At 67.8% G+C, this 42,310-nt stretch carries 46 protein-coding genes and 1 tRNA gene (1 of these 47 running past the window's edge); 23 read left to right on the top strand and 24 right to left on the bottom strand.

The window, feature by feature from the left end; all coding sequences use genetic code 11:
* Positions 1–124 precede the first annotated feature (124 nt).
* From A5787_RS16520 to A5787_RS16505, 4 genes are read right to left on the bottom strand one after another with little or no spacing between them, the layout of a single operon-like run.
* Positions 125–1,567 carry an aldehyde dehydrogenase gene (locus tag A5787_RS16520; RefSeq protein ID WP_066968820.1) on the bottom strand — a complete coding sequence of 481 codons (1,443 nt, stop codon included), beginning with the start codon at positions 1,565–1,567 and terminating at the stop codon, positions 125–127.
* On the bottom strand, positions 1,564–2,361 hold the full coding sequence (locus A5787_RS16515; protein ID WP_066968819.1) for a carboxymuconolactone decarboxylase family protein: 798 nt from the start codon (positions 2,359–2,361) through the stop codon (positions 1,564–1,566). Before A5787_RS16515 ends, A5787_RS16520 begins: the two co-directional genes overlap by 4 nt.
* A 38-nt stretch (positions 2,362–2,399) precedes the next feature.
* Positions 2,400–3,212 carry a mycofactocin-coupled SDR family oxidoreductase gene (locus tag A5787_RS16510; RefSeq protein WP_066968817.1) on the bottom strand — a complete coding sequence of 271 codons (813 nt, stop codon included), beginning with the start codon at positions 3,210–3,212 and terminating at the stop codon, positions 2,400–2,402.
* Positions 3,209–4,039 carry a mycofactocin-coupled SDR family oxidoreductase gene (locus A5787_RS16505; protein ID WP_304441161.1) on the bottom strand — a complete coding sequence of 277 codons (831 nt, stop codon included), beginning with the start codon at positions 4,037–4,039 and terminating at the stop codon, positions 3,209–3,211. The genes A5787_RS16510 and A5787_RS16505 overlap by 4 nt, the downstream gene beginning before the upstream one ends.
* A gap of 75 nt (positions 4,040–4,114) precedes the next feature.
* On the opposite strand from A5787_RS16505, the gene A5787_RS16500 reads away from it, so the two are divergent.
* Positions 4,115–4,714 (top strand): TetR family transcriptional regulator, encoded by a 600-nt coding sequence (locus A5787_RS16500; RefSeq protein ID WP_066968814.1) that lies wholly within the window; start codon positions 4,115–4,117, stop codon positions 4,712–4,714.
* Positions 4,715–4,721: 7 nt separating this feature from the next.
* Here A5787_RS16500 and A5787_RS16495 read toward each other — a convergent pair whose 3' ends face one another.
* The 3 genes from A5787_RS16495 to A5787_RS16485 all read right to left on the bottom strand — a co-directional run bounded on the left by A5787_RS16495 (position 4,722) and on the right by A5787_RS16485 (position 7,176).
* Positions 4,722–6,185: a YdiU family protein gene (locus A5787_RS16495; protein WP_066968811.1), complete on the bottom strand. Its 1,464-nt coding sequence runs from the start codon at positions 6,183–6,185 to the stop codon at positions 4,722–4,724.
* A gap of 27 nt (positions 6,186–6,212) precedes the next feature.
* The gene (locus A5787_RS16490) at positions 6,213–6,779 is read right to left on the bottom strand and encodes a hemerythrin domain-containing protein (RefSeq protein ID WP_066968809.1); all 567 of its coding nucleotides are present in this window, start codon (positions 6,777–6,779) and stop codon (positions 6,213–6,215) included.
* A gap of 112 nt (positions 6,780–6,891) precedes the next feature.
* Entirely contained in the window at positions 6,892–7,176 is a 285-nt protein-coding gene (locus tag A5787_RS16485) for a WGxxGxxG family protein (protein ID WP_066968807.1), read from the bottom strand.
* A 207-nt stretch (positions 7,177–7,383) separates the two neighbouring features.
* Here A5787_RS16485 and A5787_RS16480 point away from each other — a divergent pair, with 207 nt between their 5' ends.
* Genes A5787_RS16480 through A5787_RS16470 form a run of 3 tightly spaced genes read left to right on the top strand, consistent with a single transcriptional unit; the run spans position 7,384 to position 9,905 of the window.
* Positions 7,384–8,175, top strand: a complete 792-nt coding sequence (locus tag A5787_RS16480) for a hypothetical protein (protein ID WP_066968805.1) — start codon at positions 7,384–7,386, stop codon at positions 8,173–8,175.
* 60 nt (positions 8,176–8,235) lie between these two features.
* The gene (locus A5787_RS16475) at positions 8,236–9,171 is read left to right on the top strand and encodes a CoA ester lyase (RefSeq protein WP_066968851.1); all 936 of its coding nucleotides are present in this window, start codon (positions 8,236–8,238) and stop codon (positions 9,169–9,171) included.
* Between the two features lie 17 nt (positions 9,172–9,188).
* On the top strand, positions 9,189–9,905 hold the full coding sequence (locus A5787_RS16470) for a DsbA family protein (RefSeq protein WP_066968803.1): 717 nt from the start codon (positions 9,189–9,191) through the stop codon (positions 9,903–9,905).
* Here the strand turns inward: A5787_RS16470 and A5787_RS16465 are convergent.
* On the bottom strand, positions 9,867–11,117 hold the full coding sequence (locus A5787_RS16465) for an HNH endonuclease signature motif containing protein (RefSeq protein WP_066968801.1): 1,251 nt from the start codon (positions 11,115–11,117) through the stop codon (positions 9,867–9,869). The two genes, A5787_RS16470 and A5787_RS16465, sit on opposite strands and share 39 nt — an antisense overlap.
* A 49-nt stretch (positions 11,118–11,166) precedes the next feature.
* Here A5787_RS16465 and A5787_RS16460 point away from each other — a divergent pair, with 49 nt between their 5' ends.
* Both A5787_RS16460 and A5787_RS16455 read left to right on the top strand, forming a co-directional pair.
* A complete protein-coding gene (locus A5787_RS16460) occupies positions 11,167–11,511 on the top strand; it encodes a DUF488 domain-containing protein (RefSeq protein ID WP_231994000.1) in 345 nt (114 codons plus the stop codon).
* 29 nt (positions 11,512–11,540) lie between these two features.
* Positions 11,541–12,170, top strand: a complete 630-nt coding sequence (locus A5787_RS16455; protein ID WP_066968798.1) for a GNAT family N-acetyltransferase — start codon at positions 11,541–11,543, stop codon at positions 12,168–12,170.
* On the opposite strand, the gene crcB (A5787_RS16450) is transcribed toward A5787_RS16455, so the two are convergent.
* Together crcB (A5787_RS16450) and crcB (A5787_RS16445) are read right to left on the bottom strand one after the other, a co-directional pair.
* Entirely contained in the window at positions 12,171–12,536 is a 366-nt protein-coding gene (gene crcB, locus A5787_RS16450; protein WP_066968796.1) for a fluoride efflux transporter CrcB, read from the bottom strand. It abuts the gene before it with no gap.
* Positions 12,533–12,928 carry a fluoride efflux transporter CrcB gene (gene crcB / locus A5787_RS16445; protein WP_066968794.1) on the bottom strand — a complete coding sequence of 132 codons (396 nt, stop codon included), beginning with the start codon at positions 12,926–12,928 and terminating at the stop codon, positions 12,533–12,535. Before crcB (A5787_RS16445) ends, crcB (A5787_RS16450) begins: the two co-directional genes overlap by 4 nt.
* Positions 12,929–13,033: 105 nt before the next feature.
* Between crcB (A5787_RS16445) and pgm the strand changes: the two genes are divergently transcribed.
* Entirely contained in the window at positions 13,034–14,671 is a 1,638-nt protein-coding gene (gene pgm / locus A5787_RS16440; protein ID WP_066968792.1) for a phosphoglucomutase (alpha-D-glucose-1,6-bisphosphate-dependent), read from the top strand.
* A 152-nt stretch (positions 14,672–14,823) separates the two neighbouring features.
* Positions 14,824–14,899 (top strand) — tRNA-Ala (locus A5787_RS16435).
* A gap of 26 nt (positions 14,900–14,925) precedes the next feature.
* On the opposite strand, the gene A5787_RS16430 is transcribed toward A5787_RS16435, so the two are convergent.
* A complete protein-coding gene (locus A5787_RS16430; RefSeq protein ID WP_066968790.1) occupies positions 14,926–15,720 on the bottom strand; it encodes a DUF1906 domain-containing protein in 795 nt (264 codons plus the stop codon).
* A gap of 326 nt (positions 15,721–16,046) precedes the next feature.
* Between A5787_RS16430 and A5787_RS16425 the strand changes: the two genes are divergently transcribed.
* Positions 16,047–16,898 carry a UbiA family prenyltransferase gene (locus A5787_RS16425; protein ID WP_231993999.1) on the top strand — a complete coding sequence of 284 codons (852 nt, stop codon included), beginning with the start codon at positions 16,047–16,049 and terminating at the stop codon, positions 16,896–16,898.
* 392 nt (positions 16,899–17,290) lie between these two features.
* Here A5787_RS16425 and A5787_RS16420 read toward each other — a convergent pair whose 3' ends face one another.
* On the bottom strand, positions 17,291–18,175 hold the full coding sequence (locus A5787_RS16420; protein ID WP_066968788.1) for a TauD/TfdA family dioxygenase: 885 nt from the start codon (positions 18,173–18,175) through the stop codon (positions 17,291–17,293).
* Between the two features lie 137 nt (positions 18,176–18,312).
* Here A5787_RS16420 and A5787_RS16415 point away from each other — a divergent pair, with 137 nt between their 5' ends.
* Positions 18,313–19,584 carry an amidohydrolase family protein gene (locus tag A5787_RS16415; RefSeq protein WP_082977266.1) on the top strand — a complete coding sequence of 424 codons (1,272 nt, stop codon included), beginning with the start codon at positions 18,313–18,315 and terminating at the stop codon, positions 19,582–19,584.
* Here A5787_RS16415 and A5787_RS16410 read toward each other — a convergent pair.
* Positions 19,581–20,465, bottom strand: coding sequence for an IclR family transcriptional regulator (locus A5787_RS16410; RefSeq protein ID WP_066968784.1), 885 nt, complete (start codon positions 20,463–20,465; stop codon positions 19,581–19,583). The genes A5787_RS16415 and A5787_RS16410 overlap by 4 nt on opposite strands.
* 65 nt (positions 20,466–20,530) lie before the next feature.
* On the opposite strand from A5787_RS16410, the gene A5787_RS16405 reads away from it, so the two are divergent.
* From A5787_RS16405 to A5787_RS16385, 5 genes are all read left to right on the top strand, one after another.
* Complete coding sequence (locus A5787_RS16405) at positions 20,531–21,460, top strand: SDR family oxidoreductase (protein ID WP_066968847.1); 930 nt, start codon at positions 20,531–20,533, stop codon at positions 21,458–21,460.
* Complete coding sequence (locus tag A5787_RS16400) at positions 21,457–22,260, top strand: acetoacetate decarboxylase family protein (protein ID WP_066968782.1); 804 nt, start codon at positions 21,457–21,459, stop codon at positions 22,258–22,260. Before A5787_RS16405 ends, A5787_RS16400 begins: the two co-directional genes overlap by 4 nt.
* A gap of 4 nt (positions 22,261–22,264) precedes the next feature.
* Positions 22,265–23,479 carry an amidohydrolase family protein gene (locus tag A5787_RS16395; RefSeq protein WP_066968780.1) on the top strand — a complete coding sequence of 405 codons (1,215 nt, stop codon included), beginning with the start codon at positions 22,265–22,267 and terminating at the stop codon, positions 23,477–23,479.
* A 14-nt stretch (positions 23,480–23,493) separates the two neighbouring features.
* On the top strand, positions 23,494–24,771 hold the full coding sequence (locus A5787_RS16390; protein WP_066968778.1) for an amidohydrolase family protein: 1,278 nt from the start codon (positions 23,494–23,496) through the stop codon (positions 24,769–24,771).
* A gap of 77 nt (positions 24,772–24,848) precedes the next feature.
* Positions 24,849–26,135 carry an MFS transporter gene (locus A5787_RS16385; protein WP_066968776.1) on the top strand — a complete coding sequence of 429 codons (1,287 nt, stop codon included), beginning with the start codon at positions 24,849–24,851 and terminating at the stop codon, positions 26,133–26,135.
* 1 nt (position 26,136) lies between these two features.
* On the opposite strand, the gene A5787_RS27770 is transcribed toward A5787_RS16385, so the two are convergent.
* Positions 26,137–26,295, bottom strand: coding sequence for a hypothetical protein (locus A5787_RS27770; RefSeq protein ID WP_197507179.1), 159 nt, complete (start codon positions 26,293–26,295; stop codon positions 26,137–26,139).
* 38 nt (positions 26,296–26,333) lie between these two features.
* Between A5787_RS27770 and A5787_RS16380 the strand changes: the two genes are divergently transcribed.
* Positions 26,334–27,074: an SDR family NAD(P)-dependent oxidoreductase gene (locus tag A5787_RS16380; protein ID WP_066968845.1), complete on the top strand. Its 741-nt coding sequence runs from the start codon at positions 26,334–26,336 to the stop codon at positions 27,072–27,074.
* Positions 27,075–27,081: 7 nt separating this feature from the next.
* Here A5787_RS16380 and A5787_RS16375 read toward each other — a convergent pair whose 3' ends face one another.
* Positions 27,082–27,831 (bottom strand): alpha/beta fold hydrolase, encoded by a 750-nt coding sequence (locus A5787_RS16375; protein ID WP_066968774.1) that lies wholly within the window; start codon positions 27,829–27,831, stop codon positions 27,082–27,084.
* Between the two features lie 211 nt (positions 27,832–28,042).
* Between A5787_RS16375 and A5787_RS16370 the strand changes: the two genes are divergently transcribed.
* Positions 28,043–28,258, top strand: coding sequence for a long chain fatty acid-CoA synthetase Faa4p (locus tag A5787_RS16370; RefSeq protein ID WP_066968772.1), 216 nt, complete (start codon positions 28,043–28,045; stop codon positions 28,256–28,258).
* 9 nt (positions 28,259–28,267) lie between these two features.
* Here the strand turns inward: A5787_RS16370 and A5787_RS16365 are convergent, their stop codons facing one another.
* The 4 genes from A5787_RS16365 to A5787_RS16350 form a co-directional block, all read right to left on the bottom strand.
* Positions 28,268–31,042 carry an RND family transporter gene (locus tag A5787_RS16365; RefSeq protein ID WP_197507177.1) on the bottom strand — a complete coding sequence of 925 codons (2,775 nt, stop codon included), beginning with the start codon at positions 31,040–31,042 and terminating at the stop codon, positions 28,268–28,270.
* Positions 31,043–31,089: 47 nt separating this feature from the next.
* On the bottom strand, positions 31,090–31,533 hold the full coding sequence (locus A5787_RS16360) for an MmpS family transport accessory protein (RefSeq protein ID WP_082977261.1): 444 nt from the start codon (positions 31,531–31,533) through the stop codon (positions 31,090–31,092).
* 166 nt (positions 31,534–31,699) lie between these two features.
* On the bottom strand, positions 31,700–32,125 hold the full coding sequence (locus tag A5787_RS16355) for a hypothetical protein (RefSeq protein WP_066968765.1): 426 nt from the start codon (positions 32,123–32,125) through the stop codon (positions 31,700–31,702).
* 13 nt (positions 32,126–32,138) lie between these two features.
* A complete protein-coding gene (locus A5787_RS16350) occupies positions 32,139–32,423 on the bottom strand; it encodes a hypothetical protein (protein WP_369829124.1) in 285 nt (94 codons plus the stop codon).
* A 122-nt stretch (positions 32,424–32,545) separates the two neighbouring features.
* Between A5787_RS16350 and A5787_RS16345 the strand changes: the two genes are divergently transcribed.
* Positions 32,546–34,045 (top strand): PE-PPE domain-containing protein, encoded by a 1,500-nt coding sequence (locus A5787_RS16345; RefSeq protein WP_066968841.1) that lies wholly within the window; start codon positions 32,546–32,548, stop codon positions 34,043–34,045.
* A complete protein-coding gene (locus tag A5787_RS16340) occupies positions 34,042–34,848 on the top strand; it encodes an SDR family oxidoreductase (protein WP_066968837.1) in 807 nt (268 codons plus the stop codon). Before A5787_RS16345 ends, A5787_RS16340 begins: the two co-directional genes overlap by 4 nt.
* Here the strand turns inward: A5787_RS16340 and A5787_RS16335 are convergent.
* The 4 genes from A5787_RS16335 to A5787_RS16320 form a co-directional block, all read right to left on the bottom strand.
* A complete protein-coding gene (locus tag A5787_RS16335; RefSeq protein WP_066968839.1) occupies positions 34,845–37,331 on the bottom strand; it encodes a glycogen/starch/alpha-glucan phosphorylase in 2,487 nt (828 codons plus the stop codon). The two genes, A5787_RS16340 and A5787_RS16335, sit on opposite strands and share 4 nt — an antisense overlap.
* A gap of 173 nt (positions 37,332–37,504) precedes the next feature.
* Entirely contained in the window at positions 37,505–38,110 is a 606-nt protein-coding gene (locus A5787_RS16330; protein WP_066968764.1) for a hypothetical protein, read from the bottom strand.
* Positions 38,111–38,190: 80 nt separating this feature from the next.
* On the bottom strand, positions 38,191–38,904 hold the full coding sequence (locus A5787_RS16325) for a hypothetical protein (protein WP_066968762.1): 714 nt from the start codon (positions 38,902–38,904) through the stop codon (positions 38,191–38,193).
* A gap of 35 nt (positions 38,905–38,939) precedes the next feature.
* Complete coding sequence (locus A5787_RS16320) at positions 38,940–39,263, bottom strand: multidrug efflux SMR transporter (protein WP_066968761.1); 324 nt, start codon at positions 39,261–39,263, stop codon at positions 38,940–38,942.
* Between the two features lie 119 nt (positions 39,264–39,382).
* Between A5787_RS16320 and A5787_RS16315 the strand changes: the two genes are divergently transcribed.
* Entirely contained in the window at positions 39,383–40,300 is a 918-nt protein-coding gene (locus tag A5787_RS16315) for an alpha/beta hydrolase (RefSeq protein ID WP_066968759.1), read from the top strand.
* Positions 40,297–40,725: a DoxX family protein gene (locus A5787_RS16310; RefSeq protein ID WP_066968756.1), complete on the top strand. Its 429-nt coding sequence runs from the start codon at positions 40,297–40,299 to the stop codon at positions 40,723–40,725. The genes A5787_RS16315 and A5787_RS16310 overlap by 4 nt, the downstream gene beginning before the upstream one ends.
* Before the next feature lie 2 nt (positions 40,726–40,727).
* On the opposite strand, the gene A5787_RS16305 is transcribed toward A5787_RS16310, so the two are convergent.
* Positions 40,728–40,973, bottom strand: a complete 246-nt coding sequence (locus A5787_RS16305) for a hypothetical protein (RefSeq protein WP_066968754.1) — start codon at positions 40,971–40,973, stop codon at positions 40,728–40,730.
* A 126-nt stretch (positions 40,974–41,099) separates the two neighbouring features.
* On the opposite strand from A5787_RS16305, the gene A5787_RS16300 reads away from it, so the two are divergent.
* Positions 41,100–41,891 (top strand): SDR family oxidoreductase, encoded by a 792-nt coding sequence (locus A5787_RS16300; protein WP_066968752.1) that lies wholly within the window; start codon positions 41,100–41,102, stop codon positions 41,889–41,891.
* Positions 41,892–42,310 carry the 5' end (the start) of a phosphotransferase family protein gene (locus A5787_RS16295; RefSeq protein ID WP_066968749.1) on the top strand. Its footprint extends 541 nt past the window's final position, so only the first 419 of its 960 coding nucleotides appear in the window; the start codon lies at positions 41,892–41,894; its stop codon lies off the right edge, out of view.

Raw genomic sequence — 42,310 nt, 5'->3', positions numbered from 1 at the left:
GGTCGGCAGCTGGCTGCACCGCATCGTGATCAACGCCTGCCTGGACCGGCTGCGCCGCAGCCAGCCCGCCCGGGCCCGCCCCGATCACGGCGACGCTTCTCGTCACACTGGAACTGTAAGCGCTTCAGCCCATGCCGATACGGATGTTCTTGACTTGCAGGAATTCGTGGAGACCCTCGAGGCCACCGGTGCGGCCGAAGCCGCTCTGTTTGAAGCCGCCGTAGGGGCCCTGCGGCGAGATGTCACTGAACGTGTTGATCCAGACCGACCCCGCCTCGAGCCGGCGCGCCGTCCGATGCGCGCGGGTGAGGTCGCGCGTCTGCACGAAGGCGTTCAGGCCGTAGGGCGTGTCGTTGGCGAGGCGCAGCGCCTCCGCTTCGCTGTCGAACTTCATCAGGGACACGACCGGCCCGAAGGTCTCCGTCTGGGCCAGGGTGGAATTGTTGTCCACCCCGCCGAACACCGTCGGCTCGATGTAGTAACCCGCGGCCAGATCGCCGCCTAACCTTCCTCCGCCGGTGAGCAATTCGCCGACCTTGCTGTTGGTCGCCTCCTCGATTTCGGCGACGATGCGGTCCGCGGCGGCCTGGCTGATCACGGGCCCGCACACGACGCCGGGGTCGAACGGGTCACCCACGGTCGCGCCCTTGACCACCGCGACGAACCTCTCCGTGAACGCGTCGTAGACGGATTCGTGGACCAGGACGCGGCTCGCGCAGGCGCAGCTCTGCCCCGATTGGATCAGTGGTCCCTGGTGCGCCGCCAGCATCGCGGCGGCGTCGAGGTCGGCGTCCTCGAAGACGATGCTCGCCGATTTGCCGCCGAGCTCGGTGACCACCGGTGTCAGGTTCGTTGCCGCGGCCTTGAGGACGTTGCGGGCCGTCGCCCCGCCGCCGGTGAAGTGGATCTTGCGGACACCCGGGTGGCGCACCAGGGCGTTGCCGCCCTCCGGCCCCGCCGGCACCACGTTGACCAGGCCGGCCGGGAGCCCGACGGCGGTGCACAACTCGCCGAACCGCAGGGCGGCGAACGGCGCCACCTCCGAGGGTTTGAGCACGACCGCGTTGCCCGCGGCCGGTGCCGGGGCGACGCACGACCCGATCACCACCAGCGCGCCGTTCCACGGCGTGATGACGCCGACGACGCCGTAGGGCTCGCGCTCCACGAGGTTGACGTCGAACGATTCGGCCACCGGCGTGCTGATGCCGTGTGGTTTGTCGACGTAGCCGGCGAAGTGGCGGAGAAATCGTTCGAGGAGGATACCGTTGTGGGCAAACGAGATCGGGACCGCGTAGTCGTGCACGTTGAGCCGCGCCAGCTCGTCGAGGTTGTGGTGCACGGCGTCGGCGAGATCGATCAACAGATCGCGTCGGCGATCGGCGGTGAGCGACATCCATTCCCGGTGGCCATCCCACGCGGTGGCGACCGCCTCGTTGATCTCGGCGGCACCGGCCAGCGGCACGCTCGCGTTGGGTTGGCCGGTGGCGGGGTTGATGTGCTGGTGGGTGCCGCCGGACGACCGGGTGATGCGGTCGCCGGCGATCAGCAGTCCTCCGGACAGGTTCATGCCGTGGTGGCCTCCGCATGCCATTCGGCCGAGACCCGCTGCTTCTGTTCGCCGATCACCTGGCTGAGGTTGGCGGCCTTGGGCCAGCCGTAGTAGGCGGCGAAATGCAATGCCACCTCGTCCATCTCGTCGAAGGAGACGTCGCGGCTCTTGAGGGCGGCGTAGACGTGGCTCAGGATCGGGATGGGTGCGTCCTGGAAGGCCACGCAGGCCACCGTCACCAGCCGCCGCTCCTTCATCCCCAGCCCGGGCCGCAGCCACATCTCGCCGAACACGAAGTTCAAGATCCCCGCGCCGGAGTACGGGTTGTCCCGGATCGGCGCGAACGGAATGCAATTGACCGCCGTGAAGCATCGCTCCCCGCTGGCCAGCCGGTCCTCCGGATCGCTCGGCGTGACCAGGGGGAGCAGCGGCTCGGGCGGCGGCACGTCCAGCCCGCGCTCGCGATGGATCCGTTCCCATTGCGCGTCGACCGCCATGTTTAATCGGGAAGCTTTGGGCCACCCGCCGTACACCGCGAAATGAAGCACGGTTTCGCGCATCTCGGTGATGCTCACGTCGCCGCTATTCAGCGCCGCATAGACGTGATCCTGCAGCGGCTCTTCGGCGGCGGCGGCCGCGACGCACGGCAGCGTGACGAAGCGCCGATCCCGTCTGCTCAGGTTCGGTCGCGACCAGATTTCGGCGAAGACCAATTCGATCAGGCCGCTGGCCGTCGTGGGGCTGGGATCCTCGGGCGGCGGCACCGTCATCACCTCGGTGAACAGTCGCCTTCCGCGTTCGGTCCGTTCCATCATCAAATCCGCTCTCTGCGTAGAGTTTTGACGGCCGGTCACCGCAGGGTGACGCCGGCGTCCACCTTGAGCTCCAGCCCGGTGACGAATCGGGACTCGTCGGACACCAGGAACAGCACCGCGTTGCTGATGTCGATCGCCTCGGCCATGAGGGTGGGCAGGGCGTTGAGGAATATCGGGATCAGGTCGGGCCGTCCCTCGGCCAGGAGGCCCTGGAGGGACTCCGGGCGCATCCCCGTCTCCACGCCGGTGGGGTGCACGGAGTTGACGCGGACGTTCTGTGCCGCAAGCTCGTTGGCCAACGCCCGGCTCAGCCCGACGACGGCGTGTTTGGACGCCGTGTAAGGAAGGTGCAGCGGGGTGCCCTTCAGGCCGGCGGAAGAGCTGATCAGGACCAGGCTGCCGCCCTCGTTCACCAGGTGGGGGAGCGCCGCGGCGCAGGTGTTCCACGTGCCGATCAGGTTGATGTCCACGACGGTGCGCCACTGCTCCGGTGTGGTCGTGTCCCACGTGCCCACGGTCAGAACGCCGGCGTTGGCCACGGCGGCGTCGAGGCCGCCGAGTTCGGCAACGCCCTCGGCGATCACCGACGCCAGCGCCGCGGCGTCACGGACGTCGACGACGTGGGCGATCGCGCGCCGGCCATGCTTTCCGACCAGTCGCGCCGTCTCCTCCAGGTCCGCGCGCGACGCCAGGGGATACTCGATCTCCGGCAACGAGGCGCAGATGTCGACCAGGATGAGGTCGGCGCCCTCCTCTGCCAGGCGCACGGCGTGGCTGCGGCCCATGCCGCGCGCGGCGCCGGTCACCAGCACCCGCTTGCCGGCGACGCGGCCCGTCGCGGCGCTCATAGCTTGTTGCAGAAGCCGGCGTCGACCGGAAACGTCACCCCGGTGACGTACTTGGCCGCATCGGAGACCAAATAGGCGATCGCGGCGCTGATGTCCTCGGGCTCCAGCAGACCCACGGGCATCGGGTTCTGCAGGTGCGGGCCGCCCTCCGGATAGTTCTCCAGGAATTCGGTCATCGCGGGATTGACCGCCATCATGGTGTTGACCGCCGTCGGGTGCACGGTGTTGACCCGAATGTTCATCGGCGCAAGGGCGTTGGCGAGCGTGCGCATCAGCCCGACGATGCCGTGCTTGGACGCCGCATAGCCGAGGCCCCCGCCCTGCAGACCGCCGAAACCCCTCAGCCCCGCCGTCGAGCTGGTGAAGATGATCGCCCCGCCGCGGTTACCGGCGAGCAGATGCGGGATCGCCGCCCACGCGGTGTGATACGCGCCGTCGAGGTTGACGGCGGTCGCGGCCTTCCACTGCTCGAGTTCCTCCTCGATCGTCAGCGCGCGAAACGCCACCGGGGCGATGCCCGCGTTGGCCAGCACGATGTCGAGCCGGCCGAACTGCTCCACGCCGGCGTCCACGGCCGACTGGACCTGATGGAAGTCGCGGACGTCGGCCACCAGGCCCAGCATCTTGGCGCCCTCGGCCTCGACCAGGGCCACGGTTTCGTCCAACTCGTCGCGGCTGGCCATCGGGTAGCCGTTCGCGGGGATGTCGGCGCAGATGTCGATCCCGACGATGTTCGCTCCGTCGCGGGCCAGGCGGATCGCGTGACTGCGCCCCTGACCGCGCGCGACGCCGGTGATGAAGGCGACCTTGCCGTCGAGTTGGCTCACCATTTCGTCATCCTCGCCTTGGGGGATCGCCGCAGCTAGAACGGCGGTAACGTTGTTACTGGGCAATACAGTAACATGGTTACCGTGGTTGCAGAAGGGGGTTCCGGCGACGCACCGGACCCGATCATCGAGATCGTGGTCGAGCTGTTGGACACCCAGGGCTACGAGGCCGTGCAGCTTCGCGAAGTGGCCAGGCGCGCGCGGATGTCCCTCGCGACGATCTACAAGCGGTACGCGACTCGTGACGAGCTGATCGTCGCCGCGCTCGAATGGTGGATGGACACCAATCGCTACGCGAACTTGCCGTCGCCGGCCGGCGGGGTCTCCGGCGAATCGCTCTACGCAGACCTGATGCAGGTGCTGCGAACGATTTTCAAACCCTGGGAGCGGCACCCCATGATGCTGCGCTCGTACTTCCGCGCCCGCTCGGGACCCGGCGGCGACAGGTTGATCCAGCGCGGCGTCGATGCCGTCGTGCCGGTCGCCAAATCGATTCTGGCCCAGGTCGATTCGGGGTACGCCCAGGATCTGGAGCTGATCCTGACCGGTGTGATCTTCGGCTTCCTGGCGCGCTTTACGCAGGGCGAAATTGAGGTCACCGAGATCGTGCCTGGACTCGAGCGCGCCGTGTTCTGGCTGACCGCCGCCTACGAAAGCCGGGCGGTCGCGCAATAGCGGATCCCTAAGTGCCGCAGAATGTTTGGTACGTGCCGAAATCCTCCGGCGCGGGATCGGCGTAGCGCTCCAGGCCGGGTCGTTCGTGATAGGGGGCGGTGACGGCGTCCAGGAGCCGCCCGAGCGGATCGAGATCGCCGGCCGTCGCCGCGGCCAGCGCCTCCTCGACGAGGTGGTTGCGCGGGATGTAGATCGGGTTGGCGCGGTCCATCGAGTCGGCGTCCGGACCCAGGGCCCGCCAGCGCGACAGCCAGTCGTCGAAGCCGGGCAGGTTGATGAAGAGCCCGCGCGCGGGCCCGGCGTCCCCCCGGGCGGCGTGGGCGAGGTGGCGGAAGAAGGAGGTGTAGTCGAGCTGGCTCTCCTTGAGCAGGGCAAGCAGCTCGTCGACCAAGGCCGTGACCCGTTGCGCCGCAACATCGTCGGACAGGCCGAGCTTGGCGCGCATGCCCGACGTCCACACGGCGTCGTACGTCGGCCGGAACACCCCGAACGACTGCTCCGCCAGCGCGACGGCCTCCTCGGCGTCCTCGGAAAGCAACGGGAGCAGTGCCTCCGCGAACCGGGCGAGGTTCCAGCCGGCAATGACCGGCTGGTTGCCGTAGGCGTAGCGCCCCCAGAAATCGATCGAGCTGAAGACGGTGTCGGGGTCGTAGGCCTCCATGAAGGCGCACGGGCCGTAGTCGATGGTTTCCCCGGAGATCGTCATGTTGTCGGTGTTCATCACGCCGTGCACGAACCCGATCAGCATCCAGCGGGCGATCAGCGATGCCTGGCCGGCGACCACGGCCTCGAACAGCGCCAGGGAGGGCCGGTCGGCCGTCGCCGCGGCGGGGTGGTGGCGGGCGATCGCATGGTCGGCCAGGCGTCGCAGCAGGTCGAGGTCGGCGGTGGCCGCGGCGTATTGGAAGCTCCCGACGCGCAGGTGGCTGCTCGCGATGCGGGTGAGCACGGCGCCGGGCAGCAGCGTGTCGCGCTGCACCGGGCGCCCGGTGGCCACCACGGCCAGGGATCGCGTGGTCGGGACCCCCAGGGCGTGCATGGCCTCGCTGAGGATGTATTCGCGCAGCATCGGCCCCACTGCGGCCAGGCCGTCACCGCCGCGTGCGAACGGGGTGGGGCCGGACCCCTTCAAGTGGATGTCGCGCAGGCGCCCGTCGTCGTCGACGAGCTCGCCGAGCAGCAATGCGCGCCCGTCGCCCAGCCGCGGCACGTAGCCGCCGAACTGGTGTCCGGCGTAGGCCTGCGCCACCGGGGCAGCCCCGTCGGGGACCAGGTTGCCCACCAGGAAACGCAGCCCGTCGGGACTGCGCAGCCAGGCGCCGTCCAGGCCGAGCTCGGCGGCCAGTGCGTCGTTCACCACGAGCGGCCGTACCTCGGGAGCCGCGTCGGCCTGCCAGCGGACGGCCAGCTCCGGCAACTCGCGAAAGAACCGGTCGCCGAGGGCGACGGTCGTCGCCGGTGTGACGCTCACTCCACCGACACTACGGAACGCCGGGTGCTAGCCGATAGCTTGCTGAATCAGATCGCGGGCGCGGTCGAGCATCGAGGCGAACGGCCCCACGGCGAAATTCAGCTTCGCCGATTCCACGCCGGGGTGCGGGCGGGTTGGCGCGATGGCCTCGGCCGCTCGCACGGCCGTCCCCATCCGCTTGAGGTCGTCGTCGTCGACTTTCCGCTGCAGCACGGGGAATTCCTCGTCTTCCTCGTGCCGCGCGTGGTCGAGTACGGCATCGCGCAGCTTACTGACTTCGTCGATGAACTGCTGCGAGGTGATGTCGAGTTTCTCGATCTGCGAGAGCAATTCCTTGGCCTCGTGCTCTTCGTGCAACCGGGCGTCGACGATGTCGTCGCCCGAATCGGCCTCGCGACGCACCCGGGGGTGCACCACCATCTCCTCGGCCGTTTCGTGCACGGCCAGCAGCTGACGCAATTCTATGAAGGGCTTCTCGCGCGCTTTGGGATCCGAAGCGTGCAGCACTTCCTCGAACATGTCCTCGATGAGGTTGTGCTGCGCTTTGAGGAACGCGACGACCTCCTCGGGTGATTGAACAAGCATCTCGGCCATCGCCGATACCTCCAGTGATAGGGGAATTGAAGAAATACCCGGTGGGAGAACGCATAAACGCGAGCCCCCGCCAGACGCGACGGCGCCTGACGGGGGTTTCGACGTCAAACGGCTAGACGCCGCGCCCGGGGGTCGTGGCGGTGTGGACGCCGGTGACGGCGTCGGTGTCCTTGCGGCGCTTCAGGCCGAGGAGTCCACCCAAGCCGAGCAGGCCGAGCAGCCCCCACAAGCCGTTGTCGTCACTGTGCTGGTTGTTGTTGTTGCCGTTGTTGTTGTCCGCCAAGGTCGTTGTGGTCGACGACGGCGCCGGTGCACTCTCGACGGTGGCGTTGGCGACGCCGGCCCCGCCGAGCAGCAGTGCCCCGGTGGCGGAAATGACAGCAATGGTCTTACGCATGTTTGCTCCTTGATGGTTCCCTCGATCGATGGGATGACCGAGAACGAAGTCGGGCCAGTCGCCTCTAGCCCTTGCGACGGTCGACGCGGGACGAAGGTCCCTAACGTCGCAAGGCATGGGCTACCCCGCGCGACGGCAACGAAACCTCGCCCGGGATGCGCGGCACATTGGCCTGCGACGCCTTTTGCGGAATGCGATCATTTGCGGATGGACGACCCCCAGCAGCGCATCGCCGAGCTGGAGCAGCAGCTGGCACAGCAGAAGCGCATCGCGGAGCTGGAAGGTCAGCTGGCCGAGGCCAAGGCGGCAGCCGGGCCAGGCCAGGCCGTCGAGCAGGATTCGCCGGTCTCCGCCGCGCAGCTGGGGGCCATCGACGAGCACGCGCGCGGGTTGGCCCAGGCCCTGCAGGCGGAGCGAGGCAACCCATTTGCGCCGGGGCTGACGCCGGTTCGGGAGGCGCTCTCGCGAGCCGTCGTCGACGCCGGTTTGTCGCAGCAGCAGTACCGGGATGTCCTGGCGCGCGCCGGTCTACGGGCCGGCGGCACCATCAAGCTCGGAAGCCAAGTCGTCTTTTCGCGTTGCGACCCGTCCGATCCCGTTTTCCTGGAGCCCGGTCTGCGCGCGGTGTCCGCCGCGCCGCCGCGCAAGCGTGGCGGGGCCGGTTGGATCGGACCGGTCATCGCGATGCTGGGCGGGGCGATCGGCCTCTGCGTCGGCGGCGCGGCGGCGGTGACCGCGGTCATCCCGTCGACCGCGCTGTGGATGAGCCCCATCGTGTGCCGCGGCGGGTATGAGATGGCGTACAACACCTCGCACTACAGCTACAAGCCGGGCCAGTCGGGCACCAGCGTGAGCTTCCAATGCGTCGGCGACGGCGACTATTACGACGTCAACGACTTCGCAGTGTTTGCGCTGCAGTCCTTGCTCGTCGCGGTCGTGCTGTGCGTCGCCCTGGCCATTGGCCGCGTGCTCTGGCGCCGGTCGCACAAGCCGGCCTGACCGGCCGTTCGGCATGCCGCTACGGTTTAACAAACACCAGCTAGCACCCACGGAATGAAGATGGCGACAGATCAGACGTATGAACAGGTCGGCGACCAGGCGCCGGATCCCTCCGACATCGGCTGGCGCATCGATCCCGTACTCGCCCGCAGTTGGCTCCTGGTGAACGGCGCGCATGCCGACCGGTTCCAGTCCGCGGCACATTCCCGCGCCGACATCGTCGTCCTCGACATCGAGGACGCGGTCGCGCCCAAAGACAAGCAGGCCGCCCGCGAGAACGTCGTGCGTTGGCTCAGCCCCGAAAACACCGACTGGGTCCGGATCAACGGGTTCGGCACCGCGTGGTGGGCGGACGATCTGGCGGCGCTGGCCGGCACCCCCGTCGGCGGGGTGATGCTGGCGATGGTCGAGTCGGTGGACCACGTCACCGAGACCGCCCAACGGCTGCCCAACGTGCCGATCGTGGCGCTGGTCGAAACCGCCCGCGGCCTCGAGCGCATCACCGAGATCGCCGCGGCCAAGGGCACCTTCCGGCTGGCCTTCGGCATCGGCGATTTCCGCCGTGACACCGGTTTCGGGGAGGACCCGAGCACCCTGGCGTACGCCCGGTCACGCTTCACGATCGCCGCGAAGGCGGCCAACCTGCCGAGCGCCATCGACGGGCCGACGATCGGCTCCAACGCGTTGAAGCTCATCGAGGCCACGGCGGTTTCCGTCGAGTTCGGCATGACCGGCAAGATCTGCCTGACCCCGGATCAGTGCGCGGTGGTCAACGAGGGGCTGTCCCCGTCGCAGGACGAGATCTCTTGGGCCAAGGAGTTTTTCGGCGAGTTCGAGCGCGACGGGGGAGAGATCCGCAACGGCTCCGACCTGCCGCGGATTGCGCGGGCGACCAAGATCCTCGAGCTGGCCCGCGCTTACGGCATCGAGGTGTCCGAGTTCGACGACGAAGAACGGGTGCACTCGCCCGCGCCGTCGGACACCTATCACTACTAGGCCCGGGGGCAGGTCCGATGAGCGACGCGGTGGACTTTCACTTCGACCCGATGTGCCCGTTCGCTTATCAGACCTCGTTGTGGATCCGCGACGTTCGCGACCAGCTCGGTATCACCGTCAACTGGCGGTTCTTCAGCCTCGAGGAGGTGAACCGGTCGGAGGGCCAAAAGCACCCCTGGGAACGGGAGTGGTCCTACGGGTGGTCGCTGATGCGGATCGGGGCGCTGCTGCGCCGAACGGACATGGCGTTGCTGGACCGGTGGTACGCCGCGATCGGCCACGAGCTGCACACCCTGGGCGGGAAGCCGCACGATCCCGCGGTCGCGCGAAAACTGCTGGGGGACATTGGCGTCGACGCGGCGGTTCTCGACGCGGCGCTGGACGACGCCACCACCCACGACGAGATTCGCGGGGACCATCAGCGCGTCACGGCTGCGGGTGGATACGGTGTCCCGACGCTGTTCCTGTCGGGGCAGTGCCTGTTCGGTCCGGTGTTGGTGGACCCGCCGACCGGTCAGCCCGCCCTCACGCTGTGGAGCGTGGTGACCGGCATGGCCGAGCTGCCGCACGTCTACGAATTGCAGCGGCCCAAGGCGCCCGCCGACCTCGAGCTCATCGGCGCAAGCCTGCGTCCCTACCTCGACGGGCGCGATTGGGTCAGCATCAATCGCGGTGAGGTCATAGACGTCGAGCGCCTAAGCGGCGTGCCGGGCAATCGCGACACCGATTCGTAATTCGACCTCGCTGACCGTGATTGCCGGCGCGCGGGGCGGGGCGCCCGATCGGTAGGTGTGGCCGGTCGGTGTGGTGAATTCTGCCGTGTGGGTGTGGTTTTCGTCGATCTGCGTGCGGACCCGCCAGCCCGCGGCCTGCTTGGCGTAGTTGCAGCGCTCGCAGCAGCCCAGGCCGTTGTCCGCCGTGGTGGTCCCGCCGTCGGCCCAGGGCTGGGCGTGGTCACGGTGGCGGATGGGCGCGTCGCAATAGGGGGTGCGACATCGTTGGTCGCGCAGCGTGATGAAGCCGGCCAGGCCGCGCGGAAACAGCCGCGCGCGTGACTCCATGGCCACCAGGGCCCCGGCCGCCGGGTGGGCGTAGAGCCTGCGCAGCGTGGCCCGGGACCGCCGGTCGCCGACCGCGTCGGCGACCATCGCGCGCGCGACCGCCGCCGGAATCGGTCCGTAGCCGGCGATGTCGGCCGGCGCGTCGACACCGCCCAGCAGCGTTTCGTCGGTGAGCACCAGGTTGACCGCGATGGGCGTCGGCACGGCCGCGTCTCGGCCGGTGACCCGTTCAACGAGGGTGTCGGCCATGACCTGCCCACGCGATCGACCGTCACAGCGGGTGTCGGCCTCGCGGCGCAGCGCGGCATACACCGAAACCCCTTGGGCAACAGGCAACAACGCGGTCAGATATGTCATCGTGTCGGGCGCGGGCCGGATGGTGACCGTGCGTTCGGACTCGGCCTTGGCCGCCCGGTCGACCACAGCATGCGGGTCCAGCCGGTAGGCGATCGCCTTGGCCGCTGCGGCCACCCGCGCGTCGCCCATCCCGTCCAGGCCGGCCGGGTCAGCGCACATCTCGGCGTCCAGCCTGCGGCGGTCCTCGACGTCCAGGCAGGCGCTCTCGCGCACGATCAGGGTGGCCCGCCACTCCGAGAGCGCCCCGCATTCCAGCGCGGCCAGCGTGTGCGGCATCTCGTGCACCAGCGCCCTGGCAAAGCCCAGATGCCGCCCGCCCCGCGCGGGGGAATCCCGCCGCGCCAGCGCGACCTCGCTGGCCACACCCCGTCCGCGCTGCGCCGCGGGCACGCCGGCGGCCGCCTCGGCGGCGCGACGCGCGGCGTCCAGCGCGACCGTCAGCCGGGCCTGATCCGCCGCCGCCGCGGACTTGACCCTCTCCAGCTCCGCGATGCGCTCCACCAGCGCGGATTGATGGTCATCGAACATGTGTTCGAGTATAGCATCTCCGCCGACAGGGCGTGATTACGCTGGTCCTGTGAGCATCAGGGTGGCGCGCGTGTATGAGGACGCCGGCCCCGACGACGGGCAGCGCGTGCTGGTGGACCGCATCTGGCCGCGGGGGTTCCGCAAAGACGACCCGCGAGTGGGCACGTGGTGCAAGGACGTCGCGCCGTCGAAGGAACTCCGTGAGTGGTACCACCACGACCCCCGGCGGTTCGACGAATTCGTGGCGCGGTACCGCGAGGAGCTGCACGACAGCCCGGCGCTGGCGGAGCTGCGCACGGTGGCCGGGCGCGGCGTCGTCACCCTGGTGACGGCCACCCGCGAAGTGGACGGGAGTCACGCCGCGGTGCTGGCGAGGCTGCTCAAGGGCCGCTGACGGTCGGCTCGGTAGGCTGCCGGTTTGTTATGAGCGAACCTGAAGTGATCCTGCCGCGGGAACTGACCGACGTCAGCGACGAGGTGCGCAACGTGCCGCCGCCGCCCGGCGTCGCGGAGGTCCCCGCACCGTACGCCTTCCGGCTCGCCGACCCGGACGCCGACGCGGAAATGGTCGCCGAGTGGATGAGCCGGCCCGCCCTCGCCGAGGCATGGGAGTCCGCCTGGCCGGCCGAACGCTGGCGTCGCCACCTGCGCGCGCAACTCGACGGCACGTATTCGCGGCCATTTTTCGCCAGCCTGGACGGCCAGGACCACGCCTACATCGAATTATACAGGGCTGCAAAGGATTCCATCGCCACCCGCTACGTCGCTGACCCGTACGACTTGGGCATCCACGCCGCCATCGCCGACGACGAGTTCGTCAACCAGGGAATCGCCGGCTACGTGTTGCCGCACTTCGTGGCCAGCGTGCTGGGCCAGGAACCACACTGCCGCCGGATCATGTTCGACCCCGACTACCGCAACAAAACTGCGCGGCGATTCTGCGAGCGCGCCGGTTGTGCATTCCTCGGCGAGCACGACATGTCGAATCGGCGCATGGCGCTGTACGCGCTGCCCCGCACGCCCGGTGACGTCCCGAAGCTTCGCGAGCCCTGATCACCGCTGCGCGAGCCATTGCCCGAGCACCGCGGCGGCTATCCCGAGCGCGACGCTGACGACGATGTTGGCCAGCGCCGTCCACGTCTGGCGCTCCTCGCCGAGGCGCTGGGTTTCCAGCATCCAGGTGGAAAACGTGGTGTAGGCACCGACGAACGCCGTCCCCGCCAGCAGCGCCGCGTCCTTGCTCAACAGCAGGCCGCCGAGGAAACCCAGCAGCACGGCGCCGCTGATGTTCACCGCGAGCGTCCCGAACGGGAAGGCCCGCGCCGCCCGGCGGGCCACCGCACCGTCGATCACAAAGCGCAGCACCGACCCGAAGCCGCCGACCAGGGCTACGCCGGCCCAGAGCAAGATCGCCGTCATCGGCGCACTCTCACTCGGCGAACCAGGGCGGTGGCTAGGTGGACGGCCACCAATCCCAGCACGATGCTGCTGGAGCTGTAGGCCGCGGCTTTGGCCCACTCGCCGTGCTGGATCATGGTCACGGTCTCGACCTGCATCGTCGAGAAAGTCGTCAAACCGCCGCAGAGCCCCGTGCCGAGCAGCGGGCGACGGTAGCTCGACAGCGGCAGCCGCTCGAGCAGCCGCGTGGTGAAGTAACCGACCAAAAACGCGCCGACGATGTTGACGATGAACGTCGCCCACGGCCAGCCCGCCGTTTCGCGCATGACGACGGTGCTCAACGCCGCACGGGCCAGGGTGCCGAGCGCCCCGCCGACGAAAACCGCGGCCAGCTCGCGATAGTCGTGTGCCACGCCTGTTCCCTTCCCCTTCGCCGGGACTTACAGCTGGGTGAACCCGGGACGTCAGAAAAGTACCTGACAAGTCAGCGACATGCGGCACGGGCAGAATTGGTAACCATGGCCCACCCGCGCGCCGGTCAGCCGGCCCAGCCCGAAGACCTGGTCGATCTGCCCCACCTGGTCACGTCGTATTACTCGATCGAACCCGACCCGGAGGACGTCGCTCAGCGGGTGGCGTTCGGCACGTCGGGCCATCGCGGGTCGGCGCTCAACGGAGCGTTCAACGAGGCGCACATCTTGGCCATCACCCAGGCCATCGTCGAGTACCGCGCCGCGCACGGCACCACCGGGCCGCTGTTCATCGGCCGTGACACCCATGGCCTTTCCGAGCCGGCGTGGGTGTCGGCGCTGGAGGTGCTGGCCGCCAACGACGTCGTCACCATGATCGACTCCCGCGACCGCTACACGCCGACGCCGGCGGTCAGCCACGCCATCCTGACCTACAACCGTGGTCGCACCGAGGCGCTGGCCGACGGGATCGTCGTCACGCCGTCGCACAACCCGCCCTCCGACGGCGGTTTCAAGTACAACCCCCCCAACGGCGGCCCGGCGGACACCGACGCGACCAACGCAATCGCCCAGCGCGCCAACGAGATTCTGCGCGGCGGATCCGGCGTGCAGCGGGTACCGCTGGCCCGCGCGCTGGATGCCGTCCAGCGCTACGACTATCTGGGCACCTACGTCGACGACCTGCCCACCGTGGTCGACATCGACGCGATCCGCGCGGCCGGGGTGCGGATCGGTGCCGACCCGCTCGGTGGCGCCAGCGTGGACTACTGGGGCGAGATCGCGCAGCGGCACGGGTTGGACCTGACCGTCGTCAACCCGTTGGTCGACGCGACGTGGCGGTTCATGACGCTCGACCACGACGGCAAGATCCGGATGGACTGCAGCTCGCCCGACGCGATGGCTGGGCTCATCCGCGCAATCGCCACCTCGGACCGCTACCAGATCGCCACCGGCAACGACGCCGACTCCGACCGCCACGGCATCGTCACCCCCGATGCGGGACTGCTGAATCCGAACCATTACCTGGCGGCGGCCATCGACTACCTCTATACGCACCGCCCGTCCTGGCCGGACGGGATCGCCGTCGGCAAGACGGCGGTCAGCTCGTCGATCATCGACCGCGTGGTCGCCGGCATCGGTCGCAAGCTGGTCGAGGTGCCGGTCGGTTTCAAGTGGTTCGTCGACGGCCTGATCGGCGGCACGATCGGCTTCGGCGGCGAGGAGTCGGCCGGGGCATCATTCCTGCGCCGCGACGGGTCGGTGTGGACCACCGATAAGGACGGCATCATCCTGGCGCTGCTGGCCTCTGAGATCCTGGCCGTCACCGGGCTGAGCCCGTCGCAGCGGTATGAGGAGCTGACCGCCGGATACGGCACACCTTTCTACGCGCGCGTAGACGCGCCCGCCGACCGGGAGCAGAAGGCGCGGCTGTCTCGCTTGTCTCCCGAGCAGGTGACCGCGACCGAGGTGGCCGGCGAGCCGATCACCGCGAAACTGACCGCCGCTCCCGGCAACGGCGCGCCGCTGGGCGGGCTGAAGGTGACGACGGCCAACGCGTGGTTTGCGGCACGACCGTCCGGCACCGAGGACGTTTACAAGATCTATGCGGAGTCGTTCAAGGGGCCCGAGCACCTGGCCGAGGTGCAGAAGGCCGCGCGCGAGGTGGTCAATTCGGTGATCGGATGAGGCCGTGGCTATTTCGCCACATGAGCCACATCAGCCTCGTGGGGGCGACCCCACTCGATCCTCAAACGCGATAGCGCATGCGCTACCACGCCGGGCTGACCAGCGACTTTGAACGCATCTTGCCAGTGGTGTAGCTTCGATTGGCACGACTTGGGGCTATGGCGCAGCTGGTAGCGCACCACACTGGCAGTGTGGGGGTCAGGGGTTCGAGTCCCCTTAGCTCCACCAGGTTGACGCAGTTCACATTTCAGCGGTCAGGGATGTAGGTTCCACTGACCGCAATCCTCGGCAAGGACGTCGTTGACGTCGACTTCGAGTCCCCCGACCACTGGGCCGGGATTCGACGCCGTGCTTACCACGCGTTGGTAGAGGACCGCGGCGGGCTCGATCCGACCGTGGGACCAGGACCGGGTCTGCCACGCCCAGCGGTGGCCAGGGGTGCGCGAACTTCCGATGACGCCGTCGGCGGCGGCCCATTGGCACACATCGGTACCGCCGTAGACGCCGGTGCGCTGCACTCCCAATACCGAATTGATTCCGCGAAACCACTTAAGTGCCAAATTGTTCCAGGTGTCGTGGTTGATGTCCTCGTCGACGCTGAAGAAGATCGGGGCACTCTGACCGCCACCCGCTGCGGTGTGCAGCTTCCAGGCGGTGCGAGCATCGGCGACGCCGCCGTCGAACCCGCGCCTGAAATCCGATGGTGCTGTCCCGCCTGGCTTGCCGTATTGGTAATTGCTGACAATCATCAACCCGGCCGCGGTGAGCTGCTCGGCGTAAGGCCGGGTGATCGGCTTGGCGACCATGGACGAGCCGGGACGCGACAGCGACACGTAGTTGATGACCCCGGCGTAGCCGGCAGCCCGAATGTGCTCCGCTGGAATTTGGCGCATCGCGAAGTCGATCAGTCTGGGAGTGGCGACAGCCGCCGTAGGGACGGCAGCCGCGGTAGCGATGGCGACGCTTGCCGGTCCCGCATACAGCGCCGGCAGTGCAGACACAGCGATGGCGTAGCGCAATACGTCGCGCCGGGGAATAGCGTCCTGCATCGCGTGATGTTAAATATGTGACTTTCGTCAATAGAAGTAGTGCGCAGCAGTCGATATCAAATCGGTCTTTGCGGTTCACCGGCCCGAGTCATTGGCTGCAGCGGTGGTGACGATTCTGTCGCGTTGGGTAGGAGAACTGCGGCTGTCAGGGTCGGTCGGCCGGCGCCGCAGGGCCTGCCACTTGGCGGGATTGGCGCCTCGCAGATGGCCTTATATTTAACGGCCTTCCTTCACATTTCAGAATTTATTACGATTTCAGTGGTCTATCTCGCACTGATTCACAGTTTTCGCCTCCGAAAGGCCGCAGACGTGAGGGGAGACCGATGATGATGGTCCACACACGGACAGCGCCTCCCATCCTGAGTCGTGCGCGAGCACTGATCACCACCGGTCATCCGGTGGAGATGCTTGCCATCACGGCCCTGACCGCCGCCTTGGCGGCGCAGGCGGCACCGCGTGGCATGGTGCCCGTACTGACCGCACCTGCCATGCTGGCCGGCCTACTCTCGATCGGCTGGTCCAACGACGCCTTGGACGCGCCCCGGGACGCCGCGGCGGGCCGGACGGACAAGCCGGTCGTCACCGGTGCCATCAGCGTGCGGGCGGTCTGGATCGCGGCATTCGCGGCGCTGCTGGCCGCGCTGGCGATGTCGCTGGCCATCGGCGTGGTAACCGCGATCATTTTGGCGGTGATAGTCGGCGCCAGCTGGGCCTACAACCTCGGCCTGAAGTCGACGCTGGCGGATGTCCTCATCGCCGTCCTCGTGTTCGGCCTGTTGCCCGTCTATGCGGCGAGCACGCTGCCAGGTCGCCCCGTGCCGGCGTGGTACGCGATCGCGGGGGCGGCCCTGCTCGGCGCCGGTGGCCACTTCGTTATCGCGCTGCCCGATCTCGCCGCCGACTGGGCCACCGGCGTCAACGGCCTGGCGCAGCAGGTAGCCGCACGCTGGGGCGTCGGGACCATGCGCGGCGTCGTGCTGGCACTGCTGCTGTCGCCGTCCGTGCTGCTGTTGCTGGCCTCAAGCCGGCCCTGGGTCGCGCTGGCCGGGCTGGGCGCCGCCGTGCCGCTCGCGCTGATTGCCGCCCGCGGCACCGGCCGGGTGTCGCTCTGGGCCGTGGTCGGTATCGGGGCCGTCGATGCCGTCGTGTTCGGCGTGGGCGGGTGCCCACTGATCTGAGATCACGCATCATCGCGATGACCTCGTCGACGAGGTGGCCACGACGCTCGAGCCGACGCCGTGGGGCAGCTCAACCGGCGATCAGAGTTGTAGCTGATCTCGAGCGCTGGCCGCCTCGAAACCTGGCAACCACCGCGTAATCGTGCCCCAATCATGTTGCGACACAAGCCTGTTATGAAAAATTCATGGATGATCGTCATCATCAATGGAACTGCCCCGGCGGTTTTCATCTGCTGGGTCGCAGTAAACCATGAAGCCGGCGGATTGCGTTGTGGCGATTGACTTCAAGCGGAGCCGTCAAGCTTGATGGCTGGCTTAGCCGTTTATCCGTCGTCCAGGGCTGCTCAGCGTGAGTGCGCGTGCGTGGGCCAACTCTGGGAGCTTTTGCCGGATCAGCCGCTGATCTTCGCGGCGCGTGGACGCATCGTCTCCAGCCCGTCCGATTCGGTCGCGGAAATCGTGGTGCGCACCATGTAGCGCGGCTCCGACGCCGGCCAGGGCCGGCCACGATGCATGGTCGCGCGGTTGTCCCACATCAGCACGTCGCCCTCGCGCCACGAGTGCAGGTAGCTTCCGCCCGCGGTCGCCGCTTCGATCAGCTGGGCGAGCAGTTCCTGCGCCGCCTTTTGGTCCATGCCGTCGATCGCGTAGGCGTGCGAGGCGATGTAGAGCGCCTTGCGGCCGTTGACAGGGTTCTTCCACACCAGACGCCAGCATTGCGGCGGCAGCGCCGACCGCTCCGCGGGGGTGGCGAGGTCGGGCGCGATCTTGCCGCGCGAATACGCGTACTCGTGCCAGGCGAAGGAGTTTTCCAGCCGCCGCTGCATCACCGGATCGAGGCGCTCGAATGCGAGCCGGGTGGAGACGTACTCGGTCTCGCCGCCCCGGCCCGGAATGATGCGTGACGACAGCACCGAAGCCAGCGCCGGCACCTTCTTGAACGGGCTGTCGGTATGCCAAAGCTGGTTCGCTTTGTTTTCCAAGGCGATCCGGTGCGCGTCCGGCACGACGTCGCCCTTGTCGTCGAGGGTCTTGAGGACCACGAGGTTGCTGCCGCTGCCCGCCGAACCCGCCTTGGTGACTTCGAGCGGGCCAAAGCGGCGCGAGAAAGCGAGCTGCGCGTCATCGGTGACGTCCTGGTCGCGAAGGGCCAGGACCGAGTGCTCCTCGAACGCCGCGCGCACCGCCGCGTACGCGGGCTCGCTCGCCGCGACGTCCTGGATGGTCACTCCACGCAGTTCGGCGGCAAAGCCTGGGCCCAGCGGCACCATTTCCATCGACGAACTCCATCGTTGCGCGTTCGAGCACGACTTTCCACCTAAAGCGAGCCGCTGACAAGCTATCCCGCTCAATGGGTCGGCCCCTACACGAGCCGATCCGTTCCTCCTATACTCCACATACCGCTGGAGGTGTGATGGCTACTTGGGACACGTTGGATCGCTATGTCGTCATTTCGACGGACACTCACGCCGGGGCGGATCTGCTCGACTACAAACCGTATCTGCCGGCGCGGCTGCACGATGAGTTCGACGCGTGGGCCAAGGCCTACGCCAGCCCGTTCGACGATCTGGTCATCGCCACCGCCAACCGCAACTGGGACCACGAACTTCGGATCGCGGAGATGGACGCCGATGGGGTGGCCGCAGAGGTACTGCTGCCCAACACCATTCCGCCGTTCTTCCCGACGACCCCGAACATCACCATCAGCTTGCCCCGCACCCGTGACGAGTTCGAGAAGCGTTGGGCCGGTGTGCAGGCCCACAACCGGTGGCAGATCGACTTCTGCTCGCTGGCCCCGGCCCGACGCCGCGGCCTGATTCAGATCTTTCCCAACGACATCGAGCTGGCGCTGGAAGAAATCCGCTGGGGCGCCGAGCAGGACTGCTTTGGCGGCGTGCTCATTCCCGCGGTCTCGCCCGGTGACCCCCAGGTGGCCCCGCTGTTTCACACCCGCTACGAACCGATCTGGGCGTTATGCGCGGATCTGGACCTGACGGTGGTGCAGCACGCGGGCGCCGGCAGTCCCGAGATGCCGATGGACCAGCCGGCGTCGAACGCGGTATTGATCACCGAGATGGCGATGTGGGCGCAGCGCACCCTCGGACACCTGATCCTGGCCGGGGTGTTCGAGCGGTACCCGACGCTGCGCTTCGCGCCGACCGAGCAGGGCACGTATTGGGTGCCCGGCCAGATCGGCATGCTCGACGCCATGGTGCCCACCATGAAGTCTGAAGCCGGCAACCGCACCTACGGGATGTTCGGCGGATCGTCGGTCGACGAGCTGACCATGGCGCCGAGCGAATACGTCAAGCGGAACTGCTTCTTGGCCACCGAGCTCACGCCGATCGACTCGGGGATGATCGATTTCATGGGCCCGGAGCACATCATGTGGGGCAGTGACTATCCCCACGAGGAAGGCTTCGCGCCCCACTCCAAGTTGGCTATTCGGTGGGCGCTGCACGACAGGCCGGAGGACGTGTGCCGAAAGATCCTGGGCGGCAACGCCGGTCGCCTGTATCACTTCGACCTCGATGCGCTGGCGCCCGTCGCCGCCAAGATCGGGCCGACGGTCGACGAGGTGCGTAAACCCTTGGAGGACACGGGCTATCGCGCCCCGGCCGCTTTCGGCTTCCGGCCGTTCGAAGGGGGCCTGGCCCTCAAGCGCCTGGCTCCGGAGCGAAGCTAGGACTCTTCGGTCAGGGCGGCGCTCAGCCGGCGGGTCGCCTCGGCGAGCTGCGTCCCCAGCCGGGTGACCGCCGCGCCGCTCATCGGCTCGGCGCTCGGGACCAGGCTGAGCATCAGGGCGATGCGCGACCCGTCAACCAGGATCGGGGAGTCGATGTGGCTCACCTCGTAGGTACGGTCCGGGTCCAGGCTGATGGGGAACCACTCCTCCTGATGGATCAGTTCGTCGGTCAATTCCTGGGCCAGCTGGCTCAGCCGGGTGGAACGCACCTCGGCGCTCCGCACGATCTGCGCCAGCTCCCGCAGGCGCAGATCGGGCAGGATGTGCAGACCGACCGCGTAGCCACGCCGCTTGGCGGTGGTGATGGCCTCGCGATAGCGATCGCGCACGTCCTGCGGCAGGGCGGCCAGCCAACGCTCCCGAGCCTCCTGCCCGGCCCAGGCGACGATCGACGCCCCGTACGGCGGGCGGTGGGGGAACTGGGTGCCCACGGGCATCGGGTGGCCGCCGCCGTGACGGCTCCGGACCTGATCGACGACGGTCGAGGAGTCGTCGCTCACCGAGAAGGCAACGCAGTGTGCGCCCGTCGCGGCCGACAGCTCGGCCATCGCCGAGCGCGCCAACACCAGCGCCGGATACCGGCCCGCCGCCTCCCGGCCGAGCCGGACCAATGCGGGACCGAGGTGGTAGGTCTTGCGAACCGGGTCGCGCAGCAGCCAGCCGGCCCGCAGCAGTTCGGACAGCATCGAGTGGCAGCTGGCCTTGTGAACGCTCAACTGGCGCGATACCTCGGCCAATGTCATCCCCCGCCTCCCATCAGCTGCCAGCTGCTCGAACAGGTTCACAACCCGTTCGGTCTGCGGAGAAGGACGCGGGGCCATGGGGGCAATGGTCGCATAATGCGACTGCTTGCGGTGCTATGCGCGACCGTGTGACGATGGCCACGATGACGGACCTTCAGGGCAAGGTGGCGGTCGTAACCGGGGGAGCCGGCGGCATCGGCCAAGCCATGGGCAGGCGCTTCGGCCGCGAAGGCATGAAGGTGGTGCTGGCCGACGTGCTCGCCGAGGCCCTGGACGACGCGACCCGCGCACTCGCGGACGAGGGCATCGACGCGGTCGGGGTCCGCACCGACGTCACCGACTATTCCTCGGTCGAGTCGCTCGCCAAGGAAGCGCTCGACCGATTCGGCGCGGTGCACGTGGTGTGCAACAACGCCGGCACCGGCGGGGTCTCCGAGGGATACCTGTGGGAACACGACCTGGCCGACTGGCGCTGGGGCATCGACGTCAACGTGCTCGGTGTCATCCACGGCATCAAGGCTTTCGTGCCCATCCTGCTCGAGCGGGGCGACGGACACGTCGTCAACACCTGCTCGGGCAACGGCGGGTTCGCGCCCATTGCCCGGGGGGCCATGGGCGGACCGGCCACCGCGGTCTACCCGATGACCAAGGCCGCGGTGCTCTGCCTGACCGAAAGCCTCTACACCCACCTGGAAATGACGGGGACGCGGGTGCGGGCGCACGTCCTTTTCCCGGGCGGCTTTTTGAACACCGGCATCTGGGAGTCCTGGCGGCACCGCCCGGAGCGCTACGCCGCGACCCAACGACGCCGCACACCGGAGGCGACACTGGCAAAGGTGGTGGCCCGCTTCGAGTCCGCCGGCGCACGTGTCGAGTTCACCCCCCTCGATACGGTCGCCGACCTGGTGGTGGACGGAATTCGGGCGGACCGGTTCTGGATGATGGGGCCGCCCACACCGGCCGATCAGGTCGTGACCCGCAAGGCGGAATCGATCCTGGCTCGCGGTGCGCCCGACTACCTGGTCGACGTCCTCGGGCAGCATGCCGACAAAACCGAAGGAGGAAAGCCTTGAGCACCAACGGAGTTCGCTACGGCCCTCGCCCACCCGAGGCGCAAATCGACCACGAGATCGACGCCACCAAGGCGCCCATCGCCACCGAGGCGATCACGATCACGTACCTCACCGATCCGGAGATCGTCGCGGCCGTGCTGCCCAAGCCGCTGGAGCCGGCGGGGCAACCGCTGGTGCGAATTCAGCTGCAGCGGGTCCGGATCGAGGGCAGGCCGCCGTTCGGGTCGGCGGTGTTCTCGGTGACCGCCCGGCACGGCGAACTCGACGGCGACTATCCCCTCTTCATGCCGCAGTCCACCGAGCAGTCGGTCACGGGCGGGCGCGAAACATTCGGTGAGCCAAAGAAGCTCGCCCACCTCGAGGTGGAGCGCGACGGCGATCGCGTTGCCGCCACCATCGACCGGCTGGGCTATCAGCTCATAAAAATGAGCGGCCGGACCACCGGCCCGGCGGAGTTGCCGCCCGACCAGGTGAACACCGAGTTCTACTTCAAATTCCTGCGCGCCCCCGACGGCAGCGGCATCACCGACCCCCACCTGGTCTACGGCGAATACCACCGGCACTACGAGCTGCTGGAAAACATCGACGGCACCGTCGAGTTGGGGGAGTCGCCGCTGGACCCCGTGGCCGACATCGTGATTCGCGAGATCAAGTCGATCACCTGGTGCCGCCGGCGCACCATCCAGGTGGGGCGGATCGCCGAGCGGGTGCCGCAGGAGTGGCTGCTGCCGTATGTGCACCAGCGCTACGACGACGTGGCGCTGCTCGCCGCCCCCAGGCCCGAGCCGGCACGGGCCTAGCGCGATGGACCGGTACACGGTCATTTCGGCCGACTGCCACGCCGGGGCTGATCTGCTCGACTACCGCGAGTACCTCGATCCGCAGTACCGGGACGAATTCGACGGCTGGGCAAAGACATACGTCAACCCGTTCGGCGACCTCACCGAGGCCGACGCCGAGCGCAACTGGAACAGCGTTCGGCGCAACTCGGAGCTCGATGCCGAAGGCATCGCGGGGGAGGTCATCTATCCCAATACCGTGCCACCGTTCTTCCCGCAGGCGAGCCTGGCCGCCCCCCAACCGGTTACCGCCCCGGAGCTCGAGCTGCGCTGGGCGGGCGTGCGTGCGCACAATCGCTGGCTGGCCGACTTCTGCTCGTTGTCGCCCGAGCGGCGCGCCGGGGTGGGCCAGATCCTGCTCGGGGACCTCGACGAAGCCGTCGCCGAGATCGCACAGATCGCCAAGTTGGGCCTGCGCGGCGGTGTGCTGCTGCCCGGAATCCCTCCGGGTGCCGGTGTCCCCCAGCTCTACGCCGAGCACTGGGAGCCGATCTGGGCGGCGTGCGACGAGGCCGGCGTGGTGGTCAATCACCACGGCGGCAACGCCGGACCCAACCCGACGGACGGGTGGGGCAGCTCGTTTGCGGTGTGGGTGTACGAGACCCATTGGTTTGCGCACCGGGCGCTGTGGCACCTGATCTTCAGCGGCGCGCTGGATCGCCATCCGGACCTCACCGTGGTCTTCACCGAGCAGGGCGCCGGGTGGATACCGGCAACCCTCGACTCGCTCGACGTGGCTGCGGCCCGTTACGGGCGAGCGAATTCCGCGATCGCCCGGTTCGCCGGGCCCACCGCCGGCTCGCTGACGCTCAAGCCGAGCGAGTTCTGGTCCCGCCAGTGTTACGTCGGTGCCAGCTTCATGCGGCCCGTCGAGTGTGCCGAGCGGCACCGCATCGGCGTCGAGAAGATCATGTGGGGCAGCGACTACCCGCACCTGGAGGGCACCGCGCCCTACACGCGAGAGGCGTTGCGCCACACCTTCAGCGGCGTGCCGGCCGGCGAGGTGGCGGACATGGTCGGCCGGAATGCGGCGGCCGTCTACGGCTTCGACCTGGGCGCCCTCGCACCCCTCGTCGACCGAATCGGCCCGACCGTCGCCGAGGTCGCCGAGCCGCTGGCGGCGGTGCCCGCCGACGCGAGCAGCACCGTCTTCGAGCCCGACCCCATCCGTACCTGGTAGCGAAAGGAACGACCGTGAGCCCCCGGAGCAACTACGTCATCATCTCGGCGGACTGCCACGCCGAGCTCCCGACCGAGCGGTACCGCGAATACGTCGACCCCGAATACCGGGACGACTTCGAGGTCTACCTGGCCGAGAAGACCGCCGCGGCCCAGGCGGGGGGATTCATCGACGAGGAGTTCGCCGAGCAGTGGTTCTCCGAGCATGGGGACGGCATCGCCGGCGGATGGGATGTAGGCCTGCGGGACAAGGAACTTGACGGCGACGGGGTGGTCGGCGAGGTCATCTTCCCCGACGCCGACGCGGTGACCGGGGTCGCCGGGGCTCCGTTCGGGGCGGGCCTGGGTCAGTCGGGCGACCTCGACCCGGGGCGCGCGATGGCCGGGGCGCGGGCCCACAACCGCTGGTTGGCCGAGCTGTGCAGCCACAGCCCCGAGCGGCGGGCCGGGGTCGCGGTCGTGCCGATACTGGCGGACGTCGACGCGGCGGTAGCCGAGATCGCTCGAGCGGCGGAGTCCGGACTGCGGGGCGGGATCCTGATCCCGGCGCGCTGGGTCGGGTATCCGCCCTACCACGACCGTCGCTACGACAAGGTCTGGGCCGCCTGCCAGGACCTGCAGATGCCGGTGCACACGCACTCCGGTCCCGCCCCGCAGGAGGAGTACGGGGGGCACCTGGGCATCTATGTCACCGAGGTGCGCTGGTGGGGAGCCCGGCCCCTGTGGTTCGCGTTGTGGTCGGGCGTGTTCGAGCGCTTCCCCCGGCTGCGCTGGGGGGTCACCGAGTGCGGCGCGTTCTGGGCCAACGACCTGCTCTGGCTGATGGACACCCGGTACCTGCGTGAGCACTCGGCCAAGAAGATGAGCCATCAGATGGAGGGCGATCTGACGATGCCGCCCTCGGCCTACTTCGACCGGAACTGTTTTATCGGGGCCACCACCACCGAGCGCAGGGAGCTGGCGCGACGCTACGAGATCGGCGTGTCAAACATGCTGTGGGGCAACGACTTTCCTCATCCGGAGGGGACGTGGCCGCACACCCGCGACTGGCTGCATCGCTCCTTCTGGGACATCCCCGTCGAGGAGACGCGCCAGATGCTCGGCCTGGCCGCGGCCGAGGTGTACAACTTCGACCTGGATGCCCTCGCCGGGCTGGCCGAGCGCATCGGCCCGACTCCCGAGGACCTGGGCCAAGACGACGCGGTGAGCCTCCCCAAGTGGGAGGCCGCCCGCCGGACCGGACGCCACTGGCTGACGGGCGCCGAGCCGCTCCCCGACCTGGTGGAGAACTGAGTAGGGAAAAAATTCCGTTTTGATCACGCGGATCGTGATCCTTCCGCGCATGGAGCCGGGCCGCATACCTTTCCGGGATGACCTCCAGCGTGGGCAGCATCCCGGCCCAGATATCCCGGGCCACACCAGCGACTTTCAAGCAGGCCCTCTTCGTCGCGGTGACGGCCGGGTTGGGCTATGGCTTCGATTCCTATGCGGTCAACATCTACGGCCTGGTGCTGCCGGACATCAAGAGGACGTTGCACATCACCGACGCCGAGGCCGGCTACATCGGCTCGATCTTCCTGCTGGGCTACACCATCGGCACCATCGGGTTCGGCTACGCGGCCGACAGGTGGGGACGCAAGACCACGCTCGGGGCGTCGATCCTGCTGTACGGCATCACCACGTCCGTGGCCGGACTCACGACGAGCGTCGCCGCCTTCACGGGACTCCGCTTCCTCACCGGTGTGGGCGGTGCCGGGGAGCTTGCGGTCGGCGCGCCGTACACCGCGGAAGTGTGGCCCGCCAAGACTCGCGCCCTCGGTGTCGGCGGCGTGATCTTCTCCTTGTTCTCACTGGGCTATGTCCTCGCCGCGGCCGTCGCCCTGGCCCTGGTCCCGCACTTCGGCTGGCAATCGGCGTTCATCGTCTCGATTGTCCCCGCCATCGTGTTGTTCCTTGCCCGTCGCGGCATCAAGGAATCCCACCGCTATACCGACGTGCAGACCAAAATCGTGCGCGGGGTCGCGAAGCCTCGGCTGTGGAAACTTCCCGGCGTACGGCGACGGCTCGTCGCGGGCTGGTTGATTTACACCGCCAATGCCGTCGGCTACTGGGGCCTGACGGTCTTTTTGACGACCTACATCGTGAAGAGGTTTCACGCGTCCCCGATCGACGCGATCCGCTACGCGCTGGTGTTCTTCCTGCTGCAAGTCGTCTTCGTCTACCTGGGGACCGCGCTCGCCGATTGGGTCGGCCGGCGCCCCTCGGCGATCCTGGCCGCGGTCATCGAGTTCTTCTCGACCATCCTGGCTGCCACCTCTGGATCGTTGGACCGGTACCTGGTATTCGGGGCGATCGCCATCGCCACCCTCGGTTGGCTCTGGGGCGTCGGCGACACCTACGTCTCGGAGTTGTTCCCAACGGTGTTGCGCGGCACCGGTTTCGGAATCGCGGTCGGCGGTGGCCGCGTCGTCTCCATCGCGGCTCCGGCCGTGGTCGGCTGGGGCATAACGCATTACGGGTTGCAGACGCCGTACCTGGCGCTCGCCGGTCTCTGGGCGTTGACGGTGGCCGGCTACTTGCTGGGACCGGAGACGAAAGGCAAAGAACTCGAAGACCTGGCCGACGAGGCCCTCACCGAAGATCTGGTGCGGAACTAGGCTAGCGGTGATGCGGGGGTTGCTCGTCGCGCAGCCGGCGCTCGTCCGACGCCGAGCGTGCCTGCTCCTCGTCGCCAAACCGTTCCAAGTCCTCGGGTGAGAGGTGCGCACGCGGCGGTTTCGGCGCGGAGCGCGGTGGAGGTGGGGGTTCGTTCGACATCAGGTGATTATCTCTCTGGCCAGGTAGCGTTGCGCGACATGTCACCACTACAGGGCAAGGTCACGCTCGTGACCGGAGCGTCGTCGGGCCTTGGGGCCGAGACGGCCCGGCTGCTTTCCCGGCAGGGCGCAACGGTTTTCGGCATCGGCCGCGATACCGGACGCCTGGCCGAGGTGTTCGCCGACGTGGAAAGGGGTTCCTACGCGTCGGTGGACGTCGGTTCGGCGCAGGCCTGCGGGGACGCGGTCGAGCAATGTGTCGGTGAGTTCGGCGGACTGGACGTCCTGATCAACATCGCCGGTCGACACCAGATGCGCCGTACGGAGTCGATGACCGACGACGACTGGGCCCAAGACCTCGCGGTCAACCTGAACGGACCGTTCTTTCTGTGCAGGGCCGCGCTGCCCCATCTGCTCGAGCGCGGCGGCAACATCGTCAACGTCAGCTCCATCGCCGGCGTGGAGGGCCAGGCCTACTCGGCGGGCTACTGCGCCGCCAAGCACGGGCTGATCGGTCTCACTCGCGCTCTGGCGGTGGAGTACACCGCGGATCGCCTGCGGGTCAACGCGGTATGCCCGGCCGGCATGCTGACCCCGCAGATCGAACAGTTCAGTGCGCCGGACAATCCGAACTACGACCTGATCATGCGGACGGCCTCGCCGCGCGGCATGATGCAGCCCCTTGACGTTGCGAACGTGATCGCGTTCCTTGCCAGCGACGCCGCGGCCGCCGTCCACGGCGCCGTCTATCGCGTCGACAACGGCAAGGGCGCCGGCTAGCGGCCGCTCAGTCGAGCCCCGCCCAGAACCGCGTGAGGGCCGCGGCGCCCCGCGCCGGATCCTGCAGCATCCACCAATGCCCGAGGCCCTCGAGCACTTCCGTGTGCGCTCCGGCTCGCTGCGCCGCCCGGCGCCGCATGGCTTCCGAGCCGACGTAGGCGTCCTCGGTGGCCAGGATGGACAGGCCGGGTCGGGCCGCGGCCTTCTCCAGTTCGCGACCGGCCTCGGCCATCCCCGGCTGCCGGGCCGAGCGGTAGAGCAGTAGGATCGCCCGGGCCATCTCCGGACCCTGCGCCGCTGCGACCGAGGCCGCGATATCGGTGGGCATCCCGCCGATCTCGACCATCCGGGCGGTGCGCTCCTCGAGTGTCCCGCCCACCAAGGCGTCCACCAACTTCTCGCCCTCGTCGGGCGTCTGCCACACCTGCGCCATGTCGTGCCAGACGTAGTCGGGGTCGAAACAACCGAGGATGTCGCTGACCCAGCTGCGCACCAATTCGGGTCGATGCATCACCACGTTCATCACGTGCCCGCCGCCCCAGTCGTGGCCCACGAGGTCGACGGGCTCGCCGGCGCTCGCCAGCTCGCCCTCGAGCCAGTCGCGGTAGGCGAGATAGGTCGCCGGGAAATCGTCGGGCAACGGCGCCCCGAAGCCCGGGGGAGAGAGCCGCACCACGTCGGTTCGCCCGAGCGCGTCGACCAACGGCCCCCAGATGGCGTCGGCCTCCGGATTGCCATGCACCAAAACGACAGTCACGGCGCCCTCCTTTCACTGGGTCACGTCGGCGCAGCTCGACTCTGCCAGCATCCGCCGGCCGGTGCATAGGCCGATTAGGTTCTGGGCGCGAATCGGACTACTCTTGCGCGCGGCCCGTTTCTGACTCAGGAAAGCAGACATGCCCATTCAGCCCAGTCTGCGGCACCCAAACGCATTGCGCCGCAGCCGTACGCGACGTGCGGCTCCCCGTGTGAACTGCCCAACGGTCGGTCAGTGCTTCGACATCGAAGTCGCCCGAGATGCCGACGGGTGGATTATCCGGATTCCCGAGATCGGTGGCCTCGTTCGCGTTGGCCGCCGGGCCGAGGTGGACGTGGCGGCGCGACAGTGCATCGCGACCCGCACCGGCATCCCGATCGGTTATGTCTCGGTCTTCGTCGCGCGCGAGACCGCCCGCATCACCTGATCGAGGCCCTTAACGCTGCGGTAGCGGGCGCGAACGCACCAGCGTCGGCCACCAGAACCACGGCCCGAGGATCCGCAGGATGCACGGCACGACGAACGAGCGCACGATCAGAGTGTCGAGCAGCAGGCCGATGCACACCGTCGAACCCACCTGACCGATGGTCCGCAGATCGCTGCTGAGCATCGCCAGCATGGTGAAGGCGAACACCAAACCCGCGGACGTCACCACGCCACCCGTGCTGCCCAGCGCGCGGATCAGGCCGGTGTGGATCCCCGCGTGCAGCTCCTCTTTGACACGGATGATCAACAGCAGGTTGTAGTCCGAACCCACCGCCACCAGGATGATGAACGTCAGCGGCAGTATCAGCCAATGCAGCGGCAAGCCGATGAGATGCTGCCAGACGAGTATCGAGAGCCCGAACGCTCCCGCGTACGAGAATGCCACGGTGCCGGGAATGACGAGCGCGGCCATCAGACTTCGCGTGAGCACCAACATGATCAAGAAGATCAGCACGAAGGCGGCGATCGCCACGATAAGCAGATCGGACGCGGCGTATTCCTTGATGTCTTTGTTGGTTGATCCCGAGCCGCCGATATAAACCCGGGCGCCGGCCAGCGAGGTTTCTTTGAGCGCGATGGTTATCGCCGACGGGAACTGATCGACATGCTGCACGCCGTCCGGGCCGTTGGCGTCCCCCTCGTGCGTGACGATGATCCGGGCGGCCTTGCCGTCGGGCGACATCAGGAGCTGCATGCCCGTCTTGACGTCGTCGTTGTCGAAACCCTCATGGGGGATGTAGAAGAAATCGTCGCTGCGGGACTGGTCGAAGTCCAGCCCCACGTTGACCTGGTCGTCGAACGTCTGGGAAGTCTGGGTGGACTGCAGCGACGACTGCCCGTAGCTGCTGACCAACAGGCCGGCCAAGGCCTCCGAGTCGTCTGCCGTGAGTTTCAGCTGCGTTATTACCTGCGGCAAGATCTTGTCTAGTGCCTCGAGGGAGGTTTTGGCGTCGGTGATGTCGTCGGCCAACTTGTCGATGTTGTCGAGCGCGTCGAACAGCGATCTGAACGTCCAGCAAATGGGAATGTCGAAACAGTGGCGCTCCCAATAGAAATAGCTCTTGACCGGCCGGAAGAAGTCGTCCACATTCGAGATTTCCTGATTCATCTCGGCGGTGATTCTTTGCAGATCCTCGACGGTCAGAACCGTCTTGTGCAGCTCATCCGACATGTTTTGGAAATAGACGATCTCCTGCCGCAAGACCTCGACCGAGTGCTGCGTGATCTGTGCCTGCTGGCTCGTGTTGGCGTTCTGCTGTTTGGTGAACGGGAGCTGTTGACCGCTACCGCTGCCCTGCGTCGTGAACAGGTAGGGGAGGGTGGCGTGTTCCAGTGGCCGGCCCAGCGGCCGGGTGATGCTTTGCACCATCGCCACGCCGGGAAGGCGAATGAGGGCCTTGGCCACCCGGTCCAATGAGATGAAGTCGCCGGAGTTCCGCATGTCGTGATCGGTCTCGATCATCAGCATTTCGGAGAACAGCTTGCTCTTCGGGAAGTGCCGATCCGCCGCCGCGAAGCCCAGATTGGCGGGGGAGTTGTGGGGCTGATATTGGCGGTCGTCGTAGTTCTGCCGGTACGTCGGCACGAAGACGGCCCCGAGCAGGACGGCGGCGGCGCTGGCCACCAGGATCGGCACCGGCCACCGGACCACGCTCGTCCCGATCCGCCGATAAAGGGTCGCCTTGGCCTTGCTTTTCGGGTCGAAAAGCCCGAAAAGGCTGCCCACGGTCAGGAAGGCCGGGCCGAGCGTCAGCGCCGCCGCGATGTTGAACAGCATGGCGATGGCGACGGCCGGCCCCATCGTGTGGAAGTAGTTGAGCCGCGCGAACGTCAGGCAATAACACGCGCCCGCGATGGTCAGGCCCGAGCCGAGGATGACCGGCGTGACGCTCTTGTACGCGGTGTAGAACGCCTCTTCCCTGCTCTCGCCCGCCTGTCGCGCCTCGTGATAGCGGCCCATCAAGAAGATGCCGTAGTCCGTCCCCGCTCCCAGTGTCAGCGCGACGACGATGTTCACCGCGAACGACGAGAGCTCGATGTACCCGAAATGCCCGAGGAACGAGATGACACCTTTCGCGACCAGCATCTCGAACAGAACCCCGGCCAGGGGCACAAATAGCGTGACGATCGAGCGGTACACCAGCAGCAACATCCCGATGATGAGGAAGATCGTCACGATCGTGATGTCGTTCAGGCTCGAATTCGCGATGGCCACCGTGTCCGACGCGAGCGGAGCCGCGCCGCTGACATAGACCTTGAGCCCGGGCGGTGGCGTGTCCTTCGCGACGACATTCCGAACGGCGGCGACGGACTCGTTCGCCTGCATCTGCCCGATGTCGCCCGCGAGGCGCAACAGCACATACGAGGCCTTGCCGTCGAGGCTCTGCGCCCCGGCCGCGGTGATCGGCTTCCCCCACAGATCCATGACGTACTGCACATGCTTGGGGTCCTGCTTGAGCCGGCGCACCAAGTCGTCGTAATAGCTGTGGTCCGCATCGCCCAACGGCCGGTCGGCCTCGAACACGAGCATGGCCAGGCTCGTCGAGTTGGACTCGTGGAACTTCGCACCGATGGCCAGCAAGGCCCGCTGCGACGGCGCGTAGTGCGGGACGACCGGCCCGGCGAGTTCTTCGGCGACGCGCTCTACCTGCGGCATAAAGGTGTTCGTCGACACCGCGAGCAGGGCCCAAAAGGCGATGATCGGTATGGCGAAGATCCGAACCATTCTGGGGACGAAGGGTCGTCGCGACCGCTGCTCTACCGCGTGCCCGCTCATGCGGATTTCACCAGGCAGAAGACGTGCGCGTCCTGGTGGGTATCGGAATGTTCATCCCGGACAACGCCGTTCACCAGCATCCGGCAGCCGACTTGACCACCATGAACCTGCGCCGAGACGCTGCCCGACACCACGGTGAGCGTGGTCGTTTCCGTGTGCGACCACGGCAGGGTCGTGAGGTCGACCTGATGCGGATGCCCGTCGACGTCGACATAGACGAGCATCCCGCCCTGCCCGACGGAGCCGGACACCTCAAACGTGAGCCGCTTGAGGTTGAACTCCGGGGGCGCTGCCGGGCCATTGACCGTGACGACGGGCGGCGGAGCGGAGAACTGGTGGACCTTCCACATGCCCACCGCACCCACAGCGATCGCGACGACGGCCACCAACGGCATCCAGACCCGTGCCAGGACGGTCCTGCCGACCGAACGAGGGCTCATTCGGTCACCTCCCGAAGCTCGGTCCGGACATCTTCTTCTTCCCCCCGCTCCCGCCCGCAGGTCCATGCAGATAGTAGACGGTCATGTGCCCAATGGACATCGTGCAAAGAGTATCGGTACTGGTCCTGAAGCGCGACCCGGGGCCTGTTGGCACGCCTCGGTTGCGTTAAGGCATCTTCCGCAGTCGCCGCTTCAACCGTGCACTGCGGAGAATCTGGGTCGTGAAATTGATGGACGCCAGCATGGGGAAGACCCCGAGAAATGTCCGCTCGGAGGGCGTTGCCCCGTGCAGATGGTAAAGACTGCCGAACACATAAAAGCAGCCCACCGAGAACAGGGCACCGGGGATGCAAAGCGCCATCACCGAGCTGCGAACGGCAACGATCTCCTTCGCATAAGCCAACTCTTCCCGCGACATTGGTTGGCGTTTGCGAACTTTGGCCGTAACCGTCTTGGCGCTTCCGATCTCTTCGCTGATCGGCAGAGTCGCCCGATCCCCCAGCCGTTTGACGTAGACGCCGGCAATGGCGGCGAACACCAACGCCGCCACGAGGAAGACCACGGTCAGGAGACCAAACAAAGCCGTATTCATTTTCCCGTCCTCCTTAGCGCCAGCCCGCCGGCAGGTCGGTGATGTGATTGGGACAGTAGTCCTGGGCGGCTTCGGACATGACATTGCGCGCGGCCTCGGCCGACATCTTGGCACGCAGCCGCATGAAGGCATATTCGGCTGGCAGGTAACCCGATTCGGGCCCGGCCGGATCGTCCATCAGCTGGCAGGCCTCCTTCTCCTGGCTGCTGTCGGCTCGCGCTATGCCCACGCCGATGCCCGTGCCGAACAGCGAGGCCAGCCCAACCAGCCCGCCAGCGGCGATTTTCATGATCCGCACTGGTGTTCACCTTCACTCGCACGCCTTGCGGGCCCAGTGTAAGGCTCGGCGCCGGCCGCCCGGCGATGCCAGCTTCGTCAAACGGGTCGCGGCCCCGCCCGTCATTGTCGAGAATGGTCCAGATGGCGGTCGTGCGGGTTGTTCCCGGGGAGCTGGCGTCGGCCGCGCAGGACGTCGGCAGGATCGGTGCCGCGCTCGACGAGGCCAACGCGTCGGCGGCGCTGCGGACCAGTAGCGTCCTGCCCGCCGGCGCCGATGAGGTCAGCGCCGCGATCACGCCGCTATTCATCAACCAGTCGAGGATCTATCGGGAACTGGTGGCGGAGGGCCAAGCGTTCGAGCAGCGGTTCATGCAACTGCTGGGTGAGGCGGACGTCGTCTACGTCGGGACCGAGCGGGCCGCGGAGCAGGCGCTGCGGGACGCGGTCGGCGAGTTGGAATCGCCGCTGGTCTCGTTGGCTACGCAGGCCGAGAACCCCGCTCCGACCAGCATCCCGCCGCTGATCGTGCCGCAAAACGCGTCGGTGGCGCTGATCGTCGGCGGGACCACGTTCCCCCTGCCGGACGCCAGGTACGTCGGCAACATCATGGCCAACTTCCTGAACAACCCGGCGCTGTCGCCGTTGACCGGTGCGTTCGGGCAGTCGCTCTACACGCCGGAGCAGTTCTGGCCGTTCACCCCGCAACTCGGGAACCTGACGCTGGGCCAGTCGGTGGCCCAGGGCGTGCAGTTGCTCAACACCGCCGTCGGCACCGAACTCGCGGCAGGCAAAAACGTGGTCGTCTACGGCACCTCACAAAGTTCGCTGGTGGCCACCAACGAGATCCGCAACCTGATGGCCATGGCCAATCCGCCCGACCCCAGCAAGCTTTCGTTCTTTTTGACCGGTGACCCCGGCAACCCCAATGGTGGGTTCTTCGAGCGCTTCCCCGGCCTGTACATCCCGCTGTTCGACGTCCTGATGAACGGCGCGACGCCCCCCAACTCGCCGTACCCGACCGTGATCTTCACCAACCAGTACGACATGGTGACCAACCTGCCGCAGTACGTGCTCAACCCGGTCAGCGACCTGAACGCGTTCATGGGGTTCGCGCTCTTCCATGGGACGCACGACTACGTCGACCTGACGCCGGGGCAGATCGGCAACGCGATCCCGCTGCCGACCTCGCCCGGTTACACCGGTTCCACCCGCTATTACGAGCTGCTGACGCAGAACCTGCCGCTCGTCGCGCCGCTGCGCCTGTACGTGCCGGCGCCTTTCGGCAACGCGCTGGCCGACCTGCTGCAGCCGGATCTGCGGGTGATCGTCGACATGGGTTACGGGTCGGGGGAGTACGCCAACATCCCCACCCCCGCCAGCCTGTTCGAACTGCCGGACCCGTTCACCATCGTGCCGGACCTGGTGCACGGCGCGGTGCAGGGGCCCCAGGCGGCGCTGGTCGATCTCGGGCTGCTGCCACCGTCGATGATGCCCACCGGCTACCCGTTCAATCCGGCGCTCGACCCCGGCCTCAACTTCCCGTTGCCGCAGTCGTCGGTCACCGGGGTCTCGCTGCTGACCGGGTTCGAGGGCCAGCTGATGCGCGCGTTGGGCCTGGTCCCGAGTTGGGACAGCTGGTGACCGACGGCCGCAGCCCGTTTCGGGCCGATCTGCTGAGCGGGCAGGTGGCGTTGGTGACCGGCGGTGCCACCGGGCTGGGCCTGGAGGTCGCCCGGGTGCTGGGCGGTCACGGCGCTCGGGTCGCCATCTGCAGCCGCAAGGAGGCCAACCTGCAAGCCGCCGTCGCGGCGTTGCGGGAAGAGGGGGTCGAGGCCAGCTACGGCGTCTGCGACGTCCGCCGCTACGACGAGGTCACCGCGGTCGTCGATGAGGTGGTGCGCACCTGCGGCCGGCTCGACGTGGTCGTCAACAACGCCGCCGGAAACTTCCCCGTCGCGATAAGCGAACTGAGTCCCAACGGATTCAAGGCCGTGGTCGACATCGACCTGCTGGGCACCTTCAACGTGTCGAAGGCGGCCTACGAATGCTGGCTGCGTGAGCACGGCGGCGCGGTGGTGAACATCAGCGCGGCGACCCAGTACCGCGGCATGGCGCTGCAGGCGCACGTGGTGTCCGCCAAGGCCGGCATCGACGCGCTGACCCGCAGCTGCGCCATCGAATGGGGTCCCGACGGGGTACGCGTGAATATCGTTGCGCCCGGGGCGATGTCGGGCACCGAGGGGGTGCGCCGGATCACCGGCGACAAGCAGCACCGAACCACCCAAAACCCGCTGCGGCGCCCCGGTTCGACCACCGAGGTCGCCGAAGCGGTGCTGTTTTTGGCCAGTGACGCGGCCTCGTACGTCACGGGCGCGACGCTCGTCGTCGACGGCGGTGGCTGGCTGACGGCCAGCGGCGTGCCGGATCTGCCGGGCTACCGCTAAATTTTCACGGCCAGCGGCCAGACGTTCCAGATGTCGTCGCAGTACTCGGCGATGGCGCGATCCGACGAGAACTTGCCGCTGCGTGCGGTATTCAGGATGGACATCCTCGTCCACGAGTCCCTGTCCTGCCACGCCGCGCTGACCTGCTCCTGGCAGTCGACGTAGGACGCGTAGTCGGCGCAGACCAGGAAGCGGTCGTCGTGGCGGAGGTTGTCCACCAGCGGCCGGAACACCTCGGTGTCGCCGTGCGAGAACGTGCCGCCCGCAATGAGATCCAGCACCGCGCCAAGCTCGTCGTCGCCATCGATGTAGTCGGCCGGGCGGTAGCCGTTGGCCTTGACGGCCTCGACCTGTTGCTCGGTGAGGCCGAACAGGAAGAAGTTCTCGGGGCCGACCTCGTCGCGCATCTCGACGTTGGCCCCGTCGAGCGTGCCGATGGTCAGCGCGCCGTTGATCATGAACTTCATGTTGCCGGTTCCCGACGCTTCCTTGCCCGCGGTGGAGATCTGCTCGGACAGGTCGGCGGCGGGGTAGATCAGGTGCGCGTTTTGCACGTTGAAGTTCGGCACGAACGCCACCTTCATGAAGCGGTTGACCTCCGGGTCGGCGTTGACGGTCTCCCCGACGGCGTTGATCAGCTTGATGATCCGCTTCGCCATGAAGTAGCCTGGCGCCGCCTTGCCGCCGAAGATGAAGGCGCGCTGCGGAATCGACAGTCCCGGGTTCTGCTTGAGCCGGTGGTACAGCGCGACCATGTGCAGGACGTTGAGATGCTGGCGCTTGTACTCGTGGATGCGCTTGACCTGGACGTCGAACATCCAGTCCGGGTTGAGCTCGACGCCCGCCACCGAGCGGATGTACTTGGCGAGGCGCGCCTTGTTGGTGCGCTTGATGTCGCGCCACTCCTGGCGAAAGGAGGCGTCGTCGATGAACGGCTCCAGCCCGCGCAGCCGGCCCAGGTCGGTCAGCCAGCCGTCACCGACGGTGCGGTCCAGCAGTTCCCGCAGTCCGGGGTTGGCCAGCGCGAGGAAGCGGCGGGGCGTCACTCCGTTGGTCTTGTTGCTGAACCGTTCCGGCCACATTTCGTAAAAGTCTTTGAGCACACTGGTTTTCAACAGCTCCGAGTGCAGCGCCGCGACGCCGTTTACGGCATGGCTGCCGACGGTGGCGAGGTGCGCCATCCGGACATTCTTGCCGTTGTCCTCGCCGATCAACGACATCCGGCGGACCCGATCCTCGTCGCCGGGGAACCGGGCGCGCACCTCGTCCAGGAAGCGCCGGTTGATCTCGTAGATGATCTCGAGGTGGCGGGGCAGCGACTCGCCGAACAGCTCCAGCGGCCAGGTCTCCAGCGCCTCGGGCAGCAGGGTGTGATTGGTGTAGCCGAACGTCGCGACCGTGATGTCCCAGGCCTCGTCCCAGGCCAGGTCGCGCTCGTCGACCAGCAACCGCATCAGCTCGGCCACCCCGATCGAGGGATGAGTGTCGTTGAGCTGCAGGGCGAATCGCTGGGGCAGCTCGCGCACGCCGGCGTCGGCGAGGTCGTCCATGATGTGCAGCACGTGCTGCAGCGAGCAGGACACGAAGAAGTACTGTTGCAGCAGTCGCAGCTGTTTACCCGCCTCCGGCTCGTCGTTGGGATACAGCACCTTGGTGACCGTCTCGGACATGACCTCGTCCTCGACCGCCCCGTAGTAATCGCCGGTGTTGAAGGCTTCCAGCGCGAACGACTTGACGGCCCGCGCACTCCACAGCGTCAGCACGTTGCAGGTGTTGACCCCATAGCCCTGGATGGGCGTGTCATAGGCGACGCCCTTCAGCAGCCGCCCCGGCACCCACCGGACCCGGTCGCGGCCGGTGTCGTCCGTGTAGTGCGCGACGTAGCCGCCCCACTTGACCAGGTAGGTGACGTCGGGTTTGGCGATCTCCCAAGGGTTTCCGTGGTCCAGCCAGTTGTCCGTCTGCTCGACCTGCCAGCCGTCGCGGATCTCCTGGTCGAAGATGCCGAATTCATAGCGGATTCCGTAGCCGATCGCCGGGCGCTCCAGGGTGGCCAGCGAGTCCAGGTAGCACGCGGCCAGCCGGCCGAGCCCGCCGTTGCCCAGGCCCGGCTCCTCCTCGCAGGCCAAAACCGTGTCGAGATTCTGGCCCATCGCCGCCAGCGCCTCCCGCGCCGCGCGCTCCATGTTCAGGTTCAGCAGGTTGTTGCCCAGCTGCGGGCCCATCAGGAATTCGGCCGACAGGTAGCAGGTCACCTTGCGGCCGAGGTCCAACGAGGTCTGCGTCGACGCCACCCGGCGGTCCTGCATGCGGTCCCGCACGGCCAGCGCGAGCGCGCGGTAGTAGTGCTCGGGCCGCCGGGCCGCGGCCGGGCGGCCGATCGAGTAGCGCAGGTGATCGTTGATCGCCCGCTGCAGCGCGGCCGCGCTCATCCCGGTGCGGGAGTGCTCGACCAGGTCGGCCCGCGCGGGGCTGGACGACATTGGGTCGGACGGCGTCCGATCGAGGTCGGTCATTCGTGAGTCCTATTCCCTAGAGCGATGCCCGGCGGCGCGCAGGTGAGTCAGTGTGGCAGCGGTGTTTGCACACCAGGCGCGCAATTGGCGTCCGCCACGTGAACGAGGGCCCACGCGCCGGCGACGAAACGGCGAGCCGGTCAGGCGATGTAGCCGCGGGGCAGCACGGAGAAGTCGACGCACGCCGCGGCGAGCATGTCGCCCAGCTGCGGGGCGGCCGGGGCGCGGAGCTTGAGCATCGCACCGGCGGACGGCGCCTTCAGCGTGGCGATGTTCTGGTTGAACAGCAATTGGATTGCCTCGGTTTCGATGTCGCGCCACCCGGTGTGGACCGTCATCAGCGTGAGGACGCCCAGTTCGTCGCCGGCGGGGGACAGGATCGGGTGATGCCAGGCGCCGTCGGCCTTGGATCCGGTGTGCGGCCGCAGCACCGCCAGGACGGTGCCTCCTCCGTCTTCCAGCCGCGCCGCGCCATCGGCCGGGACAATCGTCCCCACGGCGCCGTTCTCGTTGGTGACCGTCGTCGTTCCCGCCACCGCCAGCCTGAATTCATCGCCCGCCGCGCCGGCAAGCGTGTAGTCGCTTTTCCCGCCGTTCTTGAATCCGAGCAAAACGCCGACGCCGCCCTTTTGTTGAGCGCGCGCCAATTCGGTGCCGTCGGCGCCCGTGAGCCCGATCCGCAACGCGTTGGATGTCGCCCTCGTCACTCGCGCGGCGACGACGGTCTGATTTCCAAGGATCGGCATGGCGAAATCCTAGGCCGGGTGTCAGTGGCCGTGCTGCTGCACGGCTACCCGCAGAGCGCCTCCTGTTGGCGCACCCGTCGCTAACCCGTGACGGTCACCTGGTCGTCGCTGGTGGCCCACGATTGCGCGAAGACGTCGATCGGCACCTGTTCGTCGCGGCCCTGCTCGCTGCCGCTGTCGTTGAGGTGCACCACGCCGGCCGCGGTGTCGACGCCGGTCACCACGACGGCGTGGTTGGCCTCCGGCTGGCCGTCGGGGGCCTTGTCCTCGACGGGCTCGCGCCAGATGAGCTCGGAGTTGACCCCGACGATCACCCTGCGTCCCTTGGCCAGGTCCTGCTCGAGTGCGTTCAGTCCCGTCGGGGCGCCCGCCTTCGCGGCGGTTGCGTTGTCGGTGGACACGGCATGGATGCCGTAGTGCGCGAGCAGCGCCGGCTCGTCGTCGAACGAGGTGCCGCTGCCGGGCGTGCGCTTTTTCGGCTTGGTGTAGATGGGCCCGGCGTGGACGGTGCTGGGGGTCGATTGGGCCAGCTTGACGATGGCCTGCTCGGAGGGCTGCCGGCCGGTGATCTCACCGACCACGTCGGAGACCGCCATCTCCACGCAGTCGTCGTCGTATCCCTGGTAGCGCCAGAACGCGGCGGCCGCCGCGGGATTTCCGTACAGCGTGCCCTCGCCGCGCGGTGGGTCCGGGGTGGCGTGCGCCGTGCCCACCGCGAGGACCAGCGCGGCGGCGCCGGTCAGCGTGGCAACGCCGGTGGCCCGGGCCGCGGCGGCGGTGCGGGAGACGATCATGCTGTGAATGTCTGAGCCGGGGGCCCGTTCGTTACCTAATGCGCGCCGGCCAGGTTCAACGTGACCACGCCGGCGATGATCAACGCGACGCCGACGACCTTCGCCACCGACACCGGGGAGCCGAGAAACAGCACGGCGATCAGCACGATCGCGGCCGTCCCGATCGCCGACCACAACGCGTAGGCGACGTCCGTGCGCATGCCGCGCGAGATCGACAACGCCAGCAGCGCGAAGGACACGGCATAGCCGACCAGACAGGTGACCGTCGGCCACAGCCGGCTGAATCCCTCGGTGCTCTTGAGCAGGCTGGTCGCGACGACCTCGGCGAAGATCGCACCCAGCAGCAACCAGTAAGTCAACGCGCTAACCCGACGCCGTCTTGTCGGCGTTTTCGGCCTGTTCCACCATTTCCCACTCCCGACCTCGCCGCGCGGTTCAATCTGATCCCAACCATGACGCTACGACGGAAAGGCGCACGATGACCGTTTCCCCACGACCGTTGCGCTTCGACGTGAGCGACGTGGTCGGCGAGCGGGCGTCGCTGGCGGCGACGTATTACCCGCCGCCCGGCGCCCCGGGTGCCGTACTCGTCTGCCTCCCGGGCGGCACCTACAGCCGCGAGTACTGGGACCTCAACATCGCCGGCCGCAGCGGCTACAGCTTCGCCGAGTTCGCCACCGAGAACGGCTACAGCGTCGTCACGATCGACCCGCTGGGCACCGGCGAAAGTTCCAAGCCCGTGCGCGATTTCGGCTTCACCGACATCGCCGCCGCGCTCGCGCGGGCGGTCTCCGCGCTGCCGGACGTCACCGGCGACGACGCACCCGCGGTGGCCGTGGCGCATTCGCCGGGCGCATACCTGGCGATCGTTCAGCAATCACTGTTTTCCAGCTACGCGGGCCTGGCGGCTCTCGGCTGTACCAATCAGCACGTGGCACCCCTGAACCTCGATCCGGCGTTCATCGCCCGCGCGGCAACCCGGCAGGGCCGCGAAGAGCTGGCCCGTCAGATCCTCGCCGCGCTTCCCGAGCCCTACGCCGAGGGCCCGCGGGAGTACCTGCAGAGCTGGTTCCACCTCGCCGACGTCCCCGCCGACGTCGTCGCGGCCGATTGCGTCACGGCGAAGTCGGTGGTGCCGCGCGTGTTCGGCACCGCGATGGTCCCCGGCGTCGTGGCCGAGCACGCCGCGCAGATCGGCGTTCCGGTGCTCCTCGGCTACGGCGTCGTCGACGTCTCGCCGGAGCCACGCTCGGAGGCCGCCCTGTTTCGCGGCAGCCCCGACATCACCACCGTCGTCCTGGCCGACAGCGCGCACTGCCACAACATGGCATCGAGCCGCCATCGGCTGTGGCGTCGCTTGCTTGGCTGGGTGGCGACCGTAACCTCTGGGCTATGACGAAGGCTGTCGACCGCCGTCTCGACCAGTTCGCGCCGGCTGCGCTGAGCCTTTATCGGTTGGTCTACGGTTTGCTCTTCGCCGCGTACGGCTCGACGAGCGCCTTCAGCTGGCCCGTGCGTCCCGGATGGCGCGTCGAGTTCGGAGTCTGGCCCGGGTGGTACGCCGGCCTGCTCGAATTGGTCGCGGGGCTGCTGATCGCGACCGGATTGTTCACCCGCGCGGCCGCTTTCATCGCCTCGGGGGAAATGGCGGTCGCCTATTTCTGGATGCATCAACCGCGAGCGCTCTGGCCCATTGGCGATCCACCCGCGGGCAATGGCGGTGCTTTGGCGATACTTTTCTGCTTCGGTTTCCTGCTGCTGGTCTTCATGGGCGGCGGGAGATATTCCGTCGAGGCCCTACGCGGCAACGCCGGGGGTTGACCCTACATTTCGCAGTGCGCGTGCGGTGCCGAGTCAAAGCAGGTCACGGTCCCGTACGGGCAGGAGGGCAGTTCGACGCCGCCGTCGTTGCGCCAGCCCTTCCGGACCAGCTGTCGGGCCAGGTAGCGCGCCGCCGTAATCGCCTGCGCCTTCTCCGGCGCAGGGTAGAGGCGCGGGCGGTCGTAGGCGTCATAGATGTCGAAGGCGAGTGCGTCGATCAGCTCGACGACCGCTGGCGGTGTGCTCATGCGCGGGGGATTCCCGCTCGGTTGTCGCGGGAATCCTGGCCACCCTTCCGCCCGGCGGACGATAATGGCATTCTCTCTTTTCGAGAAGCCGTTTCCGGGCGGCGGGAGTCCCCGAGGAGGTAGACGATGGGCGCAGACCAACGGTGCGACGGGATGGTGGCCCTCGTCACCGGCAGCAGCCGGGGGCTGGGCAAGGCGATCGCGGCTCGGCTCGCGGCGCGGGGGGCGACGGTGGCGCTGACCGCACGCACCATGGACCCCGATCCCAAGTACCAGGGATCGCTGAGCCAGACCCGCGACGAGATCGCGGCCGCCGGCGGCCGCGCCATCGCGATTGCCGCGGACCTCGCCCAATCCGACGAACGCGAACGGCTTTTCGCGGAGGTGGTGAGCGCCGTCGGCGCCCCCGACATCCTGGTCAACAATGCCGCGGTCACCTTCCTGCGGCCGCTCGACGGGTTTCCGGAGCGGCGGGCCCGGCTGATGATCGAGATGCACGTGCTGGGGCCGCTGCACCTGTGCCAGTTGGCGATTCCCGCGATGCGCGAGCGCGGACGCGGCTGGATCCTGAACCTGACGTCGGTGGGCGGCGACCTGCCGCCCGGGCCGCCGTTCTCCGAATTCGACCGGAGCGCGGGTTTCGGCATCTACGGAACGGCCAAGGCCGCGCTCAACCGGCTCACCAAAAGCCTTGCCGCCGAGCTCTACGACGACGGCATCGCGGTCAACGCCGCCGCCCCGTCCAACCCCGTGGCGACGCCCGGAGCCGGCACCCTGGACCTGGCCAGGACCGACACCGAGGACATCGAACTGATCACCGAGACCGCCCTCCGGTTGTGCACCTGCGATCCGAAGGCCATGACCGGGCGCATCGCGCACACCCAGCCGTTTTTGGCCGAGGTCGGCTGGGCCGGCTGAATGCCCGAGCTCGATCTCGAGGAGCTGCGCCGGCGGCTCGCGGCCTCGGACGTTGTCGGCCTGGCCGCGCTCGCCGGGGGCGCGTCCAGTCTCACGTTCCGTGGCGAGCGCGATGGCCGGGCGGTGGTGATCAAGGTTGCCCCGCCCGGCGTCGAACCGGTCGCGCACCGCGACGTGTTGCGCCAGGCGTGGATCATGAAAGCGCTTGCCGGAACGCAGGTTCCGGTGCCCGAGGTGATGTGGGAGGATCCGGGCGACCCGCCGGATGAGCCGCCGCTGTTCGTGATGTCCCACGTCGAAGGGGAATGCGTGGAGCCGCTTTTCGACGGCTGTCCGCCCGGCGCCGACCTGGCCGAGCGCTACCGCGGTGCCTGCCGGGTCATGGCCGCCCTGCACGGCCTTTCGCCGCACGGCCCGGG

The organism is Mycobacterium sp. 852002-50816_SCH5313054-b, from assembly GCF_001667185.1.
Classification (GTDB): Bacteria; Actinomycetota; Actinomycetes; order Mycobacteriales; family Mycobacteriaceae; genus Mycobacterium.
This window is presented reverse-complemented; position numbering and strand designations above follow the sequence as displayed.

Excerpts from the sequence above, each read along its gene's own strand:
- A5787_RS16520 (WP_066968820.1), bottom strand. The coding sequence starts at position 1,567 with ATGAACCTGTCCGGAGGACTGCTGATCGCCGGCGACCGCATCACCCGG.
- A5787_RS16515 (WP_066968819.1), bottom strand. The coding sequence starts at position 2,361 with ATGGAACGGACCGAACGCGGAAGGCGACTGTTCACCGAGGTGATGACG.
- A5787_RS16510 (WP_066968817.1), bottom strand. The coding sequence starts at position 3,212 with ATGAGCGCCGCGACGGGCCGCGTCGCCGGCAAGCGGGTGCTGGTGACC.
- A5787_RS16500 (WP_066968814.1), top strand. The coding sequence starts at position 4,115 with ATGGTTACCGTGGTTGCAGAAGGGGGTTCCGGCGACGCACCGGACCCG.
- A5787_RS16490 (WP_066968809.1), bottom strand. The coding sequence starts at position 6,779 with ATGGCCGAGATGCTTGTTCAATCACCCGAGGAGGTCGTCGCGTTCCTC.
- A5787_RS16485 (WP_066968807.1), bottom strand. The coding sequence starts at position 7,176 with ATGCGTAAGACCATTGCTGTCATTTCCGCCACCGGGGCACTGCTGCTC.
- A5787_RS16480 (WP_066968805.1), top strand. The coding sequence starts at position 7,384 with ATGGACGACCCCCAGCAGCGCATCGCCGAGCTGGAGCAGCAGCTGGCA.
- A5787_RS16475 (WP_066968851.1), top strand. The coding sequence starts at position 8,236 with ATGGCGACAGATCAGACGTATGAACAGGTCGGCGACCAGGCGCCGGAT.
- A5787_RS16470 (WP_066968803.1), top strand. The coding sequence starts at position 9,189 with ATGAGCGACGCGGTGGACTTTCACTTCGACCCGATGTGCCCGTTCGCT.
- A5787_RS16465 (WP_066968801.1), bottom strand. The coding sequence starts at position 11,117 with ATGTTCGATGACCATCAATCCGCGCTGGTGGAGCGCATCGCGGAGCTG.
- A5787_RS16455 (WP_066968798.1), top strand. The coding sequence starts at position 11,541 with ATGAGCGAACCTGAAGTGATCCTGCCGCGGGAACTGACCGACGTCAGC.
- crcB (WP_066968796.1), bottom strand. The coding sequence starts at position 12,536 with ATGACGGCGATCTTGCTCTGGGCCGGCGTAGCCCTGGTCGGCGGCTTC.
- pgm (WP_066968792.1), top strand. The coding sequence starts at position 13,034 with ATGGCCCACCCGCGCGCCGGTCAGCCGGCCCAGCCCGAAGACCTGGTC.
- A5787_RS16430 (WP_066968790.1), bottom strand. The coding sequence starts at position 15,720 with ATGCAGGACGCTATTCCCCGGCGCGACGTATTGCGCTACGCCATCGCT.
- A5787_RS16425 (WP_231993999.1), top strand. The coding sequence starts at position 16,047 with ATGATGGTCCACACACGGACAGCGCCTCCCATCCTGAGTCGTGCGCGA.
- A5787_RS16420 (WP_066968788.1), bottom strand. The coding sequence starts at position 18,175 with ATGGAAATGGTGCCGCTGGGCCCAGGCTTTGCCGCCGAACTGCGTGGA.
- A5787_RS16415 (WP_082977266.1), top strand. The coding sequence starts at position 18,313 with ATGGCTACTTGGGACACGTTGGATCGCTATGTCGTCATTTCGACGGAC.
- A5787_RS16410 (WP_066968784.1), bottom strand. The coding sequence starts at position 20,465 with ATGGCCCCGCGTCCTTCTCCGCAGACCGAACGGGTTGTGAACCTGTTC.
- A5787_RS16405 (WP_066968847.1), top strand. The coding sequence starts at position 20,531 with ATGACGGACCTTCAGGGCAAGGTGGCGGTCGTAACCGGGGGAGCCGGC.
- A5787_RS16395 (WP_066968780.1), top strand. The coding sequence starts at position 22,265 with ATGGACCGGTACACGGTCATTTCGGCCGACTGCCACGCCGGGGCTGAT.
- A5787_RS16385 (WP_066968776.1), top strand. The coding sequence starts at position 24,849 with ATGACCTCCAGCGTGGGCAGCATCCCGGCCCAGATATCCCGGGCCACA.
- A5787_RS27770 (WP_197507179.1), bottom strand. The coding sequence starts at position 26,295 with ATGTCGAACGAACCCCCACCTCCACCGCGCTCCGCGCCGAAACCGCCG.
- A5787_RS16380 (WP_066968845.1), top strand. The coding sequence starts at position 26,334 with ATGTCACCACTACAGGGCAAGGTCACGCTCGTGACCGGAGCGTCGTCG.
- A5787_RS16365 (WP_197507177.1), bottom strand. The coding sequence starts at position 31,042 with ATGGTTCGGATCTTCGCCATACCGATCATCGCCTTTTGGGCCCTGCTC.
- A5787_RS16360 (WP_082977261.1), bottom strand. The coding sequence starts at position 31,533 with ATGAGCCCTCGTTCGGTCGGCAGGACCGTCCTGGCACGGGTCTGGATG.
- A5787_RS16355 (WP_066968765.1), bottom strand. The coding sequence starts at position 32,125 with ATGAATACGGCTTTGTTTGGTCTCCTGACCGTGGTCTTCCTCGTGGCG.
- A5787_RS16345 (WP_066968841.1), top strand. The coding sequence starts at position 32,546 with ATGGCGGTCGTGCGGGTTGTTCCCGGGGAGCTGGCGTCGGCCGCGCAG.
- A5787_RS16335 (WP_066968839.1), bottom strand. The coding sequence starts at position 37,331 with ATGTCGTCCAGCCCCGCGCGGGCCGACCTGGTCGAGCACTCCCGCACC.
- A5787_RS16330 (WP_066968764.1), bottom strand. The coding sequence starts at position 38,110 with ATGCCGATCCTTGGAAATCAGACCGTCGTCGCCGCGCGAGTGACGAGG.
- A5787_RS16325 (WP_066968762.1), bottom strand. The coding sequence starts at position 38,904 with ATGATCGTCTCCCGCACCGCCGCCGCGGCCCGGGCCACCGGCGTTGCC.
- A5787_RS16315 (WP_066968759.1), top strand. The coding sequence starts at position 39,383 with ATGACCGTTTCCCCACGACCGTTGCGCTTCGACGTGAGCGACGTGGTC.
- A5787_RS16310 (WP_066968756.1), top strand. The coding sequence starts at position 40,297 with ATGACGAAGGCTGTCGACCGCCGTCTCGACCAGTTCGCGCCGGCTGCG.
- A5787_RS16305 (WP_066968754.1), bottom strand. The coding sequence starts at position 40,973 with ATGAGCACACCGCCAGCGGTCGTCGAGCTGATCGACGCACTCGCCTTC.
- A5787_RS16300 (WP_066968752.1), top strand. The coding sequence starts at position 41,100 with ATGGGCGCAGACCAACGGTGCGACGGGATGGTGGCCCTCGTCACCGGC.